Origin of the sequence: Rhodococcus sp. NPDC006774, from assembly GCF_040636045.1 — a bacterium.
In the GTDB taxonomy this organism is placed as follows: Bacteria; Actinomycetota; Actinomycetes; order Mycobacteriales; family Mycobacteriaceae; genus Rhodococcoides.
The window spans coordinates 1-50976 of record NZ_JBEYIW010000027.1; the positions used below are offsets into that span (position 1 = coordinate 1).

General features: G+C 63.6%; 51 protein-coding genes and 4 pseudogenes. 21 read left to right on the plus strand and 34 right to left on the minus strand.

Annotated features, from left to right (window positions below; all coding sequences use genetic code 11):
- The 3 genes from ABZ677_RS25065 to ABZ677_RS25075 form a co-directional block, all read left to right on the plus strand.
- The coding region (locus ABZ677_RS25065; protein ID WP_358374362.1) for a hypothetical protein at positions 1–411 on the plus strand (411 nt) is incomplete at its 5' end.
- Positions 408–572 carry a hypothetical protein gene (locus tag ABZ677_RS25070; RefSeq protein WP_155288773.1) on the plus strand — a complete coding sequence of 55 codons (165 nt, stop codon included), beginning with the start codon at positions 408–410 and terminating at the stop codon, positions 570–572. The genes ABZ677_RS25065 and ABZ677_RS25070, both read left to right, overlap by 4 nt.
- Positions 573–1112: 540 nt before the next feature.
- Complete coding sequence (locus ABZ677_RS25075; protein WP_052061711.1) at positions 1113–1913, plus strand: hypothetical protein; 801 nt, start codon at positions 1113–1115, stop codon at positions 1911–1913.
- A 51-nt stretch (positions 1914–1964) separates the two neighbouring features.
- On the opposite strand, the gene ABZ677_RS25080 is transcribed toward ABZ677_RS25075, so the two are convergent.
- The 8 genes and pseudogenes from ABZ677_RS25080 to ABZ677_RS25115 all read right to left on the minus strand — a co-directional run bounded on the left by ABZ677_RS25080 (position 1965) and on the right by ABZ677_RS25115 (position 11343).
- Positions 1965–2681 carry a hypothetical protein gene (locus ABZ677_RS25080; protein ID WP_052061712.1) on the minus strand — a complete coding sequence of 239 codons (717 nt, stop codon included), beginning with the start codon at positions 2679–2681 and terminating at the stop codon, positions 1965–1967.
- A gap of 115 nt (positions 2682–2796) precedes the next feature.
- Positions 2797–3795, minus strand: a complete 999-nt coding sequence (locus tag ABZ677_RS25085) for a NucA/NucB deoxyribonuclease domain-containing protein (RefSeq protein ID WP_032401328.1) — start codon at positions 3793–3795, stop codon at positions 2797–2799.
- Between the two features lie 503 nt (positions 3796–4298).
- Complete coding sequence (locus tag ABZ677_RS25090; protein ID WP_141215302.1) at positions 4299–4967, minus strand: hypothetical protein; 669 nt, start codon at positions 4965–4967, stop codon at positions 4299–4301.
- Between the two features lie 449 nt (positions 4968–5416).
- The gene (locus ABZ677_RS25095) at positions 5417–6226 is read right to left on the minus strand and encodes a F510_1955 family glycosylhydrolase (protein WP_032401329.1); all 810 of its coding nucleotides are present in this window, start codon (positions 6224–6226) and stop codon (positions 5417–5419) included.
- A 398-nt stretch (positions 6227–6624) separates the two neighbouring features.
- Positions 6625–7464 (minus strand): hypothetical protein, encoded by an 840-nt coding sequence (locus tag ABZ677_RS25100; protein ID WP_032401331.1) that lies wholly within the window; start codon positions 7462–7464, stop codon positions 6625–6627.
- A 238-nt stretch (positions 7465–7702) separates the two neighbouring features.
- Positions 7703–10023, minus strand: a pseudogene (locus ABZ677_RS25105) (penicillin-binding protein).
- 20 nt (positions 10024–10043) lie between these two features.
- Positions 10044–10874, minus strand: a complete 831-nt coding sequence (locus ABZ677_RS25110) for a GNAT family N-acetyltransferase (protein WP_128645572.1) — start codon at positions 10872–10874, stop codon at positions 10044–10046.
- Positions 10875–10965: 91 nt separating this feature from the next.
- The gene (locus ABZ677_RS25115) at positions 10966–11343 is read right to left on the minus strand and encodes a hypothetical protein (RefSeq protein WP_358374406.1); all 378 of its coding nucleotides are present in this window, start codon (positions 11341–11343) and stop codon (positions 10966–10968) included.
- Positions 11344–11458: 115 nt separating this feature from the next.
- On the opposite strand from ABZ677_RS25115, the gene ABZ677_RS25120 reads away from it, so the two are divergent.
- Positions 11459–11626, plus strand: coding sequence for a hypothetical protein (locus ABZ677_RS25120; protein WP_358374409.1), 168 nt, complete (start codon positions 11459–11461; stop codon positions 11624–11626).
- Here the strand turns inward: ABZ677_RS25120 and ABZ677_RS25125 are convergent.
- Positions 11549–11740, minus strand: a pseudogene (locus tag ABZ677_RS25125) (hypothetical protein); the annotation flags it as partial. The gene ABZ677_RS25120 and the pseudogene ABZ677_RS25125 overlap by 78 nt on opposite strands.
- 255 nt (positions 11741–11995) lie before the next feature.
- Between ABZ677_RS25125 and ABZ677_RS25130 the strand changes: the two are divergent.
- Together ABZ677_RS25130 and ccsB are read left to right on the plus strand one after the other, a co-directional pair.
- Positions 11996–13621, plus strand: coding sequence for a cytochrome c biogenesis protein ResB (locus ABZ677_RS25130; RefSeq protein WP_358374369.1), 1626 nt, complete (start codon positions 11996–11998; stop codon positions 13619–13621).
- A 4-nt stretch (positions 13622–13625) separates the two neighbouring features.
- Positions 13626–14597 carry a c-type cytochrome biogenesis protein CcsB gene (gene ccsB / locus ABZ677_RS25135; protein WP_032375699.1) on the plus strand — a complete coding sequence of 324 codons (972 nt, stop codon included), beginning with the start codon at positions 13626–13628 and terminating at the stop codon, positions 14595–14597.
- A gap of 9 nt (positions 14598–14606) precedes the next feature.
- Here the strand turns inward: ccsB and ABZ677_RS25140 are convergent.
- A pseudogene (locus ABZ677_RS25140) lies at positions 14607–14741 on the minus strand (DUF3703 domain-containing protein); the annotation flags it as partial.
- A gap of 151 nt (positions 14742–14892) precedes the next feature.
- Here ABZ677_RS25140 and ABZ677_RS25145 point away from each other — a divergent pair.
- Both ABZ677_RS25145 and ABZ677_RS25150 read left to right on the plus strand, forming a co-directional pair.
- Positions 14893–15525 carry a TlpA disulfide reductase family protein gene (locus ABZ677_RS25145; RefSeq protein ID WP_080736598.1) on the plus strand — a complete coding sequence of 211 codons (633 nt, stop codon included), beginning with the start codon at positions 14893–14895 and terminating at the stop codon, positions 15523–15525.
- Complete coding sequence (locus ABZ677_RS25150) at positions 15522–16343, plus strand: cytochrome c biogenesis CcdA family protein (RefSeq protein WP_032375700.1); 822 nt, start codon at positions 15522–15524, stop codon at positions 16341–16343. Before ABZ677_RS25145 ends, ABZ677_RS25150 begins: the two co-directional genes overlap by 4 nt.
- Positions 16344–16659: 316 nt before the next feature.
- On the opposite strand, the gene ABZ677_RS25155 is transcribed toward ABZ677_RS25150, so the two are convergent.
- The 3 genes from ABZ677_RS25155 to ABZ677_RS25165 form a co-directional block, all read right to left on the minus strand.
- Complete coding sequence (locus tag ABZ677_RS25155; RefSeq protein WP_308051299.1) at positions 16660–17217, minus strand: DUF305 domain-containing protein; 558 nt, start codon at positions 17215–17217, stop codon at positions 16660–16662.
- A gap of 205 nt (positions 17218–17422) precedes the next feature.
- Positions 17423–17941, minus strand: coding sequence for a DUF6153 family protein (locus ABZ677_RS25160; RefSeq protein WP_353852273.1), 519 nt, complete (start codon positions 17939–17941; stop codon positions 17423–17425).
- Between the two features lie 4 nt (positions 17942–17945).
- The gene (locus tag ABZ677_RS25165; protein WP_032375702.1) at positions 17946–18893 is read right to left on the minus strand and encodes an NlpC/P60 family protein; all 948 of its coding nucleotides are present in this window, start codon (positions 18891–18893) and stop codon (positions 17946–17948) included.
- A 401-nt stretch (positions 18894–19294) separates the two neighbouring features.
- On the opposite strand from ABZ677_RS25165, the gene ABZ677_RS25170 reads away from it, so the two are divergent.
- Positions 19295–19798, plus strand: coding sequence for a hypothetical protein (locus tag ABZ677_RS25170; RefSeq protein ID WP_176457804.1), 504 nt, complete (start codon positions 19295–19297; stop codon positions 19796–19798).
- Between the two features lie 16 nt (positions 19799–19814).
- On the opposite strand, the gene ABZ677_RS25175 is transcribed toward ABZ677_RS25170, so the two are convergent.
- From ABZ677_RS25175 to ABZ677_RS25200, 6 genes are all read right to left on the minus strand, one after another.
- Complete coding sequence (locus tag ABZ677_RS25175) at positions 19815–20543, minus strand: TVP38/TMEM64 family protein (RefSeq protein ID WP_045841173.1); 729 nt, start codon at positions 20541–20543, stop codon at positions 19815–19817.
- Between the two features lie 86 nt (positions 20544–20629).
- A complete protein-coding gene (locus tag ABZ677_RS25180) occupies positions 20630–20968 on the minus strand; it encodes a metal-sensitive transcriptional regulator (RefSeq protein WP_032375786.1) in 339 nt (112 codons plus the stop codon).
- Between the two features lie 23 nt (positions 20969–20991).
- Positions 20992–21159 (minus strand): hypothetical protein, encoded by a 168-nt coding sequence (locus ABZ677_RS25185; protein WP_155288777.1) that lies wholly within the window; start codon positions 21157–21159, stop codon positions 20992–20994.
- A 108-nt stretch (positions 21160–21267) separates the two neighbouring features.
- On the minus strand, positions 21268–23532 hold the full coding sequence (locus tag ABZ677_RS25190; RefSeq protein WP_094648396.1) for a heavy metal translocating P-type ATPase: 2265 nt from the start codon (positions 23530–23532) through the stop codon (positions 21268–21270).
- A 29-nt stretch (positions 23533–23561) separates the two neighbouring features.
- Positions 23562–23825, minus strand: coding sequence for a hypothetical protein (locus ABZ677_RS25195; RefSeq protein WP_032375704.1), 264 nt, complete (start codon positions 23823–23825; stop codon positions 23562–23564).
- Between the two features lie 32 nt (positions 23826–23857).
- Positions 23858–24061: a heavy metal-associated domain-containing protein gene (locus tag ABZ677_RS25200; RefSeq protein ID WP_032375705.1), complete on the minus strand. Its 204-nt coding sequence runs from the start codon at positions 24059–24061 to the stop codon at positions 23858–23860.
- A gap of 418 nt (positions 24062–24479) precedes the next feature.
- On the opposite strand from ABZ677_RS25200, the gene ABZ677_RS25205 reads away from it, so the two are divergent.
- On the plus strand, positions 24480–24704 hold the full coding sequence (locus ABZ677_RS25205; protein ID WP_094648397.1) for a DUF4396 domain-containing protein: 225 nt from the start codon (positions 24480–24482) through the stop codon (positions 24702–24704).
- A 145-nt stretch (positions 24705–24849) separates the two neighbouring features.
- Here the strand turns inward: ABZ677_RS25205 and ABZ677_RS25210 are convergent, their stop codons facing one another.
- The 4 genes from ABZ677_RS25210 to ABZ677_RS25225 all read right to left on the minus strand — a co-directional run bounded on the left by ABZ677_RS25210 (position 24850) and on the right by ABZ677_RS25225 (position 28041).
- Positions 24850–26139 (minus strand): MFS transporter, encoded by a 1290-nt coding sequence (locus tag ABZ677_RS25210; RefSeq protein WP_032375707.1) that lies wholly within the window; start codon positions 26137–26139, stop codon positions 24850–24852.
- On the minus strand, positions 26136–27215 hold the full coding sequence (locus tag ABZ677_RS25215; RefSeq protein ID WP_230558241.1) for a PLP-dependent cysteine synthase family protein: 1080 nt from the start codon (positions 27213–27215) through the stop codon (positions 26136–26138). The genes ABZ677_RS25210 and ABZ677_RS25215 overlap by 4 nt, the downstream gene beginning before the upstream one ends.
- Before the next feature lie 159 nt (positions 27216–27374).
- Positions 27375–27794, minus strand: coding sequence for a hypothetical protein (locus ABZ677_RS25220; protein ID WP_230593569.1), 420 nt, complete (start codon positions 27792–27794; stop codon positions 27375–27377).
- Between the two features lie 46 nt (positions 27795–27840).
- On the minus strand, positions 27841–28041 hold the full coding sequence (locus ABZ677_RS25225) for a hypothetical protein (RefSeq protein ID WP_141215005.1): 201 nt from the start codon (positions 28039–28041) through the stop codon (positions 27841–27843).
- Between the two features lie 305 nt (positions 28042–28346).
- Here ABZ677_RS25225 and lnt point away from each other — a divergent pair, with 305 nt between their 5' ends.
- Both lnt and ABZ677_RS25235 read left to right on the plus strand, forming a co-directional pair.
- Complete coding sequence (gene lnt, locus ABZ677_RS25230) at positions 28347–29882, plus strand: apolipoprotein N-acyltransferase (RefSeq protein ID WP_314145665.1); 1536 nt, start codon at positions 28347–28349, stop codon at positions 29880–29882.
- A gap of 163 nt (positions 29883–30045) precedes the next feature.
- Positions 30046–30831: a M23 family metallopeptidase gene (locus tag ABZ677_RS25235; protein ID WP_243597146.1), complete on the plus strand. Its 786-nt coding sequence runs from the start codon at positions 30046–30048 to the stop codon at positions 30829–30831.
- A gap of 201 nt (positions 30832–31032) precedes the next feature.
- Here the strand turns inward: ABZ677_RS25235 and ABZ677_RS25240 are convergent, their stop codons facing one another.
- Positions 31033–32211 (minus strand): M23 family metallopeptidase, encoded by a 1179-nt coding sequence (locus ABZ677_RS25240; protein WP_241258385.1) that lies wholly within the window; start codon positions 32209–32211, stop codon positions 31033–31035.
- Between the two features lie 497 nt (positions 32212–32708).
- On the opposite strand from ABZ677_RS25240, the gene ABZ677_RS25245 reads away from it, so the two are divergent.
- From ABZ677_RS25245 to ABZ677_RS25265, 5 genes are all read left to right on the plus strand, one after another.
- Positions 32709–33296: a TlpA disulfide reductase family protein gene (locus tag ABZ677_RS25245; RefSeq protein ID WP_080733473.1), complete on the plus strand. Its 588-nt coding sequence runs from the start codon at positions 32709–32711 to the stop codon at positions 33294–33296.
- Positions 33297–33393: 97 nt separating this feature from the next.
- Complete coding sequence (locus ABZ677_RS25250; protein ID WP_358374382.1) at positions 33394–34893, plus strand: multicopper oxidase family protein; 1500 nt, start codon at positions 33394–33396, stop codon at positions 34891–34893.
- 121 nt (positions 34894–35014) lie between these two features.
- Positions 35015–35371 carry a BlaI/MecI/CopY family transcriptional regulator gene (locus ABZ677_RS25255; RefSeq protein ID WP_032375711.1) on the plus strand — a complete coding sequence of 119 codons (357 nt, stop codon included), beginning with the start codon at positions 35015–35017 and terminating at the stop codon, positions 35369–35371.
- Entirely contained in the window at positions 35368–36330 is a 963-nt protein-coding gene (locus ABZ677_RS25260; protein WP_032375712.1) for a M56 family metallopeptidase, read from the plus strand. The genes ABZ677_RS25255 and ABZ677_RS25260 overlap by 4 nt, the downstream gene beginning before the upstream one ends.
- Positions 36331–36504: 174 nt before the next feature.
- Positions 36505–36651: a hypothetical protein gene (locus ABZ677_RS25265; protein ID WP_156516238.1), complete on the plus strand. Its 147-nt coding sequence runs from the start codon at positions 36505–36507 to the stop codon at positions 36649–36651.
- A gap of 352 nt (positions 36652–37003) precedes the next feature.
- Here ABZ677_RS25265 and ABZ677_RS25270 read toward each other — a convergent pair whose 3' ends face one another.
- On the minus strand, positions 37004–37501 hold the full coding sequence (locus tag ABZ677_RS25270) for a rhodanese-like domain-containing protein (protein ID WP_358374386.1): 498 nt from the start codon (positions 37499–37501) through the stop codon (positions 37004–37006).
- On the minus strand, positions 37498–38793 hold the full coding sequence (locus ABZ677_RS25275; RefSeq protein ID WP_358374389.1) for a prolipoprotein diacylglyceryl transferase family protein: 1296 nt from the start codon (positions 38791–38793) through the stop codon (positions 37498–37500). Before ABZ677_RS25275 ends, ABZ677_RS25270 begins: the two co-directional genes overlap by 4 nt.
- 296 nt (positions 38794–39089) lie before the next feature.
- On the opposite strand from ABZ677_RS25275, the gene ABZ677_RS25280 reads away from it, so the two are divergent.
- The 3 genes from ABZ677_RS25280 to ABZ677_RS25290 all read left to right on the plus strand — a co-directional run bounded on the left by ABZ677_RS25280 (position 39090) and on the right by ABZ677_RS25290 (position 42493).
- The gene (locus tag ABZ677_RS25280) at positions 39090–39341 is read left to right on the plus strand and encodes a hypothetical protein (RefSeq protein WP_032401334.1); all 252 of its coding nucleotides are present in this window, start codon (positions 39090–39092) and stop codon (positions 39339–39341) included.
- Between the two features lie 678 nt (positions 39342–40019).
- The gene (locus tag ABZ677_RS25285; RefSeq protein WP_045841178.1) at positions 40020–40301 is read left to right on the plus strand and encodes a hypothetical protein; all 282 of its coding nucleotides are present in this window, start codon (positions 40020–40022) and stop codon (positions 40299–40301) included.
- Between the two features lie 86 nt (positions 40302–40387).
- On the plus strand, positions 40388–42493 hold the full coding sequence (locus tag ABZ677_RS25290) for a heavy metal translocating P-type ATPase (protein WP_230593579.1): 2106 nt from the start codon (positions 40388–40390) through the stop codon (positions 42491–42493).
- Between the two features lie 106 nt (positions 42494–42599).
- Here ABZ677_RS25290 and ABZ677_RS25295 read toward each other — a convergent pair whose 3' ends face one another.
- The 8 genes and pseudogenes from ABZ677_RS25295 to ABZ677_RS25330 all read right to left on the minus strand — a co-directional run bounded on the left by ABZ677_RS25295 (position 42600) and on the right by ABZ677_RS25330 (position 49172).
- Positions 42600–43244, minus strand: coding sequence for a DUF305 domain-containing protein (locus ABZ677_RS25295; protein WP_008720034.1), 645 nt, complete (start codon positions 43242–43244; stop codon positions 42600–42602).
- Between the two features lie 85 nt (positions 43245–43329).
- Positions 43330–43752, minus strand: a complete 423-nt coding sequence (locus ABZ677_RS25300) for a DUF6153 family protein (protein ID WP_027494146.1) — start codon at positions 43750–43752, stop codon at positions 43330–43332.
- A 73-nt stretch (positions 43753–43825) separates the two neighbouring features.
- A complete protein-coding gene (locus tag ABZ677_RS25305) occupies positions 43826–45187 on the minus strand; it encodes an MBL fold metallo-hydrolase (protein WP_094639403.1) in 1362 nt (453 codons plus the stop codon).
- A 56-nt stretch (positions 45188–45243) separates the two neighbouring features.
- Positions 45244–45513, minus strand: a pseudogene (locus tag ABZ677_RS25310) (metal-sensitive transcriptional regulator).
- Positions 45514–45590: 77 nt separating this feature from the next.
- The gene (locus ABZ677_RS25315) at positions 45591–46364 is read right to left on the minus strand and encodes a sulfite exporter TauE/SafE family protein (RefSeq protein ID WP_094639404.1); all 774 of its coding nucleotides are present in this window, start codon (positions 46362–46364) and stop codon (positions 45591–45593) included.
- The gene (locus ABZ677_RS25320; protein WP_094639405.1) at positions 46364–46783 is read right to left on the minus strand and encodes a DUF302 domain-containing protein; all 420 of its coding nucleotides are present in this window, start codon (positions 46781–46783) and stop codon (positions 46364–46366) included. Before ABZ677_RS25320 ends, ABZ677_RS25315 begins: the two co-directional genes overlap by 1 nt.
- 42 nt (positions 46784–46825) lie before the next feature.
- A complete protein-coding gene (locus ABZ677_RS25325) occupies positions 46826–47077 on the minus strand; it encodes a YgaP-like transmembrane domain (RefSeq protein ID WP_094639406.1) in 252 nt (83 codons plus the stop codon).
- Positions 47078–47105: 28 nt separating this feature from the next.
- Positions 47106–49172, minus strand: coding sequence for an MMPL family transporter (locus ABZ677_RS25330; protein ID WP_358374403.1), 2067 nt, complete (start codon positions 49170–49172; stop codon positions 47106–47108).
- Between the two features lie 710 nt (positions 49173–49882).
- On the opposite strand from ABZ677_RS25330, the gene ABZ677_RS25335 reads away from it, so the two are divergent.
- A partial coding sequence (locus ABZ677_RS25335) for a DDE-type integrase/transposase/recombinase (RefSeq protein WP_358374396.1) occupies positions 49883–50976 on the plus strand: 1094 nt, incomplete at its 3' end.

Genomic DNA, 50976 nt, shown 5'->3' on the forward strand with positions numbered 1-50976 from the left:
CCTGCGCTTCTGCGAACTCGACGACTGACACATGCTCGACTGACAGACGATTCACTGCTCCCGCCCACGGATCGCTTGACATGTATAGGACCGTCCTGGGTCACCCTGATCGTCGGTGTCCTCGCCGTCGTCGGCGTCGCCCTGACAGTCCGCCAACGCACCATCGCGGACAAACGCGCCCAAGCCTGGCAACGGATCACCTGGTGCCTCGAACGCACCACCAGCGACAACGAAGCCGAAGCCGCCCTGGGCTGGGACATCTACACACCGGTGACCGACTCGCCGCTCATCACCCGAACCGAACGAGACGTCCTGCGCGCTGTCGCGACCCGGGCATTGTGGCGAGCACTGGCGTCACCGGCACAAACCGAGGACACTGACAACCAGAACGAGCAGGAGGACCCACGATGACCACCACCGAGAAGCGCACCACCGCCGCCCGACCACAGGTCGCGCGGGCCGCAGCACGGGCATCGGTCGCGTTGTACGAACGCGACGGCCTCGAGGTACCCCAGTGGATCCGTGACGCCGCCGAAGGGCGCCCGACCACCCCACCAGCCGAACAGCCCTGACACCGGCTCACAGCCCGTAGACCGAAAGGGCCCGCACCCCGACACCGGGTGCGGGCCTTCTCCATTGCCTGGGATCGGGAAAGCGTGAGGGAGCAGGGTCGGGCCACCCTGCGGGCGTCCGCCGAATCGAACTCCGCTGCGCTCCGCACTGCTACACCCCGACCACAGCGCAGACGGGCCGCTCGTGCACGCGCGGTTCAGGCTTCAACCCGTTGCAGCGCAACACAATCTGTCGGTACCCGATGCCACACTCGAGGCCATGCGAATCCGAACCATCGACGGACCACCACTACCCGCCGAAATCGCCGAGATGACCGCCCGCGCAATCGCTCTGACGCAGCTACACCACGCCGCCAGACGTTCCATCAACGGGAACAACACCGCAGTGGGTGGTCTTGACGCGCTCACCAGCGCAGTTGAATATCCGTCCCCGTCAGCTGCCGAACGTATGAACGCTGACTAAAGCTTATATGTGCGGGTTACTCAGCGAGACAAAGCAACTGGCCGTCCGATGACAGGCCGGAGAGGTAGTGTCGAGCTATGCCTACTCTCCCGGAAGGTCAATCCCTGCTCGTTCGTACCCATTTCGCCGCCGACGATGTCTGGCAGCAGATTGCAGCTGATGCCCAAGCTTCTCACCGACAAGCCGACGGAACCGAGGCACAGGCTTTCCTTACCGTGGTCGACGACAGCGAGTTCAGTGACCTGACACCAACCGATCTTGCCGAATTGATCCCGTCACCACCGCCGTATTACGTGTTTGTGGTCGACCGACAAGCGTGTGAACAGCCCGAGCATCCCGTTCTCGTCCTCGATATTGCAGAAGGCGTCGCACCTGCCTCGTTCCGCGTGATTCCCAGTCGACTCGCGGTGGTGGAGAACAACCTGTCCATAGCAAACCTGAGTTTCGACGAGCTGCGCTCCCAGGCCGACCCTGACGGGGTGTACCGCGGTACACCCGCGGAGCCGCTTCCGGCGGAACGGAGCGTGAACCATGAGGATTTGGTCGGTGCTGCAAACCGCGCAGAGGAGACACCAGTCGTTCAGCAACTACGACAAGATCTCGAGGCGAACCACGCACCCACCCTGACCGCGAGACTCAATAATGATTTGTACGACACATACACCGTATTGGCTGGTCAAACCCACCGACCTGATCTAAAAGTCGGTCGCGACGAAATGTTGGAAGTCCTCGAGCACGGGGGGAGGGGGTATGGCATTCATCTGCCCCTGATCGACAGTTACTGGACGATCTTCTTGGATCCATCGAGTTTGGATCTACAGGCCGCGATGAAAGTCTTCTATCCGCCGCAACCCGCCCCACGGCGACGCCCGGCATAACCGCAGCTCGATGGCCGGCCCCGAGAACGCCGGGACCGGCCATCGACGGTGTCAGGAAATCGCGAACTCGCTGACCTGAGTCGTTCCGTCCTCCGCGTACACGGGAACAGTCTTAGGGGCAGATCCGAACACCTCGGTGCCGTCGATGTTCTGCTTGCGCAGCTTAGAAGCTTCGGCCGGCGACGTGGCTCCGCTGTCGAGGTCCTGCTTGAGGATGTATCCCTGCACTCCGTCGGTGCCGATCGCAGCGACGAGGTCGGGCAATTCCGCGTCGGACGGTGCGGTGTCGCCCGGTCCGAAGGATTGACCCGCTGCATTGGTTCCCGACTCGACAGTGGTCGTTTCGGACTCGGAGGTGGTCGCGGACCGGGCAGCCGGGGCGGTCCAGTCCAGCGGGTTGCTCGGGAAAGTCAGGGCTTCGCGGTATTTGCTTCCATCCCATACCGCAGTGAAACCGTGACTGTTGTACGAACCTGTCCCGCAGGTCGCGGTCGTGCCCAGTGTCAGTGAAGCTGTACCGGTGGAGCTGTACTTGTAGCCGACAGCCTCACACAATGCTCCGCTCTTGAACAGTCGAGCTCGCACGCCGATGTCACCGGGTGCGACCTGCTGGCCGAAGACAGAGTAGATCTTCGACTGTGCGGTCAGGTTGGGCGAATTGATGATTGTGGAGGTGTTCAGGAACTGAACACCTGCGCCGTTACTTCCTGCTGGGCCGACCCAACCGGTGACAACGTCCGCGCTAGCAGCGCCTGGAGCGGCGAGCACCAACGCTCCTAGCAGGGCGGCGATGGTAGCTGTTTTACGTAGTGGTCGAGTTCTCATGTTCGAGGCCTTTCCGTTGGGTACCTTTTATCGGATTCTGAAGATGAAACGGGCTCGTTCAGCCGATTGCCGAAACGAAGTAGTCGTCACCGGGCATCACTCTGTTCCCGCGGTAAAATTCGACCATAAGGGTGCCTTGTTTATTGTTCTCGGTAAGAGGGACCCATCGGACGGTCGACCCGTAGCCGCCCTGCACGGTCGATGCGAAAGGGTATTCATCGCAGGATGGGTCTTTCATGTTGAGAGGTTTCTCGCCGAGTAGATCCAACCGCTGTTGTGACGACCGTGGGCATGCGGCGTCCCGATTTGCCTGATTGTCAGCAGAATTTCCACGAGTCAGCGGCGCGCCAGTACCAGGAATTCCGAAACCAAAGGCAGCCTGGCCAGCCTTAACTGTCTGAGATATGTTCGGGAACGCTGCTTGGGTGTACTGGACAGTCGGCTTCTCGTTCGGGTTGACGCAGCCGGTGCCGTAGTTGACTGATTGAGCAGCATCACACCTGAATTGCTGGCCGGTGGTGCGCGTGCGAACGGGAGTACCATCCAAGTCGTTCGCCGGCGAGTCTCCAATGTATATGAATTGAAGCGTTCGCTTGTCGAACGCGTTTGTCGCGTTTCTCGTCACATAATGCTCGTACTGCTGGTACCCAGTCCCTCCGATGACCATCGGAAAAACGTAGGCGGGATAGGTAGTGGTGCTGTCGTTGGCGAGATCGAGAACAACGAGTTGGAAAGAGTACGTACCCGGAATGGTGGTTGTTGGAGAAGTCGACGAGACATCGCCGTAGAATTGGATCACGTTTTCTTTGGTCTGTGTCTGAAGAGGGCTACGGACCTGGAGAGTGACGTCGATGACCCAGTTTCCGATCGGCTCCAACGGGCCGTTAGGGAAATTGGGTTGAATGAATTGCTCGACGATGGTCGAATATGTTTTGCACGACTGAAAACGTGTTTGGAAACATATAGGACCGGATTGGCGTGCAGATATACCCGACTCCTCGGCATGCTTCTGTGTCAGCCTTTGTGCAATTTCCTCCGCTTCGGCAGGGTCGGTCACTTCGCGAGAACTCCGCTTTTCGACCACCTTCTGACCTGAGGTGGTCGTCGCTCCGGAGTCCGGTGGCACCTCGACTGGAGGCGCATTCTGGCCAGGTGGAGTGCCCTCTATGTCGCCCGGCGCCTCGTTTATCGACGGCACCTGAACCTCCACCGGAGCGGAGTCGCCCCCCGAGGGGCTGGGCTCGACTGGTTGCGCGCTGGCGGTGACGCTAGGTGCCGCGATGACGACCAAGCAGGTAAGACCAGTAGCCAACAACCTTGCGAACGAGCGAACTGCTGGCTTCTTCACGACTTTCTTCCGCACTGATTCCTCGTAAGGTCCGTCTGCCCAGACGCCATTACGCTTAAAAGCAGCGTCAGGCAGAATTCGGGCAGGAGAGTGGAACGTCCGAAAAAGACGTGGAGGCCGCCCCGACTACTACAAGGTGCGTGCCACAGGCGCTCGGTGAGCGTAGGCAAACGCTACCAACAGCTGGCTTGTCTTGGCAACGGAAACAGAAATTACGGAACCTGTGGTCGGAGCGTCACCAGGATTGCTCTGGAGCGGTCATCGAGGTCGATAGCTCTCGCAGACACCGACACCGCGACATAATCCGAATAGGGTGTCAGAAAACGAAATTCGGCCGATTCCACAGCCCCGGCTTGCGCAACTTTCAAGGATTGTCCGATTCGGATTGCATCAGGAATGTCACCGGGGTGTAGAACCGGTTTAGCGCCGGGTAAGTGGCTTGTTTGCCATGCAATGCCAGTCGGAGCGTCGCCATACCAGTACAAAAGCTGAAGTGAATCGGGGTCAGCGATCGCGCGATACTCCGAGGGATCGGACAGCGACCGTGCAACCAGCGTATCCAGACCCGCGTTACGTCGATCGATGTGTTCAGTACCCTCCGAAGGACCAATATCCACAGACACTCCCCGAACAACCCGATGAGGTTCACCAGTAGGGCCGATGCCGTCGTGGAGAAAGTGTGCCGTGAACTGCATACGCCGATGTGCACCCGATGGACGGCATTCCACACCGACCTCTTGGAGCACAGTTCCCGGCCCACCGGAAACGAGCTGCGCCAGCACCGATGCTGTGGCGTCCCCAAGATCCAGCTTCGCCAAACCATCCGGAATCGGCCGACTCAGATCAACGCCGAGCTCAGCCCACGTCTGAGTCGCGCTCACGATCGGGCTGCGCCGGGCCACCCCTGAGGTCAAGTCCCACTCGAATGCCCACGCCGAGGGCCGATCACGCAGAGGAGCCAGACGATTAGCAACCTGAACCCACACGCCATGAACGCGACCAGACACATCGTCGGCAATCGGATCAACGCCAACCGTCCGCGAACCATGACTACACCGAACAGGGCTCCCATTTCGGCACACCTGCATGACAGCATCCAGTACGGCCTCGGAATCTCTACGCCAAGTATTTCGGTTGTCCTCATTCCTGGATATCTCGGAGTCGGACCCCGGTGTCATCGCGGGATCTCGTGGCGGGCCGAACCCCAGGGGAGGAAGAGGGAGTAAGCCGCTCAACAGCGGCAAGCGCCCGCATCAGCCGCGCGGGTGACCGCCTGCGGTCGCGTCGAAATGTCGCTATCTGTTGTCGGGCTGGTCTCGACCGGGCCGAGTTACGTCAGTGTGTACAACGCCTGGGGGCTGGCTGCGTAGGCGGTGTCGTAGTCGACCGCGGTCAATGCCTCGACGGACCCGGTTGCGGAACGCTTCTGCCAATCGGCGCCGTTGCGACTACGCCAGGCGTATCCGTCGGTGTCGATCCCCCACAGTGCATCGCCGGCACCGGCGAGCAATACCAAGTTCGGTGCGTCGAGGACAGGAGAGAATGTTCGGGCCGTGTCGGTGCTGTGCTGAAGTCCATCAGGTGTCACCGCCCATACTCCGGAGCTCGTAATCGCCAACGACGCCGCGGGCGCAGCGGCGCCGGGAGTCCAGGTGGAGCCGCTGTCGGCGGAGACGAGTAGACCGGTACTGCCATCGAATCCGACGAGGATGCGTCCATCGGCAGCCAGCGCGTGGAAGTCGACTTGTCCCTCCAGTGACCGATCCGACCACGACATTCCGCCGTCATTGCTGCTACGCAGTCCCAGTGGGTTCGCCGCCGTGCTGGATTCGCCGGGATGACCGGAGGTGAAGAGGGTATCGGTGGCCGGTACACCCGACAAACCCATGAAGTCATCGTCGGAAGAGCCGACCCTGGTCAGGTTTCCGGACGAACCGATGGCGAAGAGTCCTGTGTGGCTACCAGCGAGGACGGTGCCATCGGCGTTGACGTGCAATCCGTGCACATGAGCCAGTGAGGAGGTGAAGTCGACCACTGCCGGATCGGCCGCGCCGTCAGTCGCTGCCGGAGCGGAACATCCAACGAGGGACAGAGCTGCGATCAGAGACGGCAGCAGGATGCGGGAAAGCGAGATGGACATAAAGTGCGGTTCTCGTTCTGTCGATGAGGGCTCGGTGATGTAATCGCTTGAGCGTCAACGCCAAGTGATCTCCCGGTCAGGCGCGGTGAACATGACCGGATACGGCGGCTGAGGTGGACGTGACTGCTCGGGCGGTATGTGCGGGACGACGTAGACGCATCGACCTTCATCTCCATTCACTTAATCTCCATTCACTTAATCTCCAATCACTGAGGCGATGTACGAGCGCGGATCGTTCGGCGGCGAACAGCCGTGGCAGCGACATCGCACCGACGATCGGTATCGGCTGAGTGCGAACAATTCCGACACCTTCACCCGCCTCGCCGTGGCGAGCACTCAACTACTAACCAGCATAGTATTTCGGGCAGGTCAGGCCGAAGTGCCCATCCGGTTCGGTGTCATCGCAGATGCGCCGGTGCGTCGCCCGGGGTGATGCCGACGTGGACGTGGTCGCTGTGCACGTCGTCGGTGAAGAATCCTGGACGGTCACCGTTGAGGTCGGTCGGACCTCCGACCTCGGTTGCGCCCAGTAGAGCTGCCGCAGTGACGAATTCGGAGATCGTTGGGTTGTTGAAGGGATCGTCGACAACGCGCCGACCGTTGATTTCTCGGATGTCCACCGCTCGTCCCACTGCGTGGTTGGACAAGCGCGGGTGCGGGAAGACGGTCTGGATGTGACCGGTGTGCATCACCTGCACTGCGTAGGTGAATCGATCGGCAAGTCCGAGCATGATCTGGAGCACATTGTTGTTGATGCGTCCGGTTCCGATGTCGAGTCGTGCAGGCTCGGAGAGCGTGATGCGAGGGTTGCTCAGCACCGACGACGCAGCGGCGGTCAGTGGTACTGGGGACCCAAGAGAGGTCAAAGGGTTGATCTTTTCCACCGTCCAGGCCGCGCCAGCGGCGATGTCGCGCTTGAGCCGGATATCGAGTGCCATCTGCCGGGTCGTCTCAGCCGGCTGCGCGAGCGTGGGGCGTTGTAGGAGTTGGTCGAACAGCACGATCACTGCAGCACTCTCTGGACCGATTCCGGCGTACTGCGGATACACCACTCGCAGGGTGCTGGCGAGGGCCTCGTCGGGTTGAAGCAGTGCTGCCGTCGCCGCGACTTCGAGCGATACCCCTGCGGTGCGCAAGCTGTCGAGTACTCCTCCTCCCTCGCTCCAGCTGCCACCTGCTTCGAGGAAGCTCGTCGCTGCGCGTTTGATCTCGGGCATCACTTCGCCAGCTGTCGGCATCCACCGCCCCGGATTCACCGGGGCCGATGATCGACTGCTCGGTGCGCTCACGGCCGGGGACCGTGCGGGAGATGCGTTACTGCTCGGTGCGAGGCTGGGGGATTGTCTGTCGGCGGTGTTGATGGTGCAGCTGACTGTGAGCGGCAAAACCGCTGCGGCTGTGAGCAGTTGTCGACGGCTGACTGTGATGGCGTTTCCTTTCGTGCGCGGGGGTCTCAAGGGTGAGTGTCGTGGGTGATCACCGCGGCGGCGGTAGCGGCAGGCCGGGAATGTCGATACTGGGCGGCGCTGGCGTGGGCGTGCGGTCGGGGGCGGGGGAGCCGTCACTGATGTACAGCGTGATCAGCGATCCCGGGATCGCCGCGCCGGATGGGGATGTGCCGGTAGCGGTACCGCGAGCGCCCTGACCGGTGGTGGTGACGACGGTCACCTAGAATCCTGCTGCTTCCAATCTCGATGTGGCCGACGACTGGCTCATGCCGCTGACCTCAGGTACTTGGCCGTTGGCGGAGCCGCGGACGTATTTGTCGTCGACCGGTGGCAGCTCGATGGGGCCGAAGTTCGTGGCGATTGGGTCCATCGCGTCGTACCAGGTTCGTGCGGGTTCGTTACCGCCGTAGAGGTTCCCGGAGCTGCAGGGCCGCAGTGGGAAGGAGCAGATCTGGCCCGGTGTCGGTGAGTCACCGTAGGTGTAGACGGCGGCGGCGTAGCGGTTGGTGAAGCCGAGGAACCCGAGGATCGGTTGGATTCGGTAGTGCCGGTTTTCCCGGACATCGGCAGCGTCCAGCCCACGGACCCGGCCGCCGATGCCGAGGTTCCTCCGGGTTGGTCGTCCTTGCTCATCGCGTTGGCGAGTGTGTTGGCCAGGCCGGGTTCGACGACCTGCTCGCACGCTTGTTGTGTGACCGGTACAGCTACACCCTCGCGGTCGGAGATGGAGTCGATCGGGTTCGGCGGGCACCAAGTACCTCCCGAGGCGAGGGTAGCTGCGACGTTGGACAGCTCGAGCGGGTTGACCCAGGTAGGTCCGAGTGTGAACGAGCCGAGGCTTTGCTCTTTCTGGAGGTCGGCCATGCTCTGCTCGTCGAATCCAGACGAGCCGGGGAGGGTGTAGGAGCGAAGCCCTAGCCGCACTGCCATGTCGACTGTCGGTGTGACACCGACGGACTCGAGCAACTTCACGAACGCCGTGTTCGGTGATTGCGCCAGTGCGTCGGTGACCGTCAGCGCCGGTGGGTAGTTTCCGACGTTCTCCACGCAGTAAGCGCCCGCCGGGCAGTTACGCGCGCCGCCGTCGCCCAACCCCCTGACCTCGACGCGCCGGGGAACCTGCAGTGTGGCGTTGGTGCCGAGTCCGCGTTCCATCGCGGCGGCAGTGGTGAATATCTTGAAGATCGACCCGGCGCCGTTGCCTACGAGTGAATACGGTTGCGGCTGAACCGTTTCGTCGGCGTCGGCATCGAGTCCGTAGGTGCGACCACTGCCCATGGCGAGGATGCGGTGTTCGTCCTGTCCGGGTGCGACGACATTCATCACGGTGGCGACACCGTCGAGGTCGGGATCTGTGTTCGCGGTCAGTGCGGCCTGGGTCGAGTTCTGCACCGCCGGGTCGAGAGTCGTTTTGATCAGATAACCGCCCTCGTCGATCTGCTCGCGGCTGATACCGGCGTCCTCAAGATATTGGAGTGCGTAGTCGCAGAAGAACCCTCGATCACCGGCGGCGATGCATCCACGTGGGAGGGTGTTGGGCTCGGCCAGCACCCCCAATGGCTCGGATTTGGCGGCCTCGAATTCTGCGGCTCGGTTCGGGATGGTTTCGATCATGTTGTCCAAGACAAGGTTTCGGCGGCTTGTGACTCCCTCGACGTTGGTGTACGGGTTCAGTGCCGAACTGGACTGAACCATCCCTGCCAGCATCGCTGATTGCGTCGCCGTTAACTCGCTGGCATCGACACCGAAGTAGGTTTGCGCGGCGTCTTGGATGCCGAACGAGGCATTGCCGAACGGAACCAGGTTCAGATAGCGGGTCAATGTCTCGTCTTTGGTCAATTCTCTGTCCAAGGACAACGCCATTCGGATCTCGCGGATCTTGCGAGCCGGCGTGGTCTCGATCGCGGCACGCCGCTCGGCGTCGGTGTCAGCGACGACCAGTAATTGATAGTTCTTCACGTATTGCTGATCGAGTGTCGATGCGCCCTGCTCGACCTGCCCGCTGGTGGTGTTGGTCAAGAACGCTCGCAACGTTCCCTGCCAGTCCACGCCCTGGTGTTCTGCGAAGCGCCGGTCCTCGACGGAGACGATCGCAAGCTTCATCTCGTTGGAGATCTTCGCGCTCGGCACTTCGGAACGGCGTTGCTCGTATAGCCACGCGATCGGGTTGCCTGCCACGTCCGTCATCGTCGAGATGGCAGGAACTACGCCCTCGGCGAGTTCGCCGGAAACGTTGTCGTCGGTGTCAGCGGCGCGGTTCGAGACGTATCCCAGGCCACCGACGATGGGGAACAACACTCCTGCAAGCAGCACGCCTGCGAGCGCAGTGCATCCCACGAGTTCGAACACCGTTCGTCGGGTGCTTGACATCATCGTCTCGTTTCTGTCGACGGGGCAGTGCTCGCGGTCGTCCGGGTTGGTGGGACCGACAAGGGGAGCGGAGCACGGCCGCAGCGGCCGTCTAGCTCTCGCCGGTAGGTCTGCATGGTCCGGCCATCTCGATCGAGACGGTTTCCGCTTTTCTGCCATCCGAGGCGCTCGTAGAAGCCGCCTGCATTGTCGGCCACCCCGAGATCGGTGGACAGCTCGGCGCAACGTGCACCTGCCCGCGCAGAGTCGGATTCGAACCAGTCGAGCAACTGTGCACCCACTCCGATCCCTCGCACCCGTGGGCTCACCGCTATCGCAACGACGACGGCGACACTGTCGGCCGGGGGAGTCTCGGGTTCGCCGTTCGGCAGTGGGATGGGCCGAGCGCGCGCCACCGCTCTGCACCAGGGGCGAAGACGCGTACGAACGAACCGCATGGCGGTGCGCGGGCGGACTGCCATCGCCGCACCGGCGTGTGCAGCCAACGGCAGCACGGTCATCTTCTCGCGCAGTAGATCACCGATATGGGCATGGTGATCGAGGGTGCCGAGGAGGAATCCGACGACGGCGCCTTCGCTATCGGTTGCGACAAGAGCGATGGCGTGTCGTCGGTTGACGAAGCTGCGGTGCCACCGGCGCAGGAACCGTGCTCCCAGCTCGGGGAACAGGCCAATCGGTAGCTCGTCGAGGTGCAACTGCGCGCTCTGCGGTAGATCGTGCGGCCCGGCCTCGCGAAGGACGATCGCGACTCCGGGAGGAGGCGCGGCGGGGTTGGGATGAGGGAAACAAAGGTGCGGCGTAGACGATGAAACGTTGAAGAAGATATGCATGGCGTTGTCCTCGACGAGGCAGGCTCGCGCCCTCACCGCGGAGGCGGCGCGCGAGAAGAAAGGTGGACCGATCTGCGCAAACGCAGACCTCTCACACCCTCAGAAGGCATGCCGCGTCGAGCACGTTCATCGGCGCAGGGGGAGAGACCGACCTCTCAGTTGGCGACGATCTCGATGCCTGTAGACCTCGAAGCTGGTGCAGTAGCACTGTCCATCCGGTCCGGCGCAGCAACATTGCCAGCCCTAGCGCAAGGATCGCCACCGCTATGTGGACGGACCCGATCAGGGATCCGTGATTGTCGTGATGACTGGACGCGCTACCGCCGATCCCCTCGTCCTGCTCCGGCGCCGACGTGTGCTCGATTTCCGGGACGCTCTCGATGACCGCAGCCAGCGGAGCGTGGCCGGGCTCTGCGGTGGTGTGTGCGACCTGCGACATCATCAGCACCGCCACTGCCGTGGCCGCCATGATGGACCAGAGCAGAATTCGGCGAATACACTCGCTCAACCGAATCGGACACACACGACGAAAATAGCAGATCCATGTCGCCGTCTACCCGCGCTAGCGACGAATACCGTGTGCGGTGACGCCTCCAGCGTTCCATGCGGGCCGCACCCTCAACTGCCAGGCATTGTTGGGTTCGACGTTGGCGCAGGGCCGTGGTGACCCAGAGGGCGGCGGGCCCGTCATCGAGCAGGTGCGCGGCGGCGCGATCCACGGTAACCAGTACATCCTCGTAGGCCAGTCGTAGTGGCGCTCGCTCATCGAGTTGGGACATCGCGACATCCTCGATCAACTGCAGAGGGAACCGCGCCGCTTCGTACTCGGCACGCAAAACAGCTAGTGCAAGTGTGCCTGATCTCACCGCACAGGTATTACTCCGCGGGATGAAACGCGTTTGGACGGCATGAGTAGAAGAACCGATCCGCGCCTACCGTGGGGCCGAAAGCGGCCTAAACCGAACCGCAGCCCGGCAGCGTTCCGGATGGACTAAGTACCACGTTTGTGGTTGCAGCACTTACCCTCTCGCCCAGGCGACTACCGCGCACAACTGCACACGGCCCATCAACTACTATGTTGCATAGTAATTGAGATGCAATCGTCGAAAGGGTGTGGCGGTGTGACAGCTGATCAAACCCCGGCGCTCACATCGCAGGGACGGTTACGCAGAGCAATCGCTGCGGTGCGCAACAGGTGGCGGCAACTGACCTCGATGCGAACGGCACTGGTGCTGCTGTTTTTGCTCGCTATCGCAGCAATCCCAGGCGCCCTGCTGCCACAGCGCAATCTCAACACCCAGGCGGTTGATTCCTACATCGCAGCGCGCCCGGCTCTCGGGGCCGTCATGGACACGCTGGAATTGTTCGACGTATTCGGAAGCTTCTGGTTCACCGCCATCTACGTCCTACTGTTTGTGTCGTTGATCGGCTGCCTGACTCCCCGAATGATCGAACACGGTAAAGCCCTTCGCGCACAGCCAGTTCGCGTACCCCGAAACCTTTCGCGACTACCGCTTCATCATTCGGGCGCTCTCGCCGGTAGCCCGAAAACCGTCATCGACGACATCGCGCCCCACTTGAGAGGGTGGCGTACTGCCGTTAGGCCCGAGCCCGATGGGGCGCTCACCCTCTCCGCCGAGAAGGGCTATACCCGCGAAGCGGGAAACCTACTTTTTCATTTCTCGCTGATCGGTCTGCTCGCGGCCATCGCCATCGGCAAGCTCTTCGGTTACGAAGGATCGGTCATCGTCATCGCCGACAACGGGCCCGGTTTCTGCAACACCTCGCCCGCCATCTACGACTCCTTCCGGGCCGGCAACAGCACCGACGGAACCGGGCTGGAGCCGTTCTGCATCAGAGTCAAGGACTTCAACGCCGACTACCTTGAGAACGGCCAGGCAGAGATGTTCACCTCGAACATCTCCTACCAGTCCGCCGACGACATCGCCGCAGACACCTGGCGCGACTATCAACTCAAAGTCAACGAACCCCTCCGGCTCGGAGATGAACGCATCTACCTCACCGGCCACGGATACGCCCCGGAATTCACCGTGACCTTCCCCGACGGTCAGAGTCGAACCGAGGCCCTGCAGTTCCGGCCCGACGACGCCACCACGTTCCTGAGTAGCGGGGCGTTGCGTTTCGATCCACCCGGCGGGACCTATGCCACCGCCGATGAGCGACGCCGCGGCCAGATCGCCATCGAAGGCCTCTTCGCTCCCACTGCGCAATTCAACGGAACCCTGCTCTCCTCCCGCTTCCCGGACTTGGTCGATCCTGCTGTGGCAGTGGATATCTACAAAGGAGATACCGGCCTCGACACCGGCATACCCCAGTCGATCTTCTCCCTGGACCAGGAGATGATCAACCAGGGCCGACTTGTCAAGCAGGATTGGGTGAACCTGCGTCCCGGTGAATCGACGACCCTCACCGACGGCACCAACATTCGATTCAACGGCGCCAAGGAGTTCGCCAACCTGCAGGTCGGATACGACCCCGCACAGTTGTGGGTGCTCGTGTTCGCGATCACGATGATGACCGGACTGTTGGTCTCGCTGGTGATCAAGCGACGTCGAGTCTGGTTCCGTGTACTCCCGGCCGAAACAGGCCGATCGAGCGTGGAGATGGGCGGGCTCGCCCGTACCGATCACGCCGGATGGGGACCCGAATTCGAGACCCTCCGCACCGAAATCTGGACGCCGCGGACAAAGAACCACTCCGAGACCCTCGATACAGAAACGGTGTAGCGCCATGCCGATCGACGACAACCTCGCCCGCTGGAGCGACATCAGTTTCGAGACCGCCTTCGTGGTCTACCTTCTCGCCGCGATCCTGTTCATCGCACAACTCGCAACGACACGAACAGCGACTCTGAGCCGGGCCTCGAGTCTGCATCCGCAACTGATCGCAGCGACATCATCGACACCGGGATACGTGCCGGTCCCCGAGCGAAGAGCCCCGTCCGAACGCCTGGGCCGCACGGGACTCGCCCTGGTAATGCTCGCACTCACTTTGCATATCGGGTCGATCGTCCTGCGCGGGATCGCCACTGGCCGCCCGCCGTGGGGAAACATGTACGAATTCGTCTCCGTCACATGCGCGGCCGGCATACTTGCCGGACTGATCGTGCTGCGCTCGGAGCAACTGCGCACACTATGGTTGTTCGTCCTCGTGCCGACCTTGATCCTGCTCTTCATTGCCGGAACTGTGCTCTATGCCAACGCGGCGCCCGTCGTACCAGCCTTGCAGTCGTATTGGCTCCCCGTGCACGTCTCCGTCGTCTCGCTCGGCAGCGGGGTGTTCCTGATCTCCGGTGCAGCCAGCACATTGTTCCTGATCCGGATCCGATATCCCAACAACAACGCCGTCCCCGACAGCAGAGTGGGCCGGATCGTCGCTCGTCTCCCCTCGGCGCACTCGCTCGACGTGCTGGCGTACAAGACCACCATCTTCGCGTTTCCCCTGTTCGGAATCGGTGTCATCCTCGGCGCGATCTGGGCCGAGGCCGCGTGGGGTCGGTTCTGGGGCTGGGACCCGAAAGAGACGGTCTCATTCATCGCGTGGATCATCTACGCCGCGTACCTGCACGCCCGGGCCACCAGCGGGTGGCGTGACACCCGGGCCGCGTGGATCAACATCGCCGGATTCGTGGCCATGCTGTTCAACCTGTTCATCATCAACATGGTGGTCTCCGGACTGCATTCGTACGCGGGTTTGAACTGATGTCGCCTGCTAGCCGCCGCCCTGTGCTTCGGCGAGGTCATGCGGCACCGGTCGCGTCAATCCCGCGTCGACCCGGCCGGTGTTGCCGACCGGGTATCGACCGGACCAGGATCCAGGAGCCACGACCACGATCCGAATCAACTGACTGCCTCGTGTCCGTAGTGCATTCCGGAGAGGGAAGTCACAGTGCCCCGAGCTTCGTCACCGGCCAAGACTGGGGCATCGACCGCGTCACCGATCCCACGATGTTCGAGACATCGGCGCAGATCCGTACTGCAGCAAAGGCGTCGACTTCATGAGACTCGGCCGCCCTACGGGGGCTCGCACACGCGAACAGAGCAGTCTGCCCGCCACGGCAACGGCATCCATCCTTGCCGTTGTACTCCTGGTCTCCGGATGTTCCGCAGGCGCCGACGCCGTGCCCTCCGGAGGTAGCTTCGATTTCGTTGCACCCGGTGGTCAAACCGACATCGTCTACGATCCCCCCGAAACGCGCGGAACCATCGGTGAACTCGCCGGACCCGATCTGATGGAGGAAGGTAAGAACACCGCTCTGTCGGACTATGACGGCGAGGTGGTCGTGATCAATCTCTGGGGTCAGTGGTGCGGCCCCTGCCGCGGCGAAGCCGACGACCTCGAAGAGGTCTACGAAGCAACCCGCGAGCGCGGTGTGCAGTTCCTCGGTATCAATGTTCGAGATCCGCAGAAGGACAAAGCGCAGGACTTCGTTGTCGACAACAATGTCTCCTACGCCTCGATCTACGACCCCTCGATGCGGACGCTGATCGCCCTCGGCGGGAACTACCCGACCAGCGTGATTCCCTCGACGCTGGTACTCGATCGAGAGCACCGGGTGGCGGCAGTGTTCATGCGTGCCCTCCTCGCCGAAGACCTGCTCCCTGTCGTCGAACGGATAGCAGACGAATGACTGTTCTTCTTGCCCAAGGCGGCGTTGGCTCGACGTTCCAAAATCTGGCATCGAGCGGACCTCTGGTACTGGCGATCGCCGCATGTATGCTCGCCGGGCTGGTCTCGTTCGCGTCACCGTGCGTGGTGCCCCTGGTGCCGGGCTACCTGTCGTACCTGGCGGGCATCGCAGGTGCCGACGTGCCGTCGCTCGCCGCCGCCTCGACTGGTGAAGCACCGCCGAAGCTGGCAAGCCGCTGGCGCGTGGCAGGTGCAGCGGGGTTGTTCGTCGCCGGCTTCACCATCGTCTTCGTCCTCGCCACCGCCTCGATTTTCGGGGTCATCGGCACCCTGCGCATCAACGAACAGGTGCTTCAGCAGGTCGGCGGTGCCATCACGATCATCATGGGCTTGACGTTCATCGGGTTCATTCCCGCATTCCAACGCGACACTCGATTCGCGCCGCAAACCATCTCGTCTCTTGCTGGAGCGCCGCTGCTCGGTGGCGTGTTCGCGCTCGGCTGGACGCCGTGCCTTGGCCCCACGCTCGCCGGGGTGTTGTCCGTTGCCGCTGGCACTGAAGGCGCAACCGCAGCGCGCGGCGTCACTCTCATCGTCGCCTACTGTCTGGGACTCGGTCTACCGTTCGTGGTCCTCGCGTTCGGCTCGAGTTCGGCGATGCGCGGTGTCGGCTGGCTACGGCGGAACTCGCAGAGAATCAAAGTGGCAGGCGGAGTGATCATGATCGCCGTCGGTGTCGCCCTGCTGACGGGGGTGTGGGGTCTGTTCATTGCCTGGATACGCAATGAATTCGTCAGTTCGGTTGTATTACCCATCTGAGAAGGAAACCGAGCAGCCGCACGTGCAAGACCACGCCTCCCCAACTGCCAGTGCCGGTGGTATCGAACCCACTCTCTGTCGACGGCGCGCCCCCGCCGGGCCGCGATGACCCGATCCGAGAGCCGCCCCCTGTCCCTACCGCGGGTCTGCGTGTCCCAAGGACCCCGCAGGCGGGTGCATCAGCAGGGGAGGGCATGTTTCCGGGGCCGTGTTGATCGGTGTGGCAGCTAAAAGGGCCAGGTCCTTCGAAACCGAAGGGCGGGGCTCGGTATTAGCCGAGCCCCGCCCTACGGTTGATAGTTCCCAGAATTGAGAGTTACTGGGCGAGCAAACTTTCCATTGTGGAGATTTCGCTCTGCTGCGCATCGATGATTGTGGAGGCAAGCTCCTTGGCATCAGCATTGGAGCCGTCGGCCAACTCGATCTGAGCCATCTCGATTGCCCCCTTGTGGTGCTCGATCATCATGGTGAGCCACATGGAGTCGAACTCCGCTCCGTTAGCGGCCGACAACATGTCCATGTCTTCCTGGCTCATCATGCCGGTCATGCCACCGCTCCCCATGTCCATACCGCCCATGTCCATTCCGCCCATGTCCATTCCGCCCATGTCGGCGGACGCTGCGGGCTGTCCCCATGCGGTGAGCAGGGCATTCATCTGCTCCATCTCCGGTGCTTGAGCTGCTTCGATGGCCTGGGCCAGCTCGATGACCTGAGCATTCTCGGTTCGGCCGTCGACAAGTGAAGCCATCTCCACCGCTTGTGCATGGTGGGGGTACATCCCTTCGACGAACGTGACATCGGCATCGTTGAATTCGGCCGATGCTTCGGCGGAATTCTCGGAGGACGACGAGGCCGGTGTATCGCTGCTCGACATGCCGGGCATGTTCATTTCGCCGTCGTTACTGCTGCAGCCAGCGAGAACTGCGGCGGCGACAGCGGAAGCCGCCGTTATCGCGATCGTGAAACGGGTAGATCGATTCGAACGCATAACAAACTCCTGAAATTATGGTGGGGTGGTTCGGATCGACAGGCACACTGACCCGTCGACATCTGTGTCTCACACAACGGTGAGTCACCTGTCAGATCCGAAGCACAGACAATTCGGAGAGAGTGAAAATGGTCCAGGGCGGCGGGTGCCCGGTTCGACGACGAACTGCCGACAGCCGCGCAGCGTGGACGAGAGAACCGGCGAAGCCCACAACGATTGCCCGTAAGACGGCCAACGCCGCGACAGCACCGATGATAGCCAGACACAGATGCATGACCGAGCTGTGATCGCCACAGCCGTTCCCGCAGTGTGCTGCGGAACCACTCTCCGATGCTGTCGCAGATGATGCTCCCGAATGCTCGTCGACGGCAGGTGGAGCGCTCACCGTCGAGGTCATCGAGTGTTCGCCGATACTCGTCGCCGTTGCGAACGACATCGGCGCAGAATGCATGAGAAGGACTCCGAACAGCACTATCGAAGCGCAAACAGCACCTAGGAGCCACTTCTGGTTCATAGGTTCCGTGGCTGAAGTCCTCACCGGTTCGATCTTACCGGTCTGCCACACGGGCATCCGGTCTCCTCGCAGTCGCGGCGTCCGGACCGTGGACATCGAATCAGGTGGCGATGGGCCGGTTGATTGCGGTCACTTCATCCCAGGGAACGGGCGCGACTTTGACGACGTCGCCGCCGGTGGGGGCGTTGACGTATTTCCCGTCGCCGATGTAGATCCCGATGTGTCCGATCGGTGAGTAGAGAGAGATGAAGTCACCCGGTTGCACTGATTCGCGGGAGACAGGTGTGCCCGCTCGTGCTTGGTCTGCGGCCACGCGTGGAACGGTCAGTCCCAGTTGTTTGTAGGCGAAGTAGATCAGTCCGGAGCAATCGAAGGACCCCGGCCCGGTAGCTCCCCAGGAATAGGGTTTGCCGAGTTGGTCGAGGGCGATGCGCATCGCCTCCGCTGATGTTCCACTCGCAGCCGAGACGGCGGCGGGTAGCTCGGAAGGATTCGTGGTGCCGGGGCTGACGATGGCAGCTCGATCCGCATCGGTGAGGGCGGCGAATTGGTCGGTGATTTTGGCGATCTGATCGGCCAGGTCGGTCTGGCGTTGCTCGAGGTCGCGTTGTGTACGTGCGGCGTCCGCCTCGGCTACCGCAGCGGACGCCTGTGCTTGCCGGGCTTGTTCGAGCTGGTCTCGCGCTTCGTCGTCGATCTGTGTCGAGTCGGCGAGTGCAGCGGCTCGATCGGCGAGGATCCGGTCCAACAACACCATCTGATCGAGTAGTTGCTGTGGGCTGTCCGCGACCAGAACGGCCCCGAGAGGGGATTGCGGTACACCTTTGTACGCGGCGTCGACAGCTGTGGCCAGTGCTCGACGGTTGGCAGATGCGGCCACTTCGGCTTCCCGAGCCGCCGCCGAGGTCTCGTGGGCGAATTGAACTGCGGTACTCAGTTCGCCGCGGCGACGATCGAGGGTGTCCTGCGCGGCGTACATGCTCTCGGTGAGAGTGAAGGCGGTCGCATTGAGTTCAGCGAGTTGTCGTACGGCTTCGGATGCGTTCACCGGGGGTGCAGCAGGGTCCGCCGAAGCTGGAGCATTTACCGAAAATGCCGCGGCAACAACGATGATCGAGGCGATCAGGGTAGCGCGGACACGCCGCGTCGGGCCTGAAAAAGAATGCACAGAAGAAATCCTCTGGGGTCGGTGTGGGTTCCCTGCGTCACCAGCGAAGGAAACGGAGCGCGGCGAGAGCCGCATGGGACTGTGTCCGGCCTCGCCGGTCACCATTGTCGGGTATCGGCAGTCGTAGACGGTTCCTCACGGTCGGCTGAGGCTCGCGTCGACGCTCGACGCCTGTGCCGTATGGGCGGCGAGTCGGCGTCGATTGACGCCGACTCACCGCACCTGCAAACTACTATCATTCATAGTAGATGGTGGGGTGGTATCCGCTGACCGGGAGAGGGATGACGACTGTGACGATGCGTGACTGGCCGGCGCGGCGTTGGGTGGCCGCGTTACTGGGCGCGACGGTGGCCGCGCTGGTCGTGGCGATCCCCACCGGGATCATCCACACTGCGTTCTACGTTCGAATGACCCCGGTGTTGTGGTGGAACTATCCGGTGTGGATTGCCACCGCAGTTCTCAGTGGCCTCATTCTTGCGACATACGTGAGCACTGGGCTGGCGTCGTCGGTTTCTTCCCGTGTAGGGGTCAGTGCGAATGCGTTGTCGTTGTTGGCAGTCGGATGTCCGATATGCAACAAACTGGTAGTGGTGGCGGTCGGGGTGAGCGGTGCTCTGGATCTATGGGCACCCGTGCAGCCCGTGATCGGAGTGATGTCGGTGGGGGTGATGGTGTGGGCTCTTCGACTGCGAATCCGCGGGGAACGCGCGTGCCCTACTTCTCGCGTAGGTCAGGAGTTCGGCAACTCCGCTGGCTTTGGCGGTGCAGGCGCAGCAAAATTGTAGGATTTCTCGCCACGTCCTATCCGCGGTCCGGCAGCAACAGACGACGAAGGCGACCGCTTCTCGATGCGCCATCTGCGGTGTTGGGCTGTGCCTGCGACACCGGCAGGCGGGCGTCGGCCAGCAATCCTGCCACCCCGGCGGCCACGCAGGCCGACGTCACCACTATCAATGCCGGATTCGTTCGCCCGGTCAAAGCGTCCCCGAACAGCACCGCGGCGATCGTACCGGGCAGAATCCCCACGACAGTGGCCGTCGTGTAGGGCAGCAGGCGCACCGCGGAGAGTCCGGAGCAGTAGTTGACCAGGGCGAACGGTGCCGGGGCAATGAGCCGCAAGGACCCGACGGCCAGCCACCCCCGCCGAGCCAACCGGGCATCGATGGACTTGACCGCAGGATTCGTCAGCCGCTCCTGCACCGCGGTGCGCCCGAGCGCGCGCACCAGCAGCAACGCCAGCACAGCGCTGACAGTTGTGGCGGCGATCGTGACGGCGACCCCGGTGGCGGGACCGAACAACAGTCCGGCGCTGAGGGTGAACACCGTGCGCGGTACCGGGGCAATCGTCAACACCGCCTGGGTCAGAAAGAACACCACCACGAACGACGGGCCCATCGACTCCGCCCACTCGCGCACCACAATGATCGACGGGCGGGGTACGAGGGCGGCAGCCACTGCCAGTATTGCCAGCGCTGCCACGGTGGCGAGGACTCGGCGATCGCGCAGAATCGCCGATACGGTTTCGGTCATGACGGTCTCTGCCTGCGCCGCCTCGCCGAGGTTTCCGACAAGCACGCGGGAGTGGACGGCGAGGAATGGCTTCGCACTGCCGGTGCTCAGGAGCGGACGAGCCGTGAGATCGCGTCGGTGGCCTCTTTGATCTTCGCGTCGGCTTGGGGACCGCCGGCGATGGCGGCGTCGACCACGCAGTGGCTGATGTGAGCCTCGAGCAGGCCCATGGCCACCGCCTGCAAGGCTTTGGTCATCGCCGAGACCTGGGTGAGGATGTCGATGCAGTACTTGTCTTCCTCGACCATGCGCTGCAGTCCTCGGGCCTGGCCTTCGATGCGCTTGAGGCGTTTGAGGTAGGCGTCCTTTTCGGTGATGTAGCCGTGCGCGGCGTGATCATGGCCGTCGGTCTCGGCGGGTGCCTGCGCGGCCGCGGGAGTGGCCATGGTGTCCTCCTGGAATCCGAGTGTCATGCCGAGCATCCTCGATTATGCCCGCCCGGGGTATGGCGCGAGAGGGTCGGTCCGTCGAGTCGTCGCTGGGCCGCCGCCGCAGCGCACATCACCGCGCAGCGGGCCACCGCTCGGGTCGCCGGGTGCCGGGTGATCTGCACCAAGGTCGTTGTCACGAAGGACATGGCCCTCTCCTTTCGTAGGCTGCATCGGGGTTGTAGCGGTGGGGTGGGGTGGCGCGCCTGCATGCCACGCCCACCCCAGCCTTTTGGGTGCTTGTTCTACCCGCGCGGTTATCCGGTGAGGGACTTGAACCGGCGCAACCGCAAGCTGTTGCTGACCACGAACACCGACGAGAACGCCATCGCTGCACCGGCCAGCATCGGATTGAGCAGCCCGGCCGCAGCCAAGGGGAGGGCGGCCACGTTGTAGGCGAACGCCCAGAACAAGTTGCCCTTGATGGTGCCCAACGTTCGGCGGGACAGGCGGATAGCATCCGCTGCTGCGCGCAGATCACCGCGCACCAACGTCAGATCGCTGGCTTCGATCGCAACGTCGGTACCGGTGCCCATCGCCAGACCGAGGTCGGCCTGCGCCAACGCGGCGGCGTCGTTCACGCCGTCGCCGACCATCGCCACTACCTTGCCCTGCTCCTGCAGCCTTTTGACGACGTCCACCTTGTCTGCGGGCAGCACCTCCGCGATCACTTCGTGGATGCCGACCTGGTCGGCGATGGCACGCGCGGCGGCTGCGTTGTCGCCGGTGAGCATGATCGGCGTCAAACCCAGGCCCCGCAGCTGCTCGATCGCCTCGGCGGAGGTGGGTTTGACCGCGTCGGCGACGACCAGTACTCCGCGAGCCCGACCGTCCCAACCGACTGCGACGGCGGTCTTGCCCTCGGATTCGGCTGCACGCATCGCACTTTCGAGTTCGTCCGGCAGCTGCTGCGCCCGGTCGGCGAGGAGGCGGGCCCGTCCGACGATCATTGCGTGGTCGTCGACTATGCCCTGCACCCCGAGGCCTTCGATATTTATAAACTGCTCCACCGGTGGCAGGGCTCCGACCTTCTCGCGGGCACCTTTGGCGATGGCCTGGGCGATGGGGTGCTCGGACGAATCTTCGAGTGCACCGGCCAGGCGCAGCACCTGCGCGGTGTCCTCGCCGTCGGCGGTGATCACGTCGAGCAGAGTCATCTTGCCGGTGGTGACGGTGCCGGTCTTGTCGAGTACCACGGTGTCGACACGGCGGGTCGATTCGAGCACTTCGGGACCCTTGATCAGGATGCCGAGCTGAGCGCCGCGGCCGGTGCCGACCATCAGCGCGGTCGGGGTGGCCAGGCCGAGGGCACACGGGCAGGCGATGATCAGGACGGCGACGGCTGCGGTGAACGCGGCCGCGATCCCACCGCCGGTGCCGATCCAGAAGCCGAGTGTCGCCGCGGCAAGGGCGATCACGATCGGGACGAAGACTCCGGAGATCTTGTCGGCCAGACGCTGAGCTTGGGCTTTACCGGTCTGAGCGTCTTCGACGAGTTTCGCCATCTGTGCGAGCTGGGTGTCCGAGCCGATGCGGGTCGCCCGGACCACGATTCGGCCACCGACGTTGACCGTCGCGCCGACGACCAGATCATCGGGTCCTACCTCGACGGGCACGGATTCGCCGGTCAACATCGAATTGTCGACCGCGGAAGAGCCGTCGGCGACCACGCCGTCGGTGGCGATCTTCTCCCCGGGGCGGACGACGAACTCGTCACCGACGATGAGTTGATCGGTGGGGATGCGCTGTTCGACACCCTCGCGCAGGACGGAGACTTCCTTGGCACCGAGCTCGAGCAGGGCACGCAGGGCGGCACCGGCGCGTCGCTTGGAGCGTGCTTCGAAGTAGCGGCCGGCGAGGATGAAGGTGGTGACTCCGGCTGCGGCCTCGAGGTAGATGTTGCCGGCCCCGTCGGAGCGGGAGATGGTCAGCTCGAACGGGTGTGTCATGCCGGCCGTTCCGGCGGTGCCCCAGAACAGGGCATACAACGACCACCCCAGTGCTGCGATGGTGCCCATCGAGATCAGGGTGTCCATCGTTGAGGTGGCGTGCCGCAGATTGGTGAAGGCGGCCTTGTGGAACGGCCATGCCCCCCACACCACCACGGGTGCGGCGAGGGTCAGGGAAAGCCACTGCCAGTTGGTGAACTGCAGTGCCGGAACCATGGCCATCGCGATCACCGGCACGCTGAGCACCAGCGATATGAGCAGGCGTTGGCGCAGCGAGGCGGTGGGGTCGATCTCGGCTGGCCCGGCCGCGTCGGGGTCGGTGGAGGAGGCGGCGGGCGCGGGGACCGTGGCGGTGTAGCCGGCCTGCTCGACGGTGCCCACGAGATCCTCGGTCGAGACATCACCGACGTAGTCGACGCGTGCTTTTTCGGTGGCGTAGTTCACCGTCGCGGTGACACCGTCGAGCTTGTTGAGCTTTTTCTCGATCCGGTTCGCGCAGGAGGCGCAGGTCATACCACCGATGTCGAGTTCGACCCGGCCGTCGGCGGTGGGGTGGTGCGTGACGGGATTCATCGTCGCTCCTCTCGGGGTGTGGTGGTGTGTCAGTGTCCGTGCCCGGCGGGCATCGGCTCCGAGGCGGCGGGCACCGCGGCGTATCTGCTGTCGGTGACCATCAATCCTCCAGGTCTCTGATTGGCGACGGGCCCGCCCGCAGTGGACACCGCGGCGGCGTCGTGAGTCGAGGTGTCGTGTGTGTCGGGTGGTGCGGCACCTTCGGGGCCGAAGGCGTCCCCGGCTCCGAAGGCGAGCCCGAAGACCGCGGCTAGGGCGATGGTGAATCCGACGAACTTCGATGATGCGTTCATCGTGCGAATCTCCTGTCCGGGTCTGGTGTCGATCAGGAGGCGAGCTGGTAGCCGGCCTCGTCGACTGCGTGGGCGATGGCCGTCTGCTCGATCGGGGTGTCCGAGTCGATATCGACTCGGCCGCTCGCGAGGTCGACATTCACGGCGGTCACACCGGGGATGCCGCTGATCTCCTCTCGGACCGAGGAGACGCAGTGCCCGCAGGTCATTCCGGTGACGGTGACGGTGGTGTTCATCGATGCCCTTCTTTCTTCGATTCGGAATGTGATCGAGGTCGTCGCGACCCACTTACAGATTTACCATACCCCCCTACGGTATGCAACGAGATGTGCCGCACCGGTGCTACGGCATGACCCTGGGCACTGACCGGAACACCGCCCTCGGATGCGGGAGCGGCACCCAGAATCGAACGTCGCACCAGAGCCTGCATCGGCGGGCGTCCTCGACTCCGGCTACTACGAACGCGGATTACGCGCGCGCAGAGATGCCCACAATCTTCTCGATGATGTCGCTTCCGTCCTTGCCGACGTCGAATCTCGTGCGGACAGAGTGTTCTTTGGGTGATGATCATCGTCATCGCCATACTGGCCACGATCATGCTCTTCGTATACGAGCGTTCGGCCATCACACCGGTAGTCGGTACGCAGGCAATCCATTCGGCGTTCTGTCGTGGCTGCGCTCGGCGTCGCTGCACTGACCGTACTGGCGTTCGACCTCGGGATGGGTGGCTGGATGCTGCTGCTGTACTACACCGAGACCATGCCACCGGCCACCGACGCTGCGTTCTGGATGCTCATGCAAATCGGTATCGTCCTCGGGGTGGTCACGGGTTACCCCGTCGTCCGTCGCCTCCAACGTCACCGCAACACCCCCGCCTGAGGCGTGGGTGGCCCGCATTCGTGTGAATGCGGGCCACCGGTCGGTGGATAGTCGTGAACGGTGCCGCGTCACACCCTCTGTTCGGCAACCATCGTCGAGGTCTCGGGTGTGGGCAATGCAGGCCACTTCTCGGCGTGCACTGCCGCTAGCCGGTGGCCGGTACCTCGCCGCTTTCGGTCACCGTGGTCTCGGTGGGGGGTGGGGTGAGCCGGTCGGATCGATCGAGCGCATAGAGAGCGGCCACAGATGCCGCCCCGACCAGGGTCAGTATCGCCCAGATCAGTGCACCCAGATGCGCGTCGCTGAGAAGCCCGAAGACGGCTCCTGTACCCAGGTTGCCGAGCAGGATGCCGACCCCGACGATGGTGTTGTAGAACCCGTAATGGGTGGCCACCAGCTTCCCGCCCGACAGGGTCACCACCGTGTCCATCTCGAACGGAAACACCGCGGCGGTGCCGACCGCCAACAGTGCAGCGGTGAACACCAGGGCACCGGCGGCGGCCCACCCGCCCAGCGCGGCCGGGCTCGGCAGCACGATCAGCGGGAGGAACGCCAGCGCCATGATTGCCATACCGACCACCACGCTTCGCCCCGAACCCCACCTGCGGGACAACCAGGACGTGATCCGGAACTGCCCGGCGATCGCGACCACGCCGGAGACCACGAACAACGAGGTCACCAGAGCGGTGTCGGACCTGCCGTTACCGACTACCACCGCAGCCTGCAGCGGCAGCGCAAGATAGATCTGGAACGAAAGCACGTAGGATCCGATCATCGCCAGCGCGAACAGCACGAAGGGTCGGTTGGCCATCACCACCCGCCAGTCCTCGAGTACCGATGTCGTGGCCCCGGTCGTCTCGGCCCGGTGCGCGGGGAGCGTCCAAATCTGCACGATCGTCAGAACAGCAAAAATCGCGGCCGCTGCCAGTGAGGTGACTCGGAAGTCGAGGGTGGTCAGAGCGAGACCGATCAACGGGCCCAGCAGAATCCCGGCCTGATAGAACACGTTGAACACCGCGAACGCCTCGACCCGCCGTGGCCCTGCGTCGGCGGCCAGATACGCCCGCACGGCCGGGTTGAACAGCGCACCGGCGAACCCGGTCGCGGCCGAGGCGAGCAGGATCGCCGGCAGCGATTCCACGGCCGCGAGCAGTACGAAACCGGCAACTCGCAGCAGGCAGCCGGCGACGATCAGGGGTTTGTATCCGAGGCGGTCGGCGAGGGTGCCGCCGAGCAGGAACATCCCTTGCTGGGAGAAGTTCCGCATCCCCAGCACCAGCCCGACCGCCCACGCCGCCAGGCCCAGGGAACCGGCCAGATACCCGGCCAGGTACGGCATCAGCATGTAGAAACCGACGTTGATGGAGAACTGGTTGACCATCAACACCTGGCTGGGCCGGTCGAAGCTACGGAACTTGGTCAGAAAAGTTTTCATCGAACGCTCTCGGTGGGATCGACGACGGTGGGATCGACGACGGTGGCGCACCGCGTCCACGACGTCACAGTCTCATCGGTGGGGTGGGCGATGGTCGTCGGCTCGGTCGGCGGGTCAACGTCGAGCAGGCCGTGCTCGGTGCAGTAGTCGTCGTTGTAGATGGTGTCGAAGTAGCGCTGCGGTCCGTCGGGGAAGACGGCCGCGACCCGGGTCTCCGGCGGGCTGGTGCGAGCGATCCAGCCGGCCGCGAGGGCGACGGCCCCGACGCTCCAGCCGCCGCTGGCGTGGTGCGTCGCCGCCAGGGTGCGGCACGACCACACCGCTTCGTGCGGGGCCACCCAGTGCACCTCGTCGAAGGCGGGATAGTCGATGTTGTCGGGATAGATGCTCGAACCCAACCCGCGCATGAGCCGAGTGCTGGCGGGTTGCCCGAAGATCGTCGATCCGATGGTGTCGACACCGACCAGTTTCAGGTCGGGGCAGAACTGCCGGAGCACCCGGGCCACCCCGGCGGAGTGCCCTCCGGTGCCCACCGAGCAAACCAAGGTGTCGACGCGTCCGAGCTGGGCGATGAGTTCGTGAGCGAGCGACTCGTACGCCTCGACATTGTCCGGGTTGGTGTACTGATCCGGGCACCACGACCCTGGATGTGTATCGAGGAGCTCACGGACCTTCTCACGCCGGGCCTGCTGCCAGCCGCCGTCGGGGTGCGGTGTGGTGACCAGTTCGACGCGGGCACCGTACGCGGCGAGCATCCGGTGCACGATCGGTTCCAGTCCCGGGTCGGCGACGAGGGTGACGGGGTGGTGATGGGTGATCCCGGCCAGGGCCAGACCCAGGCCGAGGGTTCCGCTGGTGGATTCGATGATCATCGCGCCGGGAGCGAGGTCGCCGCGGGCCTTGGCTTTTTCGACCATGTGCAGCGCGGGGCGGTCTTTCATCCCACCGGGATTGCTGCCTTCGAGTTTCGCCCAGAAGCCGCGGCCGGAGTCCGCGAACGGTTCACCGATCCACAGAACGGGCGTGTTGCCGACCATTGTGCTCGGTTCCGGGCAGTTCTTGGCGGTCGCCAACATGTGGCCGGCGGAGGACGGTGGCACGAGTGTGGAGCGAACAGCACTGTTCATGATGAGTAGTCCCTGTATGTGATCTGCGAGGAGCGCAGTAAGTGAGTGATGGGCAGCACGAACTGGGCCATGAGAGGAGAAGTCCTCGGATGGCCCGCGGGCTGCTGATCAGCACCTGTTGATACAGAGTTCGTTCAAGACGGTTCGGCCGTGCCGGATCGGAATGGGTAGATCCGGTGGGGCTCGCGAAATGCGCGGGGCAGACATCGCCACCAACACCACAGCGAAGGCCATCGCTGCGACCGCGGCGATGGTCGATGGGCGGGGCGGGTTGTCGGATCGGGGCATTGCGATGACGGTGTTCGTATCGTGCGCCATGTGGGGCGATCCGTCGTCGATGTGCGCGTGGTTGGGGGAGAGTTCCGCGGCGGCCTGAGACGAGGACGAAACGATGTGTACGCCGTCGCTGTGATGGTCCTGTTCCCAGGCGATGCCGCATTGAGCGATGGTGTGAGCCAACAAATACAGGACAGCGGCGACTGCGATAACCGTCCGCAGGCGCGGCGGGCCCAGCGCAGAGATTCTCACAACGCCTCGACGGTAGCAGCCGGAAACTGGGTTGGCCCAAACCCATTCAGGGTGCCCCTGATGTGCCGCCGCCGAATCGGGCGGTCACACCGCCCGCCCGCAGGCACCACATGTTTCTGGTCACGTCGAACACGGCCAGGACGATCGGGGCGGTGATCATGATGGCCGCCAGAGCAGATGCACCCGCATATGTCGGCGTGCTGCGGCGCGGTAGAAGCCAGTCTCCATCCCGGGGTCCAGCACGCATCTTGTGCGAGCCGAGGGTGGTCCGTGCACCGGTCGATGCCCGGCCACGAAGGGCACCGCGAAGGACAAAGGGCACAGCGAAGGTGCGCGGTCGATATCCCGGGGTATGCATCGACGTCGCAGAGGCGCGGTGTCGGCGGGGGAGCCGGTCCGGGCTCACCGCTGTTACTACTATCGTGCATAGTAGTAACCGAGGGTGGTCAGGTGGCGCTATGCCGTACATGAGAAAAGAGCCATGCAGGCATGCTCGATATCGAGTCCAGCGCAACAACAGTGAACCGTCACCGACGAACCCGACGTCGCCGTGTGTTCACCGCGATAGCAGGCAGGTCATCGTGTGCGGTATCTGCTGGTGTGCTGTTGTACGCGGGCTTTCCACCTCGGTCGCTGTGGTTCCTCGCGCCGTTGGGTGTCGGGGTTCTTGTTCTCGTCATCCGCGGCCGTTCCATCCGGGCGGCGTTCTTCTACGGGTATCTGTCGGGATTGGCGTTCTTTCTGCCTCTGCTGCCCTGGGTGGGTGTCTACGTCGGTGCCCCGCCGTGGCTGGCGCTCGCGGCGATCCAAGCGATAGCAGTGGCACTGTTCTGCGCTGCAGCGGCCGCAGTGTCCGGGTTGCGCTTCGAACCGCTGTGGATCGCCGCGATCTGGACCGCCACCGAAGGTCTGCGCGCACGGATTCCGTTCGGGGGATTTCCGTGGGGGAAACTAGCTTTCGCCCAAGCAGACGGCCCTCTGCTCTCGCTTGCCGCGTTCGCCGGTGCGCCCGGTGTATCTTTCGCAGTCGCAGTGATCGGCGCGGCACTGGCCAGTGTGGTCCGCCAGGTACGCTCGCCGACGTCGCGATTCGCAGTCGGATCGGTGGCCACTGTAGTGATCGTGCCAGCTCTGGCTTTCGCGCTCACTCCCGCTGGCGACGCAGGCGCAGCGCGTGCGACGGTCGCCGTTGTGCAAGGCAACGTTCCGCGGTTGGGTCTGGACTTCAACTCGCAACGTCGAGCAGTTCTCGACAATCACATCGAGCGAACAAGGCAACTCGGGGACGACATCACCGTCGGCAGTGTGCCCGCTCCCGACCTGGTGATCTGGCCGGAGAATGCATCCGATATCGATCCGCTGCGCAATGCCGACGCCACTGCCGGGATCGACGCTGCAGCGCGGTCGGTCGGGGTGCCGATTCTGGTCGGTGCGGTCCTTGGCAACGACGACGGCACCTCGACGAATACCTCGATCGTGTGGGATCCGGTACTCGGACCGGGGGAGCGACACGACAAACGCAAACTTGTTCCTTTCGGAGAGTATCTCCCGATGCGATCTGTGATGACGGCGTTGTCCTCGTACGCCTCGCAGGCCGGTAACTTCGTTCCCGGGTCGGGCGACGGTGTCGTCGATATCGCCGGAATTCCGACGGCCGTCGCCACGTGTTACGAGGTCGCGTTCGATGACCTGGTCACTGAGTCCGTGCGTGCGGGGGCGCAGCTGATCACGGTCCCCACCAACAATGCGACGTTCGGGCGCACCGACATGACCTACCAGCAGTTGGCGATGTCGCGGCTGCGGGCGGTCGAGCACAACAGGACTGTTCTCGTTGCGGCGACCAGTGGGGTCAGTGCCGTCATCGACCCACAGGGGAAGGTCGCAGATCGTTCGGGCTTGTTCACTGCGCAGACGTTGGTCGCTGATGTTGCCCTGGAAACGAGATCGACGTGGGCGACAAAGCTGGGACCGCTTCCGGAGTACGCCGCGGTCGTTCTTGCTGTCGTGGGGTGTGCTCTCGCATGGAGAAGGCAGCGTTCGCCGGCCGATGGTCTCCGACCGTCGACGTCCGGTGCTACCGCGCTGTGAGGCACGAAACCACTGCGGGGGACATCGAACTACTAACCATGATAGTAATTACCCCACTCGTCGTGTATCTTTTCGTTATCGCGTCGTGATCCGTTCGATACATCAGTGAGGTGCGCACGTCGATGATTACGCCTCGCTCCATTCGATTACCGAGGACTCTGCTGTGGCACAACACCGTATGACCCGCATGACCGACCGACGTCGACAGTTGATGGACTGTGACGTGCAGGGAGTGGCGGTGACGCCGAGAGGGCGGCATCGCGCTCGGGCGCGCGCCACCGAGCGCCGCGGCAGTGTCGCTGTCGGTATTGCGGTGGCAGCGGGCGCTCTGGTCACGGCGGGTGCCCAATATGCGAGTCCCGCACAGGCGCAGGCAGTCCCCGTGCACGAAGCGACACCGATGCAGGACCCGGTGGCCGAATACTTGCCTCAGATCCTCGCCATACCGGAGATCTCCAATATCAACGATGCGATCGAGCAGTTGGCGAAGGGGCAACGAAGGGCAGAGGAGAGCGCTGCGCGTGATGCAGCGGCGCTGCGACCACTCGTCGTTCGTCCGGTCGCCGGGACCCTGACCTCGGATTTCGGTCCACGATGGGGGACTACGCACACCGGGCTCGACATCGCCAACGCTATCGGAACTCCCGTCTACGCGGCAGCCGACGCTACCGTGCTCGACTCCGGTCCTGCAGACGGATTCGGCCTCTGGGTACGTCTTCAACATGACGATGGAACGACAACGGTCTACGGGCACATCGATCAAACCTTGGTGACAGTGGGGCAACGAGTACAAGCCGGTGAGCAGATCGCCACCGTCGGCAATCGTGGCCAATCGACCGGGCCTCACCTGCATTTCGAGGTCGTCGACGCGGCGGGGAGCAAGGTCGATCCTCAGGAGTGGCTCGCCTCTCGGGGTGTCGCGCTGTCCGACGCGGCTGTTCGGTCGTAGGCCCCCGTTTCACCTCTCGGGCTCGCAGTAGGTACGGCGAACTTACCGGAATGCGGGCGATCGTACTGCGCTCCCGCTGAACATGTCGAGGCACCGAGGGTTCAGGTCTGATGGTGAAAACGAGACCGCAGAGACGCATCCGAAGTCAGTGCAACAGTGCGGAATTCGTTCCCATCGGCGGGCCGTGCGGTCGAGGCTCGGCTACGAGTCACGATCCGAACCGGTGATGGTGGCTCCGCGTTCCGCGAGCCAGGGTCTGGGGTCGACCTTGTTGCCGGCGGGTGTGTCGACCTCGAAGTGCAGATGTGGACCGGTGGAGATACCCCGGTTTCCTACCGTCGCAATTTCTTCACCAGCAGTGACGCGTTGACCTACGGTCACGAGGTTGTCGTTGTTGTGCCCGTAGGTCGTTACGGTGCCGTCATCGTGGCGTATACGCACCCAGAGTCCGAAGCCCTGGGCCGGTCCCGCGCTGATCACCTCGCCGTCCGCAACGGCGACGATCGGTGTACCGGTGGAGTTGGCGATGTCGATTCCTTGATGGGCGCGGCCGTCGCCGAAGGTCGAGGTCAACGTTCCTGTTGTCGGCGCACGATACTTTCCGTTGCTCGACCCTGTTGTGCCGGTAGGGGATTGCGGGGCGGCCGACGAATGATCGCCCGCCTCGGGTGTCGTGGTTTCGGGTGTCGTTGTTTCAGATGACGTGCCGGGTGCCGACGTTTCAGGCACAGTGGCGTCGGGTTCGAGCGCGGGCAGTTCGGGCGTCGCCGAGTCGGCCGACTCGGCGGCCGACTCGGGGTCCTGAGTGTCCTGGGTGCCTTGGGCGGTCGGTTGTTCGGTCGAGGGCTCGGCGTTCGACCTGCCGGGTGGGACCGCCGCATGTGCGCGCGACGAGGTGTGCGGGGTGGCCGGATCGTGGGGAGTCTCGGCGGCCGCGAGTGTGGATGCAAGTGTGGCGACGTCCATCGACGACACCAGTCGGGGGAGAACTGTGGGGTCGATGTCGTCGATCGGCGCGAGACAGGGGATCAGTCGCGAAAGGGCTCCCGTTGGTCCGTCAGCTGTATCGGTGGCTCCGATCGTGCCCACGAGGCAGGAGACGATGCGGCTCTGTGGGCCGGCCAGGTCGTCGAGAGCACCGTTGGCGCGAATCTCGCGTAGTGCGCCGACGACGAGATCGAGGACCTCCTGTTGGACGTGCGGGTCCGATTGGGCCTGCGCGGGGAAGGCAGGCGGCGGCGCAGCCGGATCGGCGTCCGGGGCTGCAGACGCCGTGGGTGCCAGCGCGAGGATGCCTCCCACGAACGCGGTACCGACGAGGATGCGAGTACCCCACCGAGTTCGGTGCGCCATGTACGAGGACGAGGGTAGAGGTCTCATGTCGGTGGTCCTCCTGGACGGCAACTGCATACCTGGCAGTAATTCAGGTCGCCTTCGAGTCAAGGCGACACGCCGCATCACTATTACACTCTTTCCGCACAAGCACCATCAGTCACAGTGAATTACATCGGTAACATTCGCACCCTGCGACCCATTTCGATCGTCGGGTTGTTTCTCGGGAGCCGGGGTTCATGTACGTAATATCTTCTGCGCCAGAAGGACTCGGCGTCGCTGGACGGCCTTCATCGTGCGCCTCGATGGGGACGGTCGTCTTCGGCGAACGGCCGGAGAGCTGTGTGCTGGCACTGTGAGGCCCGAGGGTGAAGGGGGCCGCGAAAGCGTTGACGGCGTGCAGGATCCACGTTGCTACTATCGAAGATAGTAGATCGTGTAGTATGACGCTGACAGACCGGAAGACATCGTCGAGGTGAACGAGACAGAGGTGCAGGGTGCAGCGGGTGACGACACGCTGGTCCCTACTTGCGATCATCGTCATCGTGACAGTTGTTGGAGCGCTGGCATTGTGGTCTCGAGATCCCTCGACCCAGTCGGTGGGGTCCGCAGGATCGGCACCTCACGTCGAGGACGAGGATCTCCCGTCGGCAGTGATCGCTACCCGTGCTGCCCTCGAGCCGTGCCCGACCTCGTCGCCGGTTCCGTCCCCCGTAACTGGCGAGCTCGTCGGTACGTCCGCACGATGCTTGGGAACGTCGGACTTATCCGATCTGGGGACCTCCCTGGCTGGGCAACCCACATTGCTCAATGTCTGGGCGTCGTGGTGCGGTCCGTGTAGACAGGAGATTCCGGTTCTGGCCCAGTACGCCGCAGAACCGGATGCGGTTCGGGTCGTCGGTCTCAACGTCCAAGACGATGCCGATGCGGCATTGAGCCTGCTCACCGAGCTGGGAGTGCACTATCCCTCGTTCGATCAGGCCGACGCGGCGTTGCAGACACTTGACGCGCCCCCTGTCCTGCCCCTGAGTTTCTTGGTTCAGAGCGATGGAACGATCGAGCGCATCACCTCGACGCCGGTGTTCTACGACCCGAGTCAGGTGCGGGAGGCGGTAACAGCGCTTGTGCGCTGATCTCAGCACGAGCACGAGCACGAGCACCAGCACCAGCAACGCGGCGAGGATCGAACGCCCGCCGGCGGACGGACTTCTACAGAATTGGGAGATGTGTATGACCGGGCAGCGGGCAGGTGCGTTCTCGCTCACGCGCCGCAACTTTCTCGCGCTGAGCGCGGCCGGAACGAGTGCCGTCGTGTTGGGGGCATGCGGCAATGGCTCGTCCGCAACAGCAGTCGTCGGACCGGACTCCGATGTGGTGGGACAGGCCGAGGACGCGCGCCGCTCGGCTACCGGCAGACAAGTCGATATTTCCTTGAGTGCTCAGCCCAGCACGATCGACCTCGGCGGAGTGCAGGTACAGACCTGGACTTTCGGCGACAGACTCCCCGGTGCCGAGATTCGCCTGAGCCGAGGTGATGTGTTGCGCGCACAGCTCGACAACCGCCTCGAGCAGGAGACGACGATCCATTGGCACGGAATCGCCTTGCGCAACGACATGGACGGAGTGCCGGGCCTGACTCAGCCGGCTGTGGCTTCCGGTGACTCGTTCGGCTACGACTTCACCGTGCCCGACGCGGGCACGTACTTCTTTCACCCTCACGTCGGTACCCAACTCGACAGAGGACTGTATGCACCGCTGATCGTCGAGGACCCCGCCGACGGCTCGGACTACGACCTCGAAGCCGTCCTGGTCCTGGACGACTGGCTCGACGGGGTAGCCGGCGACCCCGATCGAGAACTCGAGCGGCTGCGCAGCGAGGGCATGTCGATGGGCGGCATGTCGATGAGCGCGCCCACCGCCCAGTCGCCTCTCGGTGGCGACACCGGCGACGTGAGCTACCCGTACTACCTGATCAACGGCAAGATCGGGGCCGATCCCATCGTGCTCGGCGGACAACCGGGCCAGCGGCTGCGCCTGCGCATCATCAACGCAGCTGCCGACACGGCCTTCCGTTTCGCAGTGGGGGGGCATCCTCTCACTGTTACTCACAGCGACGGATTTCCGGTTCAGCCCGAGCAGGCGCAATGCTTGTTGATAGGGATGGGAGAGCGTTACGACGCAATCATCACCTTGCAGGACGGGGCGTTTCCGATTGTCGCCGCCGCGGAAGGTAAGGACGGGAGCGGGTTCGCTGTGTTGCGTACCGGGCCAGGCGCCGCGCCGCAGTCCTCAGTCCGGCCTGCCGAACTCTCTGCAGCCCCGGTGATGGCTGATCGACTGAGGTCGCTCGATACGGTCCGCTTGTCCGCACGCGAGCCGGATCGCACGTACGACATCGCTCTCGGGATGGAGATGGGCGGGTACACCTGGACGCTCAACGGTGAGACGTACGAGCAGCACACCCCCCTCGACGTTCGCGAAGGCGAAAGAGTACGACTTCGCTTCGTCAACGCCACCACGATGTTTCATCCCATGCATCTGCACGGACACACCTTCGAGGTTGTCAACGGTGCCGGATCAGGCCCCCGGAAGGACACCTCGCTGGTCTTGCCGAACCAAACTGTCGAAGTCGACTTCGACACCGACAATCCCGGCCAGTGGCTTCTGCACTGCCACAACCTCTATCACGGGGAAGCGGGAATGATGACATCGGTGTCCTACCTGGCGTGAGCCTACGGCCGCATTCGTATTCGAGGCATGCAAACCTCTCGGACCAGGGTGCTCGCTACCGAAGGATCACGTAGCTGGCTCGTTCGACGGGATAGAGTGAACACGCGCCTAGGAGGCACTCATGCAGGGTTTGGGAGAGCTCGAAGCTCTGGTGATGGACGTGGTGTGGAATACCAGCGCCGCAGTCCGGGTTCGTGATGTCATCGATCAACTCGAGGACGGTCGAGAACCGGCGTACACCACGATTCAGACGGTGCTCGACAATTTGCACCGTAAAGGCTGGGTACACCGACAACGCAACGGACGGGCATATTGGTACGAAGCCACCCGAAGCAGGGAAGAAGCCGCCTCCGACGCCTTGCGAATACTTCTCGAATCGACCGGCGACCCGACGAGCGTGCTGCTGCACTTCGCCCGCGGCGCTTCCGATGACGAATCGAAGGTGCTCACCCGCGGTCTGAAAGAGCGTCAGAGGTGACTGCCGTACTCCTGTGGGCCCTCGGTGGGCTGTTGGTTGCGGCTGCCGCGCCATTGCTGATGAGGTCGATGATCGACAGAGGTATCGATGCGCACGTCACGCTCTTGACGTGGTCGGCGCTCGTTGTGGGCACCTTGGTCAGCATTGCGGTACCGGTCGTGCTCAGTGCGATCCCCAGTCATGGGGGCGTGACGACCCTGGTCGACATCGCACACCAATGCTGGCTCGCCCTTCAGGGCGACATACCTGCCCGCGTCGAGGCCATCGTCGGGGTTGTCGGGATTGCGATGTTGGGCTGCGGCGCAGTCCGCTGGATCGTCCACCTGAGGCGCGCAGTGTGTGAGCGACGGCGAGTGTACGAGCGGCACATCGATCTGCTGCGCATCATCGCTGGAGGCGTCGGGTTTTCCGGTTCGAATCAACCCGCGTCGACCTTGTGGCTTCCGTTGGACAGTCCTCTCGCGTACAGCGTCGCGGGACGACCGGCGATGGTCGTGGCCAGCGAGGGGCTGCGTACGCAGTTGACGCCTGCTGAAGTCGAGGCGGTCCTCGCACACGAACGTGCACACATCGATGGCCGGCATCATCTGCTCGTAGGCATTGCCGAGTCGGTGGCCTATGCGTTTCCGTGGCTACCGATCATGCGAGCGTCACCTTCGCTCGTGCGCGCTCTGGTCGAACTCGACGCGGACGCCCGCGCAGCCCGCTCGCACGGACGAGACCCCGTGCGGCGCGCTCTGACTTCGCTGCGCCCGCACCCTGTTCCTCTGCCCGCCCTCGGTATGGTTTCCGATGCCACCGTTGTGCGGCTCGATCGTCTCGCCGTGGACCGAGTGATCCCGCATGCTCCCCTCCGGTGGGCGCGGGCGTTCGTAGCGTGCACCGCCGTTGCCCTGCCTGCGTTACCAGTAGTGGCCCTGCTGGGGGCCATGACGTTGGCATCCTGCGCGGTGGGATGAAATGCCCCGCGCGGCACTACAGATCACGGGAGCGAGTCCGCAATACTCGCCCCTCGGCTTTCGGGTGCGGGAAGCGATCATCATGAGACCGACGAGCGCGAGGACCATCGCCATCGGATAGCCGACCGCGAGATCCTGCCATCCGGCGCTCGGAAGAAACCGAAGCTGCCCGAGATGAATTACGACGTGGGTCGCACCGATCACGACACCCGCCATCAGGACCACCCAACCCCGACCTTGACGGCGGCGCTCACGCTTGTACGCCTCGGTGTAGGGGCCGCCCGCGTCTTCCGACGACCGGCCGTCTCGTTCTTCGCCTGACATCGCGCGCTGCCAGCACGTCCATACGTTGTCGATCGTGAGCGAGTCGGCCGACGGAGCCGAAGCACCGCCGAGAAGGCATTCCGCAAGCGGCGGCATCCCTGCGCTGGTAGCGCTGAGCGGGACAGCATGCGCGAGAGGTTCTGATTCGGCGGTACGGGGAGGGGGCCCGTTCGACGTCGTTTGCGCCCGCTGGCAAACCGATAGGTTCACTTCCCGGCAGTAGCGGGACCATCGGCGAAGTGTCCGGTCCCGACCTGGTAAACCCTGACCAAGACGATCTCGGCATCCGATTTCATCGGACACGTTCTGGTGCTCGACCTCCGGGGTCGGCACTGCGGAAGGTGATTGATCATTCTTCGATGGTTCGTCCGGTGTTTCGCCACGCGAGCATGCCGCCTTGTAGTTCGACGACATCGGTGTAGCCGAGAGAGGCCAGTTCTTTCGCAGCGGTGGCGCTCATTGTCCCGGTACGGCAGTAGATCGCCAGCGGTGTGGTCCGGTCGGGCGGCAACGTCGCGGCCTGTTGTCGGATCTGGTCGAAGGGAAGGCTCGAGTCGGTTCCCGGGAGCTGGCCCTCGTTGGGGGTATGGACGTTGATCGTGACTCGGGCGGGATCGGCGATTGCGGCGGCGAAGTCAGCGGGATCGAGCAGTTCTGCCCGCGTAGCGACGGGCATCGACGCACTGGGCTCAGTGGCCTCGCCGCCGGTACATCCAGCGAGTGCAAGGACGAGGACAGTCAGTATCGATGCCGGACTACGGAGCGTCGATCGGGACACCGAATGCGGTGCCATCGCATCGAGGTGATCACCGAAAGGCACACGAATAAAAATACGTTCGGTGATCACGAGAGCACCTGCGACGCTGCGAGGACGCCGATGAGGACCGCGCAGCAGATGAGCGAGACAGTGAGTCGGCCTCGACGAGTGTGCGCGTCCACTCGAAACAGAAACAGGCCTTGCCGGACCAATGTGTATGCGGCAATACTCCCCAGGAAGACCAGCCCTCCGACGGGAAGGTCGACCTGAAGTACCGCGGCGAGCGCAACTCCCGCGATCAACAGGGCTGCAGCGGCCTCGTAGAGCTGAACCGGAATCCTCCTCGTCGCCAGGGTGCGATCGGACGAAAACAGGCCCCACCGAGATCGAGTCGGACGCCCCGAACAGCAGCCCGCCAAGAAGCATCCCGGACGACCGATCGCCATGCCGAGAAACAATCCCGGGGTGGTTGCATCCAGGACTGCGCCGACGTCCATACCCCCGAGTGCTCCGCCGATGACCAAGGTGCCGAGCGAAACGAGGAGGAAGCCTTGTATGCACGCTCCTGCGCGGATGAAAGTAGATATCGGTCGACGGTGCAAGATCAAGTACCAAACCTTGGCACCGATATATCCCAGAATGCAACTCAGAGCTGAAATTGCAACAGCAGCAGCAACATTGGCATCCATGCGTGAGAGCAGGAATCCCTGAACAATCAATGCAACCACCGCTCCCGCGGCTACCAACGCCGGCCAACTCCACACCCGCACAGCGGGACCGTATGTCAGTAGCGCAGTGCGCGCGGTGAGCACAGAGTTCTGCTGCCGTTCGCTACTGTCTGCGCCCCCGTCGATGCGTCGCGCACTCACCTCCCACTCTCCGCTGGCAATGCCCTGAATACGGGTGGTCGCGGCGAACCGGCCTCCAGCGGCAGGACGTGATTTCACGACCAGAGTCCGATCGAAACCGACCTTCTCGGTCGATGCATGGCCCTCGACTTCCACCCGCGATCCAGTGAAGCGAATCGCCACGTCGTGGCTGGGCTCGGCATCGGCCCCGCCGACACCCCAGTACGTCACCGCAAGCCCCAGCGGCTCGACCTGGGAAATCTCATCGGTACAACTGGTGGCTGGTGAGCGCTTGGGTGCGTAACTCTGCGGTGCGGGCGCAACAGCTTCAGGCGTGCGGGCACGTGGGCGCTCCGGCGGCGCTGCAGTATCGATCGTCGGTTCTGCGGCCTGGGCCGACGCTCGCGGTGGGGTAGTGGAGTCCGGCGCGAAAGCCCGGGCGACAGTGGGATGGAGTGCACCGCTGCCGGGCGAGTGGCCCCTGCTTCGAAGATAATCGGCGGCGGCGACGCTGACCGCAGAATGTGGGGCCACCGCTGAGAGGGGATGCCTTGGCTGGGGCTCAGTACGTATGGCACCGGGGTGGGGAGCCGGTGGGCCGCCCCCGGATCGTGTCGCCGTGGTTCGTCGTTTGTGCGCTTTCGATCGCGACTTGCTGGATTTCTTTCCCACAGGTTGCCTCCATCATCGCCTGTCCGGGCGACGGCGTCTCGACAGCAGTCAACTACTATGCTCGATAGTAGCTGAACTACTAAGCGTTATAGTAGGAGCTGCGGGATGACCACACTCCGCAGGTCAGCAGGTGGCTGGTGCGAGAGTGAGGAGCAGCAATGATGAATATGGGCACCATGAGTGGCGGATGGACGATGATGGCAGGAATGGCCGCGTTCTGGCTGGTCGTGATCGCTCTGTTGATCTGGGGTGCGGTTCGGCTGATGTCCGCTCGCCCGCAATCGGGGGAGGACGCGCAGGAAATCCTCGATCGTAGATTCGCGGCCGGGGAGATAGATCGAGATTTCTATCGCGCAGCGGTCGCAGAATTGGCGACCGCTGCGCTGCGCAAGCGTGCCGACACTCGGTAAAGAGCAACTGCGGTGTGACGGGCAGGCATTTTCACCGCATGTGACCGAGTTTGCGGACTGGATATGTCGGTGCGCGCCGGCTGGCCGGTAGGGCAGGGCTCGCCCGGGGCCGGTGAGCGGCAACTGTCGGCGCGTTCGAAGGCGCACCGAAACGATCAGATCGAAAGTGGAACCGAACGTGAGTGATACACCCATCTACGACTTACTCAACGCTACATCGGCGGCGCCGCAGCCCCATGGTGAACGAGACAGTATCGCTCCACCGTCCGATCTGCGGCGTCAGCGATCGACCGAACGAGCAGTTCCGCGATCTTCGAGAGTCGACACGCGGGCTCGCCATGCGCGCCGTGACACGGCGTAATTCGCCCTGCCCTGCCTCCAGTCGGTGAGAAGACTCGTAACGGAAATCGCAGCGAACGCCGATGATCCACGCGCGTGTGCAGGTACGCCCGTCGCTGTAAGGCTCAGCTGTGCCGCGGATGCATGCGCCCCTTGACCGAATCGGTATCGACATCCATGCCCGTCCGTGAGCATGACAGCGACCGCGGGTGCACCTGGTGGCCAGCCGACTGGCGCTCACGCGTTGACAACACCCTGACGGTTCTTCCCAATGGGATCAGGAAGGGGTATGGTTCGACTTGATCAACATATACCCCTATGGGGTATATGTTGTCCGAGATGTCGAAAGCTACGCATGATCATCACGCACTGTCAGTTACGCCGGTATTGATGTACGGCCACTGTGAGCCGTCGGTCCGCAACGACGTCAACGCCGTGATCGGAATGGACACTGTCGCGTTATCGGCGGCGGCAGGGACATTCACGGTCACCAGTGCAGCCGCGCTCGTCCAGGCGCAGATCATTGTCGCCCTCGACGCCGAATACACAGCCGAACCAGAACCCACGAGTTCATGGGATGAATGGATATCGAACTCGATGGATGAGAGGACTGCACGATGAACGATCACACACACTCCGACGTCGACTCCGCGCGGACGGATCCGCCGAACAGACTGCAGCACAGCGGGCATGAAGAAGGACCCGAAATGCACACGGACGGGGCAGAGAAGGCGACTCCGCAGTCGGACCACGACACCGGCGGGCACAACGCAGAGCACGGCGGGCACACCGGTCACGGTGATCACGTCGGTATGTTTCGTCGCCTGTTCTGGGTCATGCTGGTCCTTGCCGTTCCGGTGATCGTTGCCTCGAACATGTTCGCGATGCTCCTCGGCTACTCATTGCCCGACGCAGCGTGGATTGCCTGGGTCTCTCCGGTGTTCGGAACGGTGATGTACGCCTGGGGCGGGTCTCCGTTCCTCTCCGGAGCAGTCAGCGAAATCCGTTCCCGTGCACCGGGAATGATGCTGCTCATCGCCCTGGCGATTACCGTCGCATTCATTGCGTCGATGGGAGCGAGCCTCGGCCTGCTCGATCATCAGCTCGACTTCTGGTGGGAACTGGCCCTGCTGATCGTGATCATGCTGCTCGGGCACTGGATCGAGATGAGATCACTCGCCCAGACCACCTCCGCTCTGGACTCGTTGGCGGCGTTGCTCCCGGATGTCGCCGAACGCGTCGAGGGCGACGATGTGGTGCCGGTGCCCCCGTCCGAGCTGCAGCTCGGTGATGTCGTTGTCGTCCGCCCCGGCGGCCGCGTACCGGCGGACGGCACCATCGTCTCCGGATCGGCGAGCATGGACGAATCGATGATCACCGGGGAATCACGCACCGTCCGCCGCAGCGACGGCGATCAAGTCGTCGCCGGCACTGTCGCCACCGACTCAGGTCTGCGCGTCCAGGTCACTGCAGTAGGGGAGGACACCGCCCTCGCCGGCATCGGCCGCTTGGTCGCCGACGCCCAGAACTCGACCTCGCGCGCTCAGCGCATCGCGGACACCGCCGCTGGCTGGCTGTTCTGGTTCGCTCTCGGTGCCGCGATCATCACCGCTGCGGTGTGGACTCTGGTCGGGATGCCCGACGACGCCGTCATCCGCACCATCACCGTGCTGGTCATCGCCTGCCCGCACGCACTCGGACTGGCGATTCCGCTGGTGGTCTCCATCGCCACCGAACGCGCCGCCCGCGGCGGTGTTCTGGTCAAGGACCGGCTCGCACTCGAAACCATGCGCACGGTGGACACCGTGCTGTTCGACAAGACCGGGACCCTCACCAAGGGTGAACCCACCGTCACCGCAGTCGAGGTGACCGGCGGGCGCACCGCCGACAACGTTCTCGCGCTGGCCGCTGCCGCAGAAGCAGATTCCGAACATCCACTCGCCCGTGCCATCGTCGAGGCCGCACGCGCGCGGAACCTGACGGTCCCGGCTGCAGCCGGCTTTCAGTCGTCCCCCGCCGTCGGGGTCGCAGCCGACGTCGACGGCGTCCGGATCCAGGTCGGCGGGCCGGCACTGCTCGAGCAGGAACACGGATCCGAACTCGCTGTCGCCGACCGGTGGCGCGGGGACGGGGCGATCATCCTGCACGTCCTCGCCGACGGGGCCGTGATCGGTGCCCTCGCGCTCGCCGATGAGATCCGGTCCGAGTCACGCACTGCGGTAGACGCGCTGCACGCGCGAGGAATCGCGGTCGTGATGATCACCGGTGATGCCGACGCCGTCGCGAAGTCCGTCGCCACCGAGCTCGGTGTGGACCGCTACTTCGCCGGGGTGAAACCGGAAGACAAGTCGCACAACGTCGCTGAACTCCAGAGCGAAGGCCGTACGGTGGCGATGGTCGGCGACGGAGTCAACGACGCCCCGGCTCTGGCGCAGGCCGATGTCGGTATCGCGATCGGGGCCGGCACCGACGTCGCAATCGCATCGGCCGGAGTGATCCTCGCCAGCGACGACCCGAGGTCGGTGTTGTCGGTGATCGAACTCTCGCGCGCCTCGTACCGAAAGATGAAGCAAAACCTCTGGTGGGCAGCGGGATACAACCTCATCTCGGTTCCGCTCGCGGCAGGAGTGCTCGCGCCGGTCGGGTTCGTGCTGCCGATGTCGATCGGCGCGATCCTGATGTCGCTGTCGACGATCATCGTCGCTGCGAACGCACAATTACTGCGTCGACTCGACCTCACACCCGACACCATCACCGGAGCGGTGAACGAGGGGAGTTCCAACCCTCCGTCGCAGCGCACACCGTCACTGTGAGAGCTGATCTCGTACCGGGAACGCAGCCCTGACAATTGTGGAACGTTGATGGCCGCACCTTCTCCGCCGGAGAGGATGCGGCCATCGTTGTCTATAGCGGGCCGGGTCAGCCGAGCAGCCGCTGCATGGTGTCGATTTCCTGCTGCTGGGTGGCGACGATGGTGCGGGCCATCTCCAGGGCGTCAGGATTGGAACCGTCTGCGATTTCGGTGTTGGCCATCTCGATGGCGCCGGTGTGGTGGGCGATCATCATCGTCAACCACTGGCGGTCGAATTCCGGTCCCGACGCTGCCATCAACGCGTCCATGTCCTGAGCGGTCATCATGCCGCTGCCGGAGCTGTGGTCCATCCCGCCCATGTCACCCATGTCACCCATGTCACCCCTGTCCATGTCGGGCATGGGCTGGCCCCACTCGGTGAGCCAGGTGGTCATCTGGTCCATCTCGGGCTGTTGCGCGGCGGCGATCGCCGATGCCAGCGACAGCACCTCCGGGTTGTCGGTGCGGCCGTTCGCCATGTCGGCCATCTCGACTGCTTGGGCGTGATGCGGGTACATCATCTGCGCGAACATCACGTCGGCATCGTTGAACTCTGCGGACGCGCTTGCTTGGGCCGAGGACATCGGTGCCGAGGACATCGATCCCATCGCATGGCCGTCCATCGACGAATCGGCCGCGTTGTCGCTACAGCCGACGACGAGGAACGCGCTCGCGGCGGCAGCAGCGATCGAGGCAATGACTTTGGTACGCATGAGGAAACTCCTTGCAAGAGTGGGTAGTGCAGAGAATTGGATGTCGTTCGATCCGCCGACAGACACGCGTCTGCCGGGCTCCCTGTCACACTCGCAAGGTCACCGATCTGTCCAACTCCCATAACGTCCACGGCGGCGCACGCTCAAGCGTGGAGTCGGCCCGTCCAATGATCCGGTTCACCGATGTCGGCGCCAGGTCGAGGGCTGCGCTCATCGCCGGGACCGTCAGCGCGGGCCACGACACCGTCGTGCCGACGCAGGGATGCATCATCTGGTGCCCCGACGGGCAGTCATGTTCCCCGGTCATCACCGGAACCGTGGCGTCCGTGTGGGACGGTGCTGCGAACGAGGCATGGCCGCCGCTCATCGATGTGGACATCGAGCCGGTCACGGGCATCGACATCGGTGTCACCGAATGCATCAACAGGACACCGAACACCGTCAGTGCAATCAGTAAAGCTGCCGTCGGAGCTGTGCCCCGTCGACCGTGCCGATTCACTGAGTGCATGCGGCCGATGATACCAACATATACCCCCTGGGGGTACGCCTGTCTCGTCGCGTTCGGTCGTCGAAGCATTTCGTCATGTCTTCGAGGTGTCGAGTCCGAGATCTGTTGCGCGGTTGTAGTCGTCGTCGATGAGCACCACGCTGCGATGTTCCCGGTCGAGTAGTGAGGCCGCGATCGAGGCGCGATAGCCGGAGGCGCAGTGCACCCACACTTTGCCGTCGGGAACTTCTGCGAGTCGGTGCGGCAGTTCGTGGAGGGGAATGTTGATCGCACCGGGGATGTGGCCGTCCGCGTATTCGGACTGTTGACGGGTGTCGAGCACTGCAATGTCCGAGTCCTCTGCGGCGAGTCCGGCGAAGTCGGACACTTCGTAGGACCGTACGCGCCCGTCGCTGGCGAGCGAATGAATCTCTCCGACAGCGGAGCCGGAGGGGTGGTCGATGCCGATACGTGCCAACTCCCTTGTGGCCTCGTCGATTTGATCGGATGTGTCGCCGATCAAGGTCAGCGGCGCACCCCACTGGTAGAGCCAGCCGAGGTAGGTGACGAATGTCGTCGACAGCTCGAAGCCGAGGGAACCGTCGAGATGTCCGGCAGCGAAGGCGGTGCGTGCGCGGAGGTCGACGACCCATTGTCCGTCGTCGATGCGGCGGCGTAGTTCGTCGGGGTCGACGGGTTCTGGGGTGGACAGGTCGATCGGTGCGGGGCCTTCGGTGTTGATGACGCCCATGTGGGCGTAGTACGCGGGGTAGGCCGACAGTCCTGCGATCAACTCGTCGACGTAGGTTTGTTCGTCCTGGGTCAGCGCGGGATTGGACTGTTGCTGTTCACCGATGGTCGACGAGTCGCCGCTGGTGGGGGTCGCGGAGCAGAAGCTACCGAATCCGTGGGTGGGGTAGACCTCGACGTCGGCGGGGAGTTCGGCGGCGATTCGACGGACCGAGTGGAACTGGGCATGGGTGAGCTCGTCGGTGTGTTCGGAGCCGAGTAGGTCGGTGCGGCCGGTGGATCCGTAGAGCATCGAGCCGCCGGTGAAGATTGCGATCGGTTCGTCTCCGAGTTGCAGTACGTAGCTGACGTGATGATGTGTATGGCCCGGGGTGTGCATGACCTGAAACGTCGCCGATCCCGCGTCGACGACATCGCCGTCCCCCACTGCCCGTCGCTCGAATTCGACCGGGTCACCCTCGGGCACAACGTATTCGGCTCCGGTGGCGCGTGCGAGTTCGAGGCCGCCGGTGACGTAGTCGTTGTGGATGTGGGTTTCGAGTACGTGGGTGATGGTGGCGTTCTTCTCCGCTGCCAATGCCAGGACGCGGTCGATGTCACGTTGGGGATCGATCACAACGGCGATGCCGTCGTGGCTGACCAGGTAACTGCGGTCGCCCAGGCTCGAGGTTTCGATGATGGCGATATCTGGATCGGTCGTGCTCATGGGGTACTCCTACGGTGTTGTCGGGTCGGCCTCGTTTCTGACGTGAAATGTGTCGTTCAGGCCAGTGCGAGGAAGAGTTTTTCCAGTTCCGCTTCGGTCATGGGTTCTTTGTTGTCGGCCGTGTCGCCGGTCATGCATTCGCGGAGGCCGGTGGCGACGATCTTGAAGCCGGCTTTGTCGAGGGCGCGGGACACTGCGGCGAGTTAGGTGACGACGTCTTTGCAGTCGCGTCCGTTCTCGATCATGCCGATCACTCCGGCGAGCTGGCCGTGTGCGCGGCGCAGACGGTTGAGTACCAATGCGATGCTGTCTTCGTCGCCGACCATTGCGATCTCCTGATGGTGTGAGGGTGGTAGTCGTTCCAGATTACCCCTGGGGGCATCGGGTCGGTGTGTGCGTCCGGTCATGAAAGAAAGAGTGTGTCGACAAGTACGTAGCCTGCGACGGCGAACACCAGGTAGGCGAACCACGTGCGCAGCTTGTCGGTGTCGATGCGTGTGCTCAGTCGCCCGGCGACCAGCGAGCCTGCGATCGCCGCACCGGCGAACGCGGCTGTCAGCGGCCAGTTCCCGCCGAGCCCGTCGGCCTGAGCGATCAGTCCGGCGGCGGAGTTGGCGACGATGACCACCAGCGATGTTCCGACGGCGACACTCATCTCGATTCCCAACAGCAGCACGAGTGCGGGGATGATCAGGAATCCTCCGCCGACGCCGAACAGTCCGGTGAGGACTCCGACGCCGAACCCGGTCGGGATGGACCGTGGTGCGCACCGCCGCCAGTCGATCCCGGAATTCCCTGTTTTGCAGGCAGTTCCGACATCGTCGGTGCTTCCCAGCATCCGCGCCCCGGCGATGATCATGACGATCGCGAAGCCGATCATCACGGCGGCCTCGGGCAGATGTCTTCCCAGGGCGCTGCCGACCAGGGTGCCGACGATACCGGTGGCCGCGAAGATCGCCGCCAGTCGCCACTCGACGAGCTTCGCCCGCACCTTGGGGATGGCCCCGGTCGCCGAGGCGACACCGATCACCAGCAACGAGGTCGGTATCGCCTCCGCCAGGGGCAGGTCGAGGGCGTAGACCAGAACCGGGACGGCGACGATCGACCCACCGCCGCCGAGGAGACCGAGCAGGATGCCGACGGCGACGCCGAGAACCAGGGCCAGCGTCAGGGTCATCAGCTGTGTGCTGTGTCCTGGCCACCGAGTGCGTCGATAGCGGCCTGGAGCTTGGTGGTGGCCTCGGCGGCGACGTCGGAGAGTGCTGGTTCGCCTGTCGCTTGTACCATGATGTCGGGGTTCATGGCTTCGACGATGATCGATCCGGGTGCGCTCGTGTCGGCGCGGACGACGACATTGCACGGCAGCAGCAACCCGATCTGGCGCATGACTCCGACGGCGCGGTGCGCGAGGGTGGGATTGCAGGCACCGAGGATCAGATACTGCTCCATGTCCTCGTCGAGTTTGGCCTTCAACGTGGCCTGCATGTCGATTTCGGTGAGAACACCGAATCCCTGATCGGACAGGGCTGCTTTGACGGAGTCGACTGCGGTGGCGAAGTCGGTGTCGGTCAGGGTGGTCGAGAGTGCGATGTTCATGAGGGAAATTCCTTTCGATTATCAAACTGCGGTGATGTAGGTCTACCCGTTCAGGGGCCGACGAATACTCGGCACGCCGACCCGGCTGAGGAGTGCGCTCGCCGGACACCAGCCGACCGCTGCGTAGAGGGCGAGGTTCGCGGCAGCGAACGCGCTCAGTAGTCGCCACTGCGGTGCGTGTAATTCGCCGAGTGCCAGACCGGTGGCGGTGACACCGGCAGCAAGGGCGGGGACGATACGTTCGATCGGCCATCCTGTGAATGCCGCCGAGTGGGTTGTGTTCGGATCGATCATCAGTGCTCCGTTCGGTGTGGTGAGGGTGTCAGTGAGAGAAGCTGATCGACGGCAGCACCTTGCGCAGCCAAGCCGGTGACCACCATGCGGCGTGACCGGTCAGACGCAGCAAGACCGGCAGCAGGATCAGCCTGATCAGGAAGGCATCGAGCAGTACCGCGACACCGAGAATGATGCCCATCTCTTTCGGTGGGAGCGGATCGGAGAGTGCGAAGGTGAAGAACACGGCGACCATCACCGCGGCGGCGGCGAAGATGACCCGGCCGGAGTGCGCGAGCCCGTCGACCTGAGCTGCCTTCGGGTCCCCGGTCTTCTCGTAGTGCTCTTTCGCGGTGGCGAGCAAAAACACGGTGTAGTCCATGGCGATGGCGAAGATCATCGCGAAGAAGAACACCGGACCCCAGCCGTCGAGGAAGCCTTGCGGGGTGAAGCCGAGCAGTGACGCACCGTGCCCGTCCTGGAAGATCAGCTTCGCGACCCCGAACGCTGCCGCGGTCGAGAGCAGACTGACGGCGGTGCCGAGGATCGCGATCAGCGGTGCTTGGAGCGCAACGAGCAGCAGGATGAAACCGAGCGCCAAAATGATGCCGATCACCAGCGGTAGGTAGTCGTTCAGTGCTTGCTGCAGATCGAGGTTCTCCGCCGGCGCACCGCCGACCAACGCCGACTCCGGCAGCTGTGCGCGCAGGTCACCGAGGATGGCGCCCATTCTCTCGTCCGAAGGGTCCACGGTGGGAAGTGCTTGCAGCAGTGAATAGTTCGAGCCATCGGACGCAGGTTGAGGCGGGGTGACCATCGAGATTCCGTCGACGGTAGTGGCTGCGGTGGCGGTCGCGGCCGCATCCGACGCTGGCACGACGATCTGCAGTGCGCCGGGCGCGCCGTCACCGAACTGGGCCTGGACGAGCTCGTAGCCCTGGCGAACCGGTGCGTCCTCGGGCACTACAGAGATCGAGGGCATTGCCACTTTCAGTCCGAGGACCGGAAGAGCCAGCGCGATGAGGATGCCCACGGACACCAGAGCGAACGGCCAGGGGTGCTTGTGCAGCAGTTCACCCCAGGCTGCGAATTTCGGGGAGCGGTGCTGCTGACGCTTGGCGTAGGGCAAGGATGCGGCGTTGACCTTGGAGCCGAGTGCACCCAGGGTTGCGGGGAGCAGGGTCATGGTGGCGATCAGCACGAACGTCACTGCGAGCATGATGCCGACGGCCATGGTGCGCACCGCCGGTGCGGGAACGAGCAGGACGGCCGAGAGGCTCACCAGGACGGTCAGTCCGGACAGGACCACGGCTTTGCCTGCGGTGTCCATGGTTTCGGCGACCGCGGCACGCGGATCGGCGTTGCGCAGTGCGTCGCGGAACCTGGCGACGATGAACAGGGCGTAGTCGATTCCGAGGGCGAGGGCGAACATCATCGCGAAGTTCATCGCCCACACCGAGATCGGCGTGACGCCGTTGAGCAGAACAAGTCCGCCTGCGGATGCGACCAGGCCGGCGACGGTGAGTAGCAGCGGCAATCCCGCGGCGACGAGAGAGCCGAACGCGAGCACCATGATCGCCAAAGTGACCGGCCAGGAGAACAATTCGGCCTGGATCATGGCGTCGTGGTTGGCTTTGTTGAAGTCCGACCACAGTGCTGACGACCCGGTGGGGTAGATCTCGATACCGTTGCCGGACAGTGCGGTCAGCTCGCCTTTGACCTCGTCGACGGCTTTGACCATGTCGTCGGTACTCGCGTCTGCGCCGGCGATGAGGATGCCGGTGTGACGGTCGGGGCTGATGGTCATGCCCGGCTGGGGGGCGACGATCTCGCCGAAGCGGGTGTCGCTGTCGAACACAGCCGCGACGTCGGTGAGTGTCTGCTGCATCGCCGGGTCGTCGATCGAGGCGGTGTCGGAGTGAACGACGACCTGCACTGCTGCAGAGGAGTTGCCGCCGAAATGCTGCTGGGCGAGTTCGCGTACCTGGACGGATTCGGATCCGTTGGCCTGCCAGCCGGCCCCGGCCAACGACGAAAACACCGTTGGTGCAGCTGATCCAAGGGCGATTAGGGTGATCAGCCAGATACCGAACACCCAGCGGCGACGCGTGACCATCGCGCTCCCCAGGCGGCCGAGTGCGCCAGGTGCAGGTGGCCGGTCACGGTCGTGTCGGTCGGTAGCCGCCGCGGTAGCGGGAACGGACATAGCATTCTCCTAAATACGGGTGGGGGTATATGACAAGGCCACGAAGGCCCAAAAGCTTCCTCGAAGACTTAAAGGTGAGGTGTCAGCGATGAAACAGGGAGTGAAAAAAGCCGGTGCGCCTAGCTGGATCACTGCTGCGGCCGTGGGACATTCTTCATGACGCTGTCGATGTGGCGCCCGCAGCCGGCCCAGGTGGTCTTACCGCATGTCGGGCATGCGACGGGGTAGCACATGGCAATCCTTCCTGGCGGGGTGTACCTACTGTTGCATATACCTAGGGGGGTATGCAAGTACCCCTAGGGGTATAAATCATCGATGCGAGGGTGATGAATGGGAAGGTTCACCGCCGCGGGCGAAAGGGGAACGTTCGCATTTCGTGTAGGAAGACCGCGACTGCTCGAGACGGACTACAGGTCTACCTTTAACAGTGGCTGTATGACACCCACTTCTGAACAAGTGCAGCTGACTTCTGAAACTGACACGAGTGATGTCAGTTTCAGAAGTGGGCGTCATAAATTCCTGGGGTTTTACCTCCGATTGCAGTCGTCTTCTGACATTCTGAGTGCAGAAGTGGACTGCACAATCGGTCGGTCACGCAGGCCGGGCGTTCGGAGGCTGCGATGGACGCGGACAAGTTCGATGTCGCCGAGACTGGTGTGCTGACCGCGTCGGCGGAGCAGTGGGAGCAGGCACGGTCACGGTTCGCAGTGCTCAGCGAACTAGTGGATCGATCCTCGATCGGTACCGCAGTGGTGGAGGATGCAGCGCAGCAGTTGGGGGTCTCGCCGCGGCGTGTGTACGTACTGTTGTCCAGGCTCCGGAATGGGGGAGGGTCGGTCACCGATCTGTTGGTCTCCGCTCCTGTAGGCGGGCGCGGCCGCTCTCGGATGCCGACCGAGGTGGAAGAAGTGATCGCCGAGCACATCAACCGTGAGTTTCTGGCTCGCCAGAAACTCAGTGTCGCTGCACTGCATCGTCGTATCGCGCTGGCCTGCCACCGCGTTGGACTGCCGATTCCAGCCCGCAACACAGTCACCGCGCGGATCGCAGCAATGCACCCGGGCCGCGTCGCACGCTCTCGTGGCGGACCGGACGCCGCCCGATCGCGGCAATCCGCGGGCGATGTCCCGCCGCCGGTGACGGCCGTTCTGCAGCAAGTCCAGATCGATCACACCGTGGTCGATCTGATGATCGTTGACGAATACGACCGGGCACCGATCGGTCGTCCTTATCTCACGATTGCCGTCGACGTCTTTAGCCGCTGCGTGCCAGGGTTCGTGGTGACACTCGATCCTCCGTCCGCAGTGTCGGTCGGGTTGTGTCTGGGCCGGGTGTGCTCGGACAAGAGCGTATGGATCGACGCCCTGGGCCTCGGCGCGGATGTGCGTTGGCCGATGGCCGGAAAGCCGCGCGCCTTGTACGTCGACAACGCCTCCGAGTTCAAAAGCGAAGCGCTACGGCGCGGTTGCGAGCAGCACGGCATCGACCTCGGCTACCGCCCACCCGGCAGGCCGCATTACGGCGGGATCGTCGAACGCATCATCGGCACCGTCATGACCCAGGTCCACGAACTACCCGGCACCACGTTTTCGAACCCGACGCAGCGGGGCAGCTACGATTCGGAGGGCACAGCAGCGCTGACGTTGCGAGAATTGGAACGCTGGCTGATTCTCGCGATCGCGGCGTATCACGCGGACGTGCACACCGGCCTGAG

Bases quoted from the DNA above. Each gene is read 5' to 3' on its own strand.
- ABZ677_RS25070 (WP_155288773.1), top strand. From the start codon at position 408: ATGACCACCACCGAGAAGCGCACCACCGCCGCCCGACCACAGGTCGCG.
- ABZ677_RS25075 (WP_052061711.1), top strand. From the start codon at position 1,113: ATGCCTACTCTCCCGGAAGGTCAATCCCTGCTCGTTCGTACCCATTTC.
- ABZ677_RS25095 (WP_032401329.1), bottom strand. From the start codon at position 6,226: ATGTCCATCTCGCTTTCCCGCATCCTGCTGCCGTCTCTGATCGCAGCT.
- ABZ677_RS25100 (WP_032401331.1), bottom strand. From the start codon at position 7,464: ATGCCGACAGCTGGCGAAGTGATGCCCGAGATCAAACGCGCAGCGACG.
- ABZ677_RS25110 (WP_128645572.1), bottom strand. From the start codon at position 10,874: ATGCATATCTTCTTCAACGTTTCATCGTCTACGCCGCACCTTTGTTTC.
- ABZ677_RS25115 (WP_358374406.1), bottom strand. From the start codon at position 11,343: ATGGCGGCCACGGCAGTGGCGGTGCTGATGATGTCGCAGGTCGCACAC.
- ccsB (WP_032375699.1), top strand. From the start codon at position 13,626: ATGCCGATCGACGACAACCTCGCCCGCTGGAGCGACATCAGTTTCGAG.
- ABZ677_RS25145 (WP_080736598.1), top strand. From the start codon at position 14,893: ATGAGACTCGGCCGCCCTACGGGGGCTCGCACACGCGAACAGAGCAGT.
- ABZ677_RS25150 (WP_032375700.1), top strand. From the start codon at position 15,522: ATGACTGTTCTTCTTGCCCAAGGCGGCGTTGGCTCGACGTTCCAAAAT.
- ABZ677_RS25155 (WP_308051299.1), bottom strand. From the start codon at position 17,217: ATGTCGAGCAGCGATACACCGGCCTCGTCGTCCTCCGAGAATTCCGCC.
- ABZ677_RS25160 (WP_353852273.1), bottom strand. From the start codon at position 17,941: ATGTCCACGGTCCGGACGCCGCGACTGCGAGGAGACCGGATGCCCGTG.
- ABZ677_RS25170 (WP_176457804.1), top strand. From the start codon at position 19,295: ATGACGACTGTGACGATGCGTGACTGGCCGGCGCGGCGTTGGGTGGCC.
- ABZ677_RS25175 (WP_045841173.1), bottom strand. From the start codon at position 20,543: ATGACCGAAACCGTATCGGCGATTCTGCGCGATCGCCGAGTCCTCGCC.
- ABZ677_RS25180 (WP_032375786.1), bottom strand. From the start codon at position 20,968: ATGGCCACTCCCGCGGCCGCGCAGGCACCCGCCGAGACCGACGGCCAT.
- ABZ677_RS25185 (WP_155288777.1), bottom strand. From the start codon at position 21,159: ATGTCCTTCGTGACAACGACCTTGGTGCAGATCACCCGGCACCCGGCG.
- ABZ677_RS25190 (WP_094648396.1), bottom strand. From the start codon at position 23,532: ATGAATCCCGTCACGCACCACCCCACCGCCGACGGCCGGGTCGAACTC.
- ABZ677_RS25195 (WP_032375704.1), bottom strand. From the start codon at position 23,825: ATGAACGCATCATCGAAGTTCGTCGGATTCACCATCGCCCTAGCCGCG.
- ABZ677_RS25200 (WP_032375705.1), bottom strand. From the start codon at position 24,061: ATGAACACCACCGTCACCGTCACCGGAATGACCTGCGGGCACTGCGTC.
- ABZ677_RS25210 (WP_032375707.1), bottom strand. From the start codon at position 26,139: ATGAAAACTTTTCTGACCAAGTTCCGTAGCTTCGACCGGCCCAGCCAG.
- ABZ677_RS25215 (WP_230558241.1), bottom strand. From the start codon at position 27,215: ATGTTGGCGACCGCCAAGAACTGCCCGGAACCGAGCACAATGGTCGGC.
- ABZ677_RS25225 (WP_141215005.1), bottom strand. From the start codon at position 28,041: ATGCGTGCTGGACCCCGGGATGGAGACTGGCTTCTACCGCGCCGCAGC.
- ABZ677_RS25240 (WP_241258385.1), bottom strand. From the start codon at position 32,211: ATGAGACCTCTACCCTCGTCCTCGTACATGGCGCACCGAACTCGGTGG.
- ABZ677_RS25250 (WP_358374382.1), top strand. From the start codon at position 33,394: ATGACCGGGCAGCGGGCAGGTGCGTTCTCGCTCACGCGCCGCAACTTT.
- ABZ677_RS25255 (WP_032375711.1), top strand. From the start codon at position 35,015: ATGCAGGGTTTGGGAGAGCTCGAAGCTCTGGTGATGGACGTGGTGTGG.
- ABZ677_RS25265 (WP_156516238.1), top strand. From the start codon at position 36,505: ATGAATTACGACGTGGGTCGCACCGATCACGACACCCGCCATCAGGAC.
- ABZ677_RS25280 (WP_032401334.1), top strand. From the start codon at position 39,090: ATGATGAATATGGGCACCATGAGTGGCGGATGGACGATGATGGCAGGA.
- ABZ677_RS25285 (WP_045841178.1), top strand. From the start codon at position 40,020: ATGTCGAAAGCTACGCATGATCATCACGCACTGTCAGTTACGCCGGTA.
- ABZ677_RS25290 (WP_230593579.1), top strand. From the start codon at position 40,388: ATGCACACGGACGGGGCAGAGAAGGCGACTCCGCAGTCGGACCACGAC.
- ABZ677_RS25295 (WP_008720034.1), bottom strand. From the start codon at position 43,244: ATGCGTACCAAAGTCATTGCCTCGATCGCTGCTGCCGCCGCGAGCGCG.
- ABZ677_RS25300 (WP_027494146.1), bottom strand. From the start codon at position 43,752: ATGCACTCAGTGAATCGGCACGGTCGACGGGGCACAGCTCCGACGGCA.
- ABZ677_RS25305 (WP_094639403.1), bottom strand. From the start codon at position 45,187: ATGAGCACGACCGATCCAGATATCGCCATCATCGAAACCTCGAGCCTG.
- ABZ677_RS25315 (WP_094639404.1), bottom strand. From the start codon at position 46,364: ATGACCCTGACGCTGGCCCTGGTTCTCGGCGTCGCCGTCGGCATCCTG.
- ABZ677_RS25320 (WP_094639405.1), bottom strand. From the start codon at position 46,783: ATGAACATCGCACTCTCGACCACCCTGACCGACACCGACTTCGCCACC.
- ABZ677_RS25325 (WP_094639406.1), bottom strand. From the start codon at position 47,077: ATGATCGATCCGAACACAACCCACTCGGCGGCATTCACAGGATGGCCG.
- ABZ677_RS25330 (WP_358374403.1), bottom strand. From the start codon at position 49,172: ATGGTCACGCGTCGCCGCTGGGTGTTCGGTATCTGGCTGATCACCCTA.